The 56,510-nt window shown below is 71.7% G+C and carries 51 protein-coding genes and 4 pseudogenes (2 of these 55 cut by a window edge); 29 read left to right on the forward strand and 26 right to left on the reverse strand.

Features of this window, described 5'->3' with window-relative positions:
- Positions 1–147: the end of a PH domain-containing protein gene (locus HW130_RS08650; RefSeq protein ID WP_177148845.1), read on the forward strand. It extends 1,374 nt beyond the left edge of the window; only the last 147 of its 1,521 coding nucleotides appear in the window; its start codon lies off the left edge, out of view; the stop codon is at positions 145–147.
- 418 nt (positions 148–565) lie between these two features.
- On the opposite strand, the gene pgl is transcribed toward HW130_RS08650, so the two are convergent.
- Genes pgl through tkt form a run of 5 tightly spaced genes read right to left on the reverse strand, consistent with a single transcriptional unit; the run spans position 566 to position 7,161 of the window.
- On the reverse strand, positions 566–1,348 hold the full coding sequence (pgl, locus tag HW130_RS08655) for a 6-phosphogluconolactonase (RefSeq protein ID WP_177148846.1): 783 nt from the start codon (positions 1,346–1,348) through the stop codon (positions 566–568).
- Entirely contained in the window at positions 1,345–2,385 is a 1,041-nt protein-coding gene (gene opcA / locus HW130_RS08660) for a glucose-6-phosphate dehydrogenase assembly protein OpcA (RefSeq protein ID WP_177148847.1), read from the reverse strand. Before opcA ends, pgl begins: the two co-directional genes overlap by 4 nt.
- A complete protein-coding gene (gene zwf, locus HW130_RS08665; RefSeq protein ID WP_375256517.1) occupies positions 2,382–3,905 on the reverse strand; it encodes a glucose-6-phosphate dehydrogenase in 1,524 nt (507 codons plus the stop codon). The genes opcA and zwf overlap by 4 nt, the downstream gene beginning before the upstream one ends.
- 15 nt (positions 3,906–3,920) lie before the next feature.
- On the reverse strand, positions 3,921–5,039 hold the full coding sequence (tal, locus tag HW130_RS08670) for a transaldolase (RefSeq protein ID WP_177148849.1): 1,119 nt from the start codon (positions 5,037–5,039) through the stop codon (positions 3,921–3,923).
- A 34-nt stretch (positions 5,040–5,073) separates the two neighbouring features.
- On the reverse strand, positions 5,074–7,161 hold the full coding sequence (gene tkt, locus HW130_RS08675; protein WP_177148850.1) for a transketolase: 2,088 nt from the start codon (positions 7,159–7,161) through the stop codon (positions 5,074–5,076).
- Positions 7,162–7,511: 350 nt separating this feature from the next.
- Between tkt and HW130_RS08680 the strand changes: the two genes are divergently transcribed.
- The 3 genes from HW130_RS08680 (at position 7,512) to HW130_RS08690 (ending at position 10,064) form a co-directional block, all read left to right on the forward strand.
- Positions 7,512–8,459, forward strand: coding sequence for a heme o synthase (locus HW130_RS08680; RefSeq protein ID WP_177148851.1), 948 nt, complete (start codon positions 7,512–7,514; stop codon positions 8,457–8,459).
- 87 nt (positions 8,460–8,546) lie between these two features.
- On the forward strand, positions 8,547–8,903 hold the full coding sequence (locus HW130_RS08685) for a hypothetical protein (RefSeq protein ID WP_177148852.1): 357 nt from the start codon (positions 8,547–8,549) through the stop codon (positions 8,901–8,903).
- Positions 8,904–8,969: 66 nt separating this feature from the next.
- Positions 8,970–10,064, forward strand: a complete 1,095-nt coding sequence (locus HW130_RS08690) for an amidohydrolase family protein (RefSeq protein ID WP_177148853.1) — start codon at positions 8,970–8,972, stop codon at positions 10,062–10,064.
- Positions 10,065–10,086: 22 nt separating this feature from the next.
- Here the strand turns inward: HW130_RS08690 and HW130_RS08695 are convergent, their stop codons facing one another.
- Genes HW130_RS08695 through HW130_RS08710 form a run of 4 tightly spaced genes read right to left on the reverse strand, consistent with a single transcriptional unit; the run spans position 10,087 to position 13,936 of the window.
- A complete protein-coding gene (locus HW130_RS08695; protein WP_177148854.1) occupies positions 10,087–11,076 on the reverse strand; it encodes a heme A synthase in 990 nt (329 codons plus the stop codon).
- Positions 11,077–11,080: 4 nt separating this feature from the next.
- A complete protein-coding gene (locus tag HW130_RS08700; protein ID WP_177148855.1) occupies positions 11,081–12,196 on the reverse strand; it encodes a hypothetical protein in 1,116 nt (371 codons plus the stop codon).
- Positions 12,197–12,245: 49 nt separating this feature from the next.
- Positions 12,246–13,013 carry an ABC transporter permease gene (locus HW130_RS08705; protein ID WP_177148856.1) on the reverse strand — a complete coding sequence of 256 codons (768 nt, stop codon included), beginning with the start codon at positions 13,011–13,013 and terminating at the stop codon, positions 12,246–12,248.
- Entirely contained in the window at positions 13,010–13,936 is a 927-nt protein-coding gene (locus HW130_RS08710; protein WP_177148857.1) for an ABC transporter ATP-binding protein, read from the reverse strand. The genes HW130_RS08705 and HW130_RS08710 overlap by 4 nt, the downstream gene beginning before the upstream one ends.
- 197 nt (positions 13,937–14,133) lie before the next feature.
- Between HW130_RS08710 and HW130_RS08715 the strand changes: the two genes are divergently transcribed.
- The 10 genes from HW130_RS08715 (at position 14,134) to HW130_RS08760 (ending at position 22,022) form a co-directional block, all read left to right on the forward strand.
- A complete protein-coding gene (locus HW130_RS08715) occupies positions 14,134–14,961 on the forward strand; it encodes a DUF72 domain-containing protein (protein WP_177148858.1) in 828 nt (275 codons plus the stop codon).
- Positions 14,962–15,043: 82 nt separating this feature from the next.
- Positions 15,044–15,787 carry a metalloregulator ArsR/SmtB family transcription factor gene (locus HW130_RS08720; RefSeq protein WP_177148859.1) on the forward strand — a complete coding sequence of 248 codons (744 nt, stop codon included), beginning with the start codon at positions 15,044–15,046 and terminating at the stop codon, positions 15,785–15,787.
- Positions 15,784–17,205 (forward strand): Fe-S cluster assembly protein SufB, encoded by a 1,422-nt coding sequence (gene sufB, locus HW130_RS08725; RefSeq protein ID WP_177148860.1) that lies wholly within the window; start codon positions 15,784–15,786, stop codon positions 17,203–17,205. Before HW130_RS08720 ends, sufB begins: the two co-directional genes overlap by 4 nt.
- Positions 17,206–17,267: 62 nt before the next feature.
- Positions 17,268–18,449, forward strand: a complete 1,182-nt coding sequence (sufD, locus tag HW130_RS08730) for a Fe-S cluster assembly protein SufD (protein WP_177148861.1) — start codon at positions 17,268–17,270, stop codon at positions 18,447–18,449.
- Entirely contained in the window at positions 18,449–18,766 is a 318-nt protein-coding gene (locus tag HW130_RS08735) for a non-heme iron oxygenase ferredoxin subunit (RefSeq protein WP_177148862.1), read from the forward strand. Before sufD ends, HW130_RS08735 begins: the two co-directional genes overlap by 1 nt.
- Before the next feature lie 7 nt (positions 18,767–18,773).
- On the forward strand, positions 18,774–19,538 hold the full coding sequence (sufC, locus tag HW130_RS08740; RefSeq protein ID WP_177148863.1) for a Fe-S cluster assembly ATPase SufC: 765 nt from the start codon (positions 18,774–18,776) through the stop codon (positions 19,536–19,538).
- Complete coding sequence (locus HW130_RS08745; RefSeq protein WP_177148864.1) at positions 19,535–20,791, forward strand: cysteine desulfurase; 1,257 nt, start codon at positions 19,535–19,537, stop codon at positions 20,789–20,791. Before sufC ends, HW130_RS08745 begins: the two co-directional genes overlap by 4 nt.
- 9 nt (positions 20,792–20,800) lie before the next feature.
- Complete coding sequence (gene sufU / locus HW130_RS08750) at positions 20,801–21,271, forward strand: Fe-S cluster assembly sulfur transfer protein SufU (RefSeq protein ID WP_177148865.1); 471 nt, start codon at positions 20,801–20,803, stop codon at positions 21,269–21,271.
- Positions 21,268–21,606, forward strand: a complete 339-nt coding sequence (locus tag HW130_RS08755; RefSeq protein WP_177148866.1) for a metal-sulfur cluster assembly factor — start codon at positions 21,268–21,270, stop codon at positions 21,604–21,606. The genes sufU and HW130_RS08755 overlap by 4 nt, the downstream gene beginning before the upstream one ends.
- Before the next feature lie 50 nt (positions 21,607–21,656).
- Positions 21,657–22,022: a VOC family protein gene (locus HW130_RS08760; RefSeq protein WP_177148867.1), complete on the forward strand. Its 366-nt coding sequence runs from the start codon at positions 21,657–21,659 to the stop codon at positions 22,020–22,022.
- A 15-nt stretch (positions 22,023–22,037) separates the two neighbouring features.
- Here the strand turns inward: HW130_RS08760 and HW130_RS08765 are convergent, their stop codons facing one another.
- Entirely contained in the window at positions 22,038–23,354 is a 1,317-nt protein-coding gene (locus HW130_RS08765; protein WP_309140367.1) for a helix-turn-helix domain-containing protein, read from the reverse strand.
- A 271-nt stretch (positions 23,355–23,625) separates the two neighbouring features.
- Here HW130_RS08765 and HW130_RS08770 point away from each other — a divergent pair, with 271 nt between their 5' ends.
- A complete protein-coding gene (locus tag HW130_RS08770; RefSeq protein ID WP_177148868.1) occupies positions 23,626–24,588 on the forward strand; it encodes a triacylglycerol lipase in 963 nt (320 codons plus the stop codon).
- Between the two features lie 58 nt (positions 24,589–24,646).
- Here HW130_RS08770 and HW130_RS08775 read toward each other — a convergent pair whose 3' ends face one another.
- A complete protein-coding gene (locus HW130_RS08775; protein WP_309140368.1) occupies positions 24,647–25,666 on the reverse strand; it encodes a hypothetical protein in 1,020 nt (339 codons plus the stop codon).
- Between the two features lie 296 nt (positions 25,667–25,962).
- Here HW130_RS08775 and dapD point away from each other — a divergent pair, with 296 nt between their 5' ends.
- Both dapD and HW130_RS08785 read left to right on the forward strand, forming a co-directional pair.
- Positions 25,963–26,964 (forward strand): 2,3,4,5-tetrahydropyridine-2,6-dicarboxylate N-succinyltransferase, encoded by a 1,002-nt coding sequence (gene dapD / locus HW130_RS08780; protein ID WP_177148870.1) that lies wholly within the window; start codon positions 25,963–25,965, stop codon positions 26,962–26,964.
- Between the two features lie 121 nt (positions 26,965–27,085).
- Positions 27,086–27,286 carry a hypothetical protein gene (locus HW130_RS08785; protein ID WP_177148871.1) on the forward strand — a complete coding sequence of 67 codons (201 nt, stop codon included), beginning with the start codon at positions 27,086–27,088 and terminating at the stop codon, positions 27,284–27,286.
- Here the strand turns inward: HW130_RS08785 and dapA are convergent.
- The gene (dapA, locus tag HW130_RS08790) at positions 27,271–28,179 is read right to left on the reverse strand and encodes a 4-hydroxy-tetrahydrodipicolinate synthase (RefSeq protein WP_177148872.1); all 909 of its coding nucleotides are present in this window, start codon (positions 28,177–28,179) and stop codon (positions 27,271–27,273) included. The two genes, HW130_RS08785 and dapA, sit on opposite strands and share 16 nt — an antisense overlap.
- A gap of 150 nt (positions 28,180–28,329) precedes the next feature.
- A complete protein-coding gene (locus HW130_RS08795) occupies positions 28,330–30,168 on the reverse strand; it encodes an endonuclease/exonuclease/phosphatase family protein (protein WP_177148873.1) in 1,839 nt (612 codons plus the stop codon).
- Positions 30,169–30,526: 358 nt separating this feature from the next.
- On the opposite strand from HW130_RS08795, the gene HW130_RS08800 reads away from it, so the two are divergent.
- The 3 genes from HW130_RS08800 (at position 30,527) to HW130_RS08810 (ending at position 36,126) form a co-directional block, all read left to right on the forward strand.
- On the forward strand, positions 30,527–32,044 hold the full coding sequence (locus HW130_RS08800) for a hypothetical protein (protein ID WP_177148874.1): 1,518 nt from the start codon (positions 30,527–30,529) through the stop codon (positions 32,042–32,044).
- 792 nt (positions 32,045–32,836) lie between these two features.
- Positions 32,837–34,252, forward strand: a complete 1,416-nt coding sequence (locus tag HW130_RS08805) for an alkaline phosphatase PhoX (RefSeq protein WP_177148923.1) — start codon at positions 32,837–32,839, stop codon at positions 34,250–34,252.
- Positions 34,253–34,578: 326 nt separating this feature from the next.
- Positions 34,579–36,126, forward strand: coding sequence for a TROVE domain-containing protein (locus tag HW130_RS08810; protein ID WP_309140369.1), 1,548 nt, complete (start codon positions 34,579–34,581; stop codon positions 36,124–36,126).
- 46 nt (positions 36,127–36,172) lie between these two features.
- Here the strand turns inward: HW130_RS08810 and HW130_RS08815 are convergent, their stop codons facing one another.
- From HW130_RS08815 to HW130_RS08825, 3 genes and pseudogenes are all read right to left on the reverse strand, one after another.
- Positions 36,173–37,411, reverse strand: a complete 1,239-nt coding sequence (locus HW130_RS08815) for a TerD family protein (protein WP_177148875.1) — start codon at positions 37,409–37,411, stop codon at positions 36,173–36,175.
- Between the two features lie 45 nt (positions 37,412–37,456).
- Positions 37,457–37,675, reverse strand: coding sequence for a hypothetical protein (locus HW130_RS08820; protein ID WP_177148876.1), 219 nt, complete (start codon positions 37,673–37,675; stop codon positions 37,457–37,459).
- 44 nt (positions 37,676–37,719) lie between these two features.
- A pseudogene (locus HW130_RS08825) lies at positions 37,720–38,542 on the reverse strand (NAD-dependent epimerase/dehydratase family protein).
- A gap of 74 nt (positions 38,543–38,616) precedes the next feature.
- Between HW130_RS08825 and HW130_RS35770 the strand changes: the two are divergent.
- The 4 genes and pseudogenes from HW130_RS35770 to HW130_RS08845 form a co-directional block, all read left to right on the forward strand.
- A pseudogene (locus HW130_RS35770) lies at positions 38,617–39,400 on the forward strand (hypothetical protein); the annotation flags it as partial.
- A 509-nt stretch (positions 39,401–39,909) separates the two neighbouring features.
- Positions 39,910–40,737: an FAD binding domain-containing protein gene (locus HW130_RS08835; protein WP_177148878.1), complete on the forward strand. Its 828-nt coding sequence runs from the start codon at positions 39,910–39,912 to the stop codon at positions 40,735–40,737.
- Positions 40,734–43,460, forward strand: coding sequence for a molybdopterin-dependent oxidoreductase (locus HW130_RS08840; protein WP_177148879.1), 2,727 nt, complete (start codon positions 40,734–40,736; stop codon positions 43,458–43,460). Before HW130_RS08835 ends, HW130_RS08840 begins: the two co-directional genes overlap by 4 nt.
- Positions 43,457–44,428 (forward strand): antibiotic biosynthesis monooxygenase, encoded by a 972-nt coding sequence (locus tag HW130_RS08845; protein WP_177148880.1) that lies wholly within the window; start codon positions 43,457–43,459, stop codon positions 44,426–44,428. The genes HW130_RS08840 and HW130_RS08845 overlap by 4 nt, the downstream gene beginning before the upstream one ends.
- A 26-nt stretch (positions 44,429–44,454) precedes the next feature.
- Here the strand turns inward: HW130_RS08845 and HW130_RS08850 are convergent.
- The 6 genes and pseudogenes from HW130_RS08850 to HW130_RS08875 form a co-directional block, all read right to left on the reverse strand.
- A pseudogene (locus HW130_RS08850) lies at positions 44,455–44,748 on the reverse strand (MFS transporter); the annotation flags it as partial.
- A gap of 66 nt (positions 44,749–44,814) precedes the next feature.
- Positions 44,815–45,135, reverse strand: a pseudogene (locus tag HW130_RS08855) (penicillin-binding transpeptidase domain-containing protein); the annotation flags it as partial.
- A 103-nt stretch (positions 45,136–45,238) separates the two neighbouring features.
- Positions 45,239–45,895 carry a response regulator transcription factor gene (locus HW130_RS08860; RefSeq protein WP_177148881.1) on the reverse strand — a complete coding sequence of 219 codons (657 nt, stop codon included), beginning with the start codon at positions 45,893–45,895 and terminating at the stop codon, positions 45,239–45,241.
- Positions 45,892–47,136, reverse strand: coding sequence for a sensor histidine kinase (locus tag HW130_RS08865; protein ID WP_177148882.1), 1,245 nt, complete (start codon positions 47,134–47,136; stop codon positions 45,892–45,894). The genes HW130_RS08860 and HW130_RS08865 overlap by 4 nt, the downstream gene beginning before the upstream one ends.
- Positions 47,137–47,192: 56 nt before the next feature.
- Positions 47,193–48,179, reverse strand: coding sequence for a hypothetical protein (locus HW130_RS08870; protein WP_177148883.1), 987 nt, complete (start codon positions 48,177–48,179; stop codon positions 47,193–47,195).
- A gap of 163 nt (positions 48,180–48,342) precedes the next feature.
- A complete protein-coding gene (locus HW130_RS08875; RefSeq protein WP_177148884.1) occupies positions 48,343–49,113 on the reverse strand; it encodes an IclR family transcriptional regulator in 771 nt (256 codons plus the stop codon).
- A 169-nt stretch (positions 49,114–49,282) separates the two neighbouring features.
- On the opposite strand from HW130_RS08875, the gene HW130_RS08880 reads away from it, so the two are divergent.
- Both HW130_RS08880 and HW130_RS08885 read left to right on the forward strand, forming a co-directional pair.
- Positions 49,283–50,812: an aldehyde dehydrogenase (NADP(+)) gene (locus HW130_RS08880; protein WP_177148885.1), complete on the forward strand. Its 1,530-nt coding sequence runs from the start codon at positions 49,283–49,285 to the stop codon at positions 50,810–50,812.
- A gap of 178 nt (positions 50,813–50,990) precedes the next feature.
- Positions 50,991–51,458, forward strand: a complete 468-nt coding sequence (locus tag HW130_RS08885) for a GNAT family N-acetyltransferase (RefSeq protein WP_177148886.1) — start codon at positions 50,991–50,993, stop codon at positions 51,456–51,458.
- Here HW130_RS08885 and HW130_RS08890 read toward each other — a convergent pair.
- Positions 51,455–52,375, reverse strand: coding sequence for a ketopantoate reductase family protein (locus tag HW130_RS08890; protein ID WP_177148887.1), 921 nt, complete (start codon positions 52,373–52,375; stop codon positions 51,455–51,457). The genes HW130_RS08885 and HW130_RS08890 overlap by 4 nt on opposite strands.
- Before the next feature lie 46 nt (positions 52,376–52,421).
- On the reverse strand, positions 52,422–53,414 hold the full coding sequence (locus HW130_RS08895) for a zinc-binding dehydrogenase (RefSeq protein WP_177148888.1): 993 nt from the start codon (positions 53,412–53,414) through the stop codon (positions 52,422–52,424).
- A gap of 103 nt (positions 53,415–53,517) precedes the next feature.
- On the opposite strand from HW130_RS08895, the gene HW130_RS08900 reads away from it, so the two are divergent.
- Entirely contained in the window at positions 53,518–53,862 is a 345-nt protein-coding gene (locus tag HW130_RS08900) for a helix-turn-helix transcriptional regulator (protein ID WP_177148889.1), read from the forward strand.
- 122 nt (positions 53,863–53,984) lie between these two features.
- Complete coding sequence (locus HW130_RS08905; RefSeq protein ID WP_177148890.1) at positions 53,985–54,695, forward strand: DsbA family oxidoreductase; 711 nt, start codon at positions 53,985–53,987, stop codon at positions 54,693–54,695.
- 28 nt (positions 54,696–54,723) lie between these two features.
- Here the strand turns inward: HW130_RS08905 and HW130_RS08910 are convergent, their stop codons facing one another.
- Complete coding sequence (locus tag HW130_RS08910) at positions 54,724–55,212, reverse strand: GNAT family N-acetyltransferase (RefSeq protein ID WP_177148891.1); 489 nt, start codon at positions 55,210–55,212, stop codon at positions 54,724–54,726.
- A 75-nt stretch (positions 55,213–55,287) separates the two neighbouring features.
- On the opposite strand from HW130_RS08910, the gene HW130_RS08915 reads away from it, so the two are divergent.
- Entirely contained in the window at positions 55,288–56,346 is a 1,059-nt protein-coding gene (locus tag HW130_RS08915; RefSeq protein ID WP_177148892.1) for an aminotransferase class V-fold PLP-dependent enzyme, read from the forward strand.
- A gap of 10 nt (positions 56,347–56,356) precedes the next feature.
- Here the strand turns inward: HW130_RS08915 and HW130_RS08920 are convergent, their stop codons facing one another.
- Positions 56,357–56,510 carry the end of a MarR family winged helix-turn-helix transcriptional regulator gene (locus HW130_RS08920; protein ID WP_177148893.1) on the reverse strand. It continues 356 nt past the right edge of the window, so the window shows 154 of its 510 coding nt (coding positions 357–510); its start codon lies off the right edge, out of view; its stop codon occupies positions 56,357–56,359.

A 56,510-nucleotide genomic window follows, 5' to 3' on the forward strand; every position in this document is an offset into this window, starting at 1 on the left:
GCGGGCCTGATCACGCTGACGGCGACGACTGCGGCGGGCGCGGGGGCGTACGACGTGCGGGACGCCGGGGAGGGGGAGGGGCTGGTCTTCGCGGCGGAGGCGGTGCCGGGGGTGCTGGAGCCGTTCCTGCGCGGCGGGCCGGGCTGACGGGGGCGCGGTCCGTGTGCCCTGGCGGGACATGCCACGGGGGCGCGGCCCCCATGCCCGGGCGCCTCGAACGCGGTTGGGGCTGCGTGCCGGGGTCTTGAGAGTGCGGCGCGCTTGCGGGGCTCTGCCCCGGACCCCGCGCCTCAATCGCCGGCGGGGCTGGATGTGTTCCCGTGGCTCGAACGCGGACGGGGCTGGATGTGCCCTCGTGCCGCGAACGCGGTTGGGGCTGGATGTGTCCTCGTGCCGCGAACGCCGACGGGGCGGGACGTGTCCCCGTGCCGCGGACGCCGACGGGGCGGGGGCGGGGCAGACGGGCTGGACTGCCGTGCCGCGGCGAATCCAGCCCGTCTGAGGGCGCTCCCACGGCCGCCAGGCCGTACGGACACCGCGCGAAGCGCGATGCGGGGCCCCGGGGCTAGGCCGAGGCCGGTGGGTACAGTGCGCGGGGGAGTTGGGACGCCGCCGCCGCGTCCAGCAGCCACAGCGTGCGGGCCCTGCCGTACGCTCCCGCCGCCGGCGCCTGGATCTCGCCCGCGCCCGACAGCGCGATCTGGACCGCCTTCGCCTTGTCCTCGCCCGCCGCGAGCAGCCACACCTCGCGCGCCGCGCGGATCGCGGGGAGCGTGAGCGAGACACGCGTCGGCGGCGGCTTCGGCGCCCCGTGGACGCCGACGACCGTACGCTCCGTCTCGCGGACCGCCGGCAGTTCCGGGAACAGCGACGCCACGTGCGTGTCGGGGCCCACCCCCAGCATCAGCACGTCGAACGTCGGCACCGGTCCGTGGTCCTCCGGCCCGGCCGCCGCGGCCAGTTCGGCCGCGTAGGCCGCGGCCGCGGCGTCCACGTCCGAGCCGTTGGGCCCGTCCGACGCCGGCATGGCGTGCACCCGCGCCGGGTCCACCGGGACCCTGTCCAGCAGGGCCTCACGGGCCTGCGTGACGTTGCGCTCCGGGTCGCCGTCCGGCAGGAAGCGCTCGTCGCCCCACCACAGGTCGAGCCGCGACCAGTCGATCGCGTCCCGCGCGGGGGCCGAACTCAGCGCGGCCAGGAGTCCGTTGCCGTTGCGGCCGCCCGTCAGGACCACCGACGCCGAACCGCGGGCGGCCTGGGCGTCCACGATCCTCGTGATCAGCCGGGCCGCCGCGGCCTGCGCCATCAGTTCCTTGTCGCGGTGCACGACCAGCTGCGGCGCGCTCACTTCGCCGCCGCCTTCTTCGCCGGAGCGGCCTTCTTCGCGGGCGCCTTCTTCTCCGCCGGGGCGGCCTGCTCGGCCGGGGCGGGCTCGGCCGCCGCAGCCACCTCCGCCACCGGATCGCTCAGCCGGTGTACTCCGTACCGCAGCGCCGACGCGTACGTGTCGTCCGGGTCGAGCCGCCGCAGTTCCTCCGCGATCAGCTCTGCCGTCTCACGCCGCTTGAGCGCCACCGCGCGGTCGGGCTGGCCGTGGATGGACAGGGTCGCGAGCGACCCGTCCGGCCGGTCCAGCACGATCGGCCCGCAGCTGGACTCCATCCGGACCGAGGTGAGGCCCGGGCCCGCCGAAAGCGACCGCTTCACCGGGACGTCCAGCCGGTCCGCGAGCCACATGGCCAGCAGTTCGCAGCTCGGGTTGAACTCCTCGCCCTCCACCTCGACCGACGTCACCTTGCAGGTGACCTGGTCCAGAGCGGCCGCGAGCATCGAGCGCCACGGCGTGATCCGGGTCCAGGACAGGTCGGTGTCGCCAGGGCTGTACGCCTCGGCGCGGGCGGTGAGCTCGTGCACCGGGTGCTCGGCCGCGTACGTGTCGGTCACGCGACGCTGCGCCAGCGCGCCCAGCGGGTCGGACGCCGGGTCGGTCGGCGCGTTGACCGGCCACCAGACGACGACGGGCGCGTCGGGCAGCAGCAGCGGGAGCACCACGGACTGCGCGTGGTCGGTGATCTCCCCGTACAGGCGGAGGATCACCGTCTCGCCGGTGCCGGCGTCGGCGCCGACGCGGACCTCCGCGTCGAGCCGTGCCTTGGCGCGGTCGCGCGGGGAGCGCGAGACGCGCTTGATGACGACGAGGGTGCGCGAGGGGTGCTCGCGCGACGCCTCGTTGGCGGCCTTGAGCGCGTCGTAGGCGTTCTCCTCGTCCGTGACGATGACGAGGGTGAGCACCATGCCGACGGCGGGGGTGCCGATCGCGCGACGACCCTGCACCAACGCCTTGTTGATCTTGCTGGCCGTGGTGTCCGTGAGGTCGATCTTCATGGCCGGCGCCAGCTCCGTCCGTCTCGTGCGAGCATCTCGTCCGCCTCGGTGGGCCCCCAGGTACCCGCGGGGTACTGCGCGGGCTTGCCGTTCGTGTCCCAGAACTGCTCGATCGGGTCGAGGATCTTCCAGGACAGCTCGACCTCCTCGACCCGCGGGAAGAGGTTGGAGTCGCCGAGCAGGACGTCGAGAATGAGGCGTTCGTACGCCTCGGGGCTGGACTCGGTGAACGACTCGCCGTAGGCGAAGTCCATCGAGACGTCCCGTACCTCCATGGAGGTGCCGGGCACCTTGGAACCGAAGCGCAGGGTCACGCCCTCGTCCGGCTGGACGCGGATGACCAGGGCGTTCTGGCCCAGTTCCTCCGTGGCCGTGGAGTCGAACGGGGAGTGCGGGGCGCGCTGGAAGACGACCGCGATCTCGGTCACCCGGCGGCCCAGCCGCTTGCCGGTGCGCAGGTAGAAGGGGACGCCCGCCCAGCGGCGGTTGTCGATCTCCAGCTTGATCGCGGCGTACGTGTCGGTCTTCGACGCGGGGTCGATGCCGTCTTCCTGGAGGTAGCCGACGGCCTTCTCGCCGCCCTGCCAGCCGGTCGCGTACTGCGCGCGGACCGTGCTGGCGGCCAGGTCCCGGGGCAGCTTGACCGCCCCCAGCACCTTGGTCTTCTCGGCCGCGAGCGCGTCCGCGTCGAAGGAGGCGGGCTCCTCCATGGCGGTCAGCGCGAGCAGCTGGAGGAGGTGGTTCTGGATGACGTCACGGGCGGCGCCGATGCCGTCGTAGTAGCCGGCGCGGCCGCCGATGCCGATGTCCTCGGCCATCGTGATCTGCACGTGGTCCACGTACGACCGGTTCCATATCGGCTCGAACAGCGTGTTCGCGAACCGCAGCGCCAGGATGTTCTGGACGGTCTCCTTGCCCAGGTAGTGGTCGATCCGGAAGACCTCGTTGGGCGGGAAGACCTCGTGGACGACCTGGTTGAGCTCCTTGGCGGAGGCCAGGTCGTGACCGAAGGGCTTCTCGATGACCGCGCGGCGCCAGGAGCCTTCCGTCTGGTCCGCCAGGCCGTGCTTCTTCAGCTGCTGCACGACCTTGGGGAAGAACTTCGGCGGAACGGACAGGTAGAACGCGAAGTTCCCGCCCGTCCCCTGCACCTTGTCCAGGTCCTCGATGGTCGACTTCAGCTGCTCGAAGGCGTCGTCGTCGTCGAAGGTGCCCTGCACGAAGCGCATGCCCTGGCTCAGCTGCTGCCAGACCTCCTCACGGAACGGCGTGCGCGCGTGCTGCTTGACCGCGTCGTGGACCTCCTGGGCGAAGTCCTCGTCGGCCCACTCGCGACGGGCGAAGCCGATGAGCGAGAAGCCCGGCGGCAGCAGCCCGCGGTTGGCGAGGTCGTAGACGGCGGGCATCAGCTTCTTGCGGGACAGGTCCCCGGTGACGCCGAAGATGACCAGACCCGACGGCCCCGCGATACGCGGGAGCCGTCGGTCTGCAGCATCACGGAGCGGGTTGGCTCCGCCAATACCGGACAAGGTAGGTCAGCCCTCCGAGGGTGCGAGGCGCTTGAGCTCGGCCTCGGTCGACTTCAGCAGGTCGTTCCAGGACGCCTCGAACTTGTCGACGCCCTCGTCCTCGAGGAGCTGGACGACGTCGTCGTAGCCGATGCCCAGCTTCTCGACCGCGTCGAGGTCGGCGCGGGCCTGCTCGTAGGTGCCGCGGACCGTGTCGCCGGTGATCTGGCCGTGGTCGGCCGTCGCGTCGAGCGTGGCCTCCGGCATGGTGTTGACCGTGCCAGGCGCGACCAGCTCGTCGACGTACAGCGTGTCCTTGTACGCCTTGTCCTTGACGCCCGTCGAGGCCCACAGCGGACGCTGCTTGTTGGCCTGCGCCTTGTCGAGCGCGGCCCAGCGGTCGCTGCCGAACACCTCCTCGAACGCCTCGTAGGCGAGGCGGGCGTTGGCCAGCGCGGCCTTGCCGCGGGCCTCCTTGGCCTCGGGGGTGCCCAGGGCGTCCAGGCGCTTGTCGATCTCGGTGTCCACGCGGGACACGAAGAACGACGCCACCGAGTGGATCTTGGACAGGTCCAGGCCGCGCTCCTTGGCCTTCTCCAGACCGGCCAGGTAGGCGTCCATGACCTCGCGGTAACGCTCCAGCGAGAAGATCAGCGTCACGTTCACGCTGATGCCGAGGCCGATGACCTCGGTGATCGCCGGCAGACCCGCCTTGGTGGCCGGGATCTTGATGAGCGTGTTCGGGCGGTCCACCAGCCACGCCAGCTGCTTGGCCTCGGCCACCGTCGCCTTGGTGTTGTGCGCCAGGCGCGGGTCGACCTCGATGGAGACCCGGCCGTCCTGGCCGTCGGTCGCGTCGAAGACCGGACGCAGGATGTCCGCCGCGTCGCGCACGTCCGCCGTGGTGATCATGCGGATGGCTTCCTCGACCGTCACCTTGCGGGCGGCGAGGTCCTCCAGCTGCTGGTCGTAGCCGTGACCCTCCGAGATGGCCTTCTGGAAGATCGACGGGTTGGTGGTGACACCGACGACGTGCTGCTGGTCGATCAGCTCGGCGAGGTTGCCGGAGGTGATCCGGGTGCGGGACAGGTCGTCCAGCCAGATCGCCACGCCTTCGTCGGAGAGGCGCTTGAGTGCGTCTGTCATGAGAGTTGCATCTCCTACTTGTCGTATACCGGCGTCAGCGCGCGGCGGCTTCGATCGATTCCCGCGCGGCGGCGGCGACCGCGTCCGCGGTGAAACCGAACTCGCGGAAGAGGACCTTGCCGTCGGCCGAGGCACCGAAGTGCTCCAGCGAGACGATGCGTCCTGCGTCGCCGACGTAGCGGTGCCAGGTCAGGCCGATACCGGCCTCGACCGCGACGCGCGCCGTGACCGACGGAGGAAGCACCGCGTCCCGGTACCCCTGGTCCTGCTCCTCGAACCACTCGACGGACGGCATCGAGACCACCCGGGTCGGCACTCCGGCGGCCTGGAGCTGCTCGCGGGCCTCGACGGCCAGCTGCACCTCGGAGCCGGTACCGATCAGCACGACCTGCGGCTCGCCGCCGTCGGCCTCGAACAGCACATAGCCGCCCTTGGCCGCGTCCTCGTTGCGCTCGTACGTCGGCACGCCCTGGCGGGTCAGCGCGAGGCCGTGCGGGGCGCCCACGCCGAACTCCTTCGTCCAGCGGCGGAGGATCTCGCGCCACGCGATCGCGGTCTCGTTGGCGTCGGCCGGGCGCACGATGTTCAGGCCCGGGATGGCGCGCAGCGAGGCCAGGTGCTCCACCGGCTGGTGGGTGGGGCCGTCCTCGCCGAGACCGATGGAGTCGTGCGTCCACACGTACGTGACCGGCAGGTGCATCAGCGCGGACAGGCGGACGGCGTTGCGCATGTAGTCGGAGAACACCAGGAAGGTGCCGCCGTAGATGCGGGTGTTGCCGTGCAGGGCGATGCCGTTCATGACCGCGGCCATGGCGTGCTCACGGATACCGAAGTGCACGGTGCGGCCGTACGGGTCGGCCTCCGGCAGCGGGTTGTCCGCGGGCAGGAACGACGACGTCTTGTCGATCGTCGTGTTGTTCGAACCGGCCAGGTCGGCCGAGCCGCCCCACAGCTCGGGCACGACCGCGCCCAGCGCCTGGAGGATCTTGCCCGAGGCGGCGCGGGTGGCGACACCCTTGCCCGTCTCGAACTCGGGCAGCTTCTCCTCCCAGCCCTCGGGCAGCTCGCCGGCCCGGATGCGGTCGAACTCCGCGGCGCGCTGCGGGCTGGCCGTGCGCCACGCGGCGAACGCCTTCTCCCACTCGCCGCGCGCCTCGCGGCCGCGGTCGAGAGCCTTGCGGGTGTGCGCGATGACCTCGTCGGAGACCTCGAAGTGCTGCTCGGGGTCGAAGCCCATGACGCGCTTGGTGGCCGCGATCTCCTCCTCGCCCAGCGCCGAGCCGTGCGCGGCCTCGGTGTTCTGCGCGTTCGGGGCGGGCCAGGCGATGATCGAGCGCATCGCGATGAACGACGGCCGGTCCGTGACGGCCTTGGCGGCCTCGATCGCCGCGTACAGGGCGGCCGGGTCCAGGTCGCCGTTCTCCTTGGGCTCCACGCGCTGCACGTGCCAGCCGTAGGCCTCGTACCGCTTCATGGTGTCTTCGGAGACCGCGGTCTCGGTGTCGCCCTCGATCGAGATGTGGTTGTCGTCCCACAGCAGGATCAGGTTGCCGAGCCTCTGGTGACCCGCGAGCGAGGAGGCCTCCGCGGAGATGCCCTCCTGGAGGCAGCCGTCACCGGCGATCGCGTACACGAAGTGATCGAACGGCGAGGTGCCCGGGGCGGCCTCGGGGTCGAACAGACCACGCTCGTAGCGGGCGGCCATCGCCATGCCCACGGCGTTGGCGACACCCTGGCCGAGCGGGCCGGTCGTCGTCTCGACACCGGTGGTGTGCCCGTACTCCGGGTGGCCCGGGGTCTTGCTGCCCCAGGTGCGGAACGCCTTGAGGTCGTCCAGCTCCAGGCCGAAGCCGGCCAGGTAGAGCTGGATGTAGAGGGTCAGGGACGAGTGGCCCGCGGACAGCACGAACCGGTCGCGCCCGGTCCAGTCGGCATCCGCCGGGTCGTGCCGCATCACCTTCTGGAAGAGGGTGTACGCGGCCGGCGCCAGGCTCATGGCCGTACCCGGATGGCCGTTGCCGACCTTCTGTACGGAATCCATGGCCAGGACGCGGACGGTGTCGACTGCCCGCTGGTCCACTGCGGTCCACTCGAGGTCTGTGGTGGTCGGCTTGGTGCTCACCCTGGGTCAGGGCTCCTCTCCACATGTCGAATCCCGGTGACGAGGGGTGCACCGGGCGCTGCCGAGCCTACCTTCGCAGCAATGCGCCGTTCTGCGAGAGCGCGTCTCACGAGATGGGTCGGACATTGTCAGAGTGCGGGTCCGGCGTGCCGTTCGCCTGTCGGGCCTGTATACGCGAGGCGTCGGGGACGGGCTCAACACGTGACCACCCCGGCGAAGATCGGCCTGTGGGCAACGTCTAGAGTGGCGTGGTACGCGCAAGTCTTCACGGGTCTTCACGCCCCCATCGCCCTTCGGACATGGGAGGCCCTCCCGGAGGCTTGCTGGGATTTTCTCTGTCAGGGGTGTGCGTGACGGCCGTCGAGTCCCGACCCGCAGGGGTCGTCTTGACTCCCAGCCCGGGGGGCCATCGGCCGTTCGGTGCCCGCGTCAAGGCATTCGTGGCGCTGACCAAGCCGCGGATCATCGAGCTGCTGCTGATCACCACCGTGCCGGTGATGTTCCTGGCCGAGCAGGGAGTGCCGGACCTGTGGCTGGTGCTCGCGACCTGCCTCGGCGGTTACCTCTCCGCCGGTGGCGCCAACGCGCTCAACATGTACATCGACCGCGACATCGACGCCCTGATGGACCGCACGTCCCAGCGCCCGCTGGTCACCGGCATGGTGTCGCCGCGCGAGGGGCTGGTCTTCGGCCTCGCCCTCGCCGTGATCTCCACGCTCTGGTTCGGGCTGCTCGTCAACTGGCTGTCCGCCGCCCTGTCACTCGGCGCGCTGCTCTTCTACGTCGTCGTCTACACGATGATCCTCAAGCGCCGCACCGCGCAGAACATCGTCTGGGGCGGCATCGCGGGCTGCATGCCCGTGCTGATCGGCTGGTCCTCCGTGACCGACTCGATGTCGTGGGCCGCCGTCGTCCTCTTCCTCGTCATCTTCTTCTGGACGCCGCCGCACTACTGGCCGCTGTCGATGAAGGTGAAGGAGGACTACGCCCGCGTCGGCGTCCCGATGCTCCCGGTCGTCGCCGGGAACAAGGTCGTCGCCCGGCAGATCGTCGTCTACAGCTGGGTGATGGTCGCCGTCTCGCTGCTGCTGACCCCGCTCGGCTACACCGGCTGGTTCTACACGGCCGTGGCGCTGGCGACCGGCGGCTGGTGGCTGTGGGAGGCCCACGCGCTGCAGAACCGCGCGAAGAGCGGCGCGACGGGCGGCAAGCTCAAGGAGATGCGGCTGTTCCACTGGTCGATCACCTACGTGTCGCTGCTCTTCGTGGCCGTGGCGGTGGACCCCTTCCTGCGCTAGGGCCTCTCGGCCGCGTCCGCGCGGCGTGGGGCAGACCACGTCGCCCTGCACTCGCCTGGCGATCTACCCGCCGGTAGCATCCTGGACATGGCAGACACCCAGATTGACGAGAGCGCGCAGGACGCCAAGCAGGCCGCGAAGGCCGAGCGCAAGGCGGCGAGGCTCGCCAAGCAGATCCGGTCGTTCTCCGAGGCGCACGGCGGCGCCGAGGGCCAGCTCGCGTACATCGGGCAGATGGGCACCCGCATCGTGCTCGTCGGCGAGGACGGAGGCTGGGGCGACCTCGTCGCGCCGAGTCACGCCGTCGCCGTGAGCGCGGCCGAGAAGTCCGGGATCACGCTCCACGAGTCCTTCGACGGCGACTTCGCGGCCAAGGTCCGCACCGGCCCGTACGAGTGGACCCGCATGGCGGGCATCCAGGTCGGCGGCCCGTCCGGCCGCTGACCAACACCTCGCACGGGGCTCACCCGTTAGGACTGTGGAAGCACGGTCCTAGACAGGGAGCTCCCGATGATCGACGCCGCGTCCTCAGTGCGTCTGGTCGACCAGTACTGCCACGGGGTGCTCCGTACGGAACTGGGCCTCGGCACCTTCGAGGCACTGCTCGGCCCCGGGGCCGGGACGCCTGCCGCGGGCACCACGTTCTTCGACAGCCAGACCGGCTTCGCCGTACGGCGCTGGTGCCCGCCGCTGCTCGGGCTCGAACCCCACTGCCCGCCCGCCCACTACCTGGCCCGTCGACGCGAGCTGGGAGCGATCGAGGCGGGCAGACGGCTGCTCCGGGGCACCGGCATCGACGCCTACCTGGTGGACACAGGTCCTCCCGGGGACCTCGCCGGGCCGGGGGAGGTGGCCGCGGCGGGCGCGGCGGACGCCCGCGAGATCGTCCGCCTCGAACTGCTCGCCGAGCAGGTCGCCGACACCTCGGGCACGGTCGAGTCCTTCCTCGCGAACCTCGCCGAGGCGGTGCACGGGGCGGCCGGCTCCGCCGTCGCCTTCACCACCGTCGCCGCCGCGTCGGGCGGCGCCGTACGCGATCCGGAGCCGCCGGGGGCCGGGGAGGTGCGCGGGGCCGCGGACGCCTGGATCGCCGCCCGTCAGGCGGGCGACCCGCTGACCGACCCGGTGCTGCTGCGCCATCTCCTGTGGATCGCGATCGCGTCGGGCCTGCCGGTGCAGATGCACCTGGGCGTCGGCGACCCGGTGCTGCTCGCGGGGTTCGCGGCGGCGACAGCCGGTCTCGGCACCGATCTGGTGCTGCTGCACGGCTACCCGCACCACCGCAGCGCCGCCCGCCTGGCGAGCGAGTACCCGCACGTGTACGCCGATCTGGGGCCCGCCGTGACCCGCACCGGAGCGCGGGCGGCCGGGGTGCTGGCCGAGATCCTGGAGCTGGCCCCCTTCGGGAAACTGCTGTTCTCGAGCGGGGCGCGGGGTCTGCCGGAACTGCACGTGGTGGGCGCCCATGTCTTCCGCGACGCGATGAGCCGGGTGCTCGGAGGCTGGGTGGAGGACGGCGCGTGGGCGCGGTCCGACGCGCAGCGCGTGGCGGGGATGCTCGGCGCGGGCAACGCGCGGCGGGTCTACGGGCTCACCGCCGTGTGACGCCCCCGCGGCGCCCGGCGCATCACACGGTGGACAGCGCGCCGTCCGGCCGGGACGGCGTCGCCGTGTCCGAGGTCTCCCGTTCCCGCAGGCTCAGCGCCAGTCGCAGCACCGCGATCCACATCAGCGACGAGCCCAGCATGTGCACGCCCACCAGGACCTCGGGGACCTGGGTGAAGTACTGGACGTAACCGATCGCGCCCTGCGCCAGCACCACCAGCAGAAGGTCGCGCGCACGGGCCCGGATGTCGTCCGGGGCGTCCACCACCCGCAGCACCAGCCACATCGCCACGGCGAGCGCGCACACCACCCACGCCGCGATCGCGTGGACGTGCGCGGCGGCTGCCCAGTCCCACGGCATACGCGGCACGTCGCTGCTGTCGCCCGCGTGCTTCCCGGAGCCGGTCACCGACGTGCCCAGCACGATCAGCACCGCGGAGACCGCGACGATCGCCCACGACAGCTTGCGCACCGGACGCGGCACCCGGGGACGCGGCGCGGCGTCCCCCTCACCGGTGCGCACCCACGTGACGGTCGCGACCGTCAGGAGCGCGTTCGCGAGCAGGAAGTGCCCGGCGACGGACCACGGGTTCAGGCCGGCCCAGACCGTGATGCCGCCGATGACGGCGTTGCTCAGGACGATCCAGAACTGCAGCCACGCGAGCCGGGTCAGCCCCCGGCGCCGCGGCTTGACGGACCGCACCGCGATGATCGCCCAGCCCACCGCGGCCGACAGCACGTACGTCAGCATCCGGTTGCCGAACTCGATCGCGCCGTGGAGGCCTTGCTCGGGCGTGGCGAAGAGGCTGTCGTCCGTGCACTTGGGCCAGGTGTCGCAGCCGAGACCGGAGCCGGTCAGCCGGACGGCACCGCCCGTGACGACGATGAACACGGTCATCAGGACGGCGGAGAGCGCCGCACGTCGCAGGATTTTGGGCGACGGTGTCCAGCGCTGGGCGATATAGGCGAGGGGGGTCTGCACGGGCCCTATCGTAGGCGGGGGCTTGTGCACCGATTCACGAGGGGTCGGGCGCGGACGGGAACGTCCTCCGGAAGCGTGCCCCGTCCAGGTGGTCCTCCTCCTCCCACCACAGGGCGAACCGCCACGGCACCCCGTCCGGCGGCCGGTCCGGCGAGTGCAGGAACGCGTCGGGCAGATCGGCGGCGACCGCATCCGCCGTGCGGTCCGTCACCGCGTCCGTCCCGCGCCACGGACACGCCATCGGCGTCCACGGCCCGTCCTGCGCGCGCACGTCGAACCGCCACACCGCCCGCCACGAGCGGGCCCGCAGGATGCGCCGCACCTCGGTCCGCTCCAGCGCCAGCCCCTCCGCGATCGCGTCCTTGGCCACGCCCTCGATCCGAGCGGCCAGGACCGCGAGCGGTACCAGCCGCTCGGGCAGCAGTTCGCGCTTGTGCAGCTGCGTGAGTCCGCCGTCGAAGGGGCAGCGCCGCAGCCTCCGCTCCAGCTGGTCCCCGAGATGGCCCAGCACGGCCGCGTGCGCGCGCTCGGGCGGCTCGGGCGTCCACACCGCGTGGAACGCCCGCTCGGCCCGTACGGCCCACTCCGCCGCGTCCACCGGCCGGCCGAGCTCCTCCAGCCGGTCGCCGAGGAAGGCGTACGCCTGGGCGAGCCCTTCCTGGTTGCGCGGCTCGTCCCGGTCGAGGCCCTCCCACACGGCGATGGCCCGGTGGGTGGCCTCGACGGCGGCGAGGCCCGCGAGCCGGTCCTCGGCCGGCGGCCGCTCCCCGTGCGGACGGAAGGCGTAGCGCGGCAGCCCGAGCTCGTCGCTGAGCGGCTCCGCGAGGTAGACGGCCTGGCTGATGAGGGCCCTGGCGTACCAGCGGGCGTGCTCGTCGTCGTGCCGCGCGGGCTCGGCGCAGTGCCGTACGGCCTGGTCGACCGCGGCCAGCGCGTCCGTGCGGCTGCCGGTGTCGAAGTGGTGCCGCGCCAGATCGCCGTACCGAAGGCTCAGTCTGGCGGTCAGGGACAGATCGTCCGCCGCGTGCGGGGCGAGGGCGGCGATGAGATCCGTCAGCATGCGCTCGCGTGCGCGCGGCGAGGAGCCGGGCCGGCCGGCCCTGATCTTCGCCCACTCGGCATCCAGCCGCAGCGCGGCAGTCCGCTCCATCCAGACCTCCAGTCGTGCGGGTCCCGACGGGAGCATCCTGGCGCGCGCCTCACTCCCAGCGGAAGAGCCGGGCGGCCGCCCCGAGTCCGAGCAGTGCCCATACGGAGAGGATTCCTAGATCGCCCCAGGGCATGCCCGCGCCGTTCTGCAGAACGTCACGGAGTCCGTCGGACAGCGCCGAGATCGGCAGCAGGGCGAGGGCGGAGGCGACGGCGCCCGGGAACCTGTCCAGCGGAACGATCACGCCGCCGCCCACGAGGAGCAGCAGGAACACGAGGTTCGCGGCGGCCAGGGTCGCCTCCGCCCTGAGCGTCCCGGCCATCAGCAGCCCGAGCCCGGAGAAGGCCGCGGTGCCGAGGACGAGCAGCAGGAGCACGGAGAACGGGTTGCCGTGCGGGGACCAGCCGAGCGCGAAGGCGATCACGGTCAGCAGCACGATCTGCAGGACCTCGGTGACCAGGACCGAGAGCGTCTTGGCGCACATCAGCGCCCAGCGCGGCAGGGGCGAGGCGCCCAGCCGTTTGAGCACCCCGTACCGCCGCTCGAAACCGGTCGCGATCGCCTGGCCGGTGAAGGCCGTGGACATCACGGCGAGCGCGAGGACGCCGGGGGCGAGGAAGTCGACGGGCTCGCCGTCGCCGGTGTCGACGATGTCGACGGTCGAGAAGAGCACCAGCAGCAGCGACGGAATGACCACGGTGAGCAGCAGCTGCTCACCGTTGCGCAGCAGCATCCTGGTCTCGAAGGCGGCCTGCGCCGCGATCATGCGGGTCAGCGGCGCCGCGCCCGGTCGCGGCGTGTACGTACCGGCGCTCATCCGCGCAACTCCTTGCCCGTCAGCGTGAGGAAGACGTCCTCCAGCGTGTGGCGCTCGACCGAGATGCCGTCCGGCATCACGCCGTGCTGGGCGCACCAGGTCGTGACCGTCGCCAGCAGCTGCGGGTCGACCTGGCCGCTGATCCGGTACGCGCCCGGCGTGAGCTCGGCGGCTGCCGTGCCGTCCGGCAGCGCCTTGAGGAGCGAGCCGAGGTCGAGCCCGGGGCGACCGGTGAAGCGCAGGGTGTTCTCGGCACCGCCACGGCACAGCTCCTCCGTGGTGCCCCGGGCTATCACCCGGCCCGCGTCGACGATCGCGACGTCGTCCGCGAGCTGCTCGGCCTCGTCCATGAAGTGCGTGGTCAGGACGGTGGTGACACCGTCGGCGCGCAGTTCGCGCACCAGCTCCCAGGTGGCCCGGCGGGCCTGCGGGTCGAGCCCGGCGGTCGGTTCGTCGAGGAACACGAGCTCCGGCCGGCCGACGACGGCCATCGCGAGCGCGAGCCGCTGCTGCTGGCCGCCGGACAGACGGCGGTAGGCCGTGCGGCCGCAGCTGCCGAGCCCGAGCCGTTCGATCAGGGCGTCCACGTCCAGCGGGTGGGCGTGCAGCTTCGCCATGTGGCGCAGCATCTCGTCGGCGCGGGCGCCCGAGTACACGCCGCCGGACTGGAGCATCACGCCGATCCGGGGACGCAGCCGGGCCGCGTCGGCGACGGGATCGAGGCCGAGGACGCGCACCGTGCCGGCGTCGGCGCGGCGGTAGCCCTCGCAGGTCTCGACCGTGGTGGTCTTGCCGGCTCCGTTGGGGCCGAGCACGGCGGTCACGGATCCGGTGGCGACGTCGAGGTCCAGGCCGTCCACCGCGGTCTTCGATCCGTACCGTTTGACCAGGCCCCGGATCTGGACGGCGGACTCGTTGCTCATGCGGGAAGTCTAAGGACCCGCCGGCACCGCTCGGGCCGCGGCCCCGAACCTCGCCGCGCGCACCGGCCGGCGGCCAGGTCACGGGCCGACCCGACCGGGGCCGTGGCGTGGCCGGGCTGGAGCCGTTGGTGGTTGCCGTCGGGGCCCGCCACGGGGCCGGCCACGGTGAGGCGGCCGGAACGGGGAAGGATCACCGTATGCCCGTGTTCATCGGCACCTCCGGGTGGCAGTACAGGGACTGGCGCGGCGTCCTCTATCCCGAGGGCGTGCCCCAGCGGCTCTGGCTGGAGGAGTACGCGCGCCGCTTCGTGACCGTCGAGAACAACAACGCCTTCTACCGGCTGCCCGAGCGCAGGACCTTCGCCGAATGGCGTGAGCGCACGCCCGACGGCTTCGTCATGGCGGTGAAGGTCAGCCGGTTCCTCACCCACATCAAGCGGCTGAAGGATCCCGAGGAGCCCGTCGAGCGGCTCATGGGCCGCGCCGAGGCGCTGGGGGAGCGGCTGGGGCCCGTCCTGCTGCAGCTGCCGCCCACGCTCCGCGCCGACGCCCGGGCGCTGGACGCGGTGCTCGCCTGCTTCCCGCGCGGGGTGCGCGTGGCCGTCGAACCGCGCCACGACTCGTGGTGGACCGACGAGATCGCCGGGGTGCTGGCGGCCCGGGGCGCCGCCCTGTGCTGGGCGGACCGCGGCTCGCGGCCGGTGACGCCGCTGTGGCGGACCGCCGACTGGGGCTATCTGCGCTTCCACGAGGGCCGCGCGAGGCCGTGGCCGGGCTACGGGCGGCAGGCACTCGTGTCCTGGGCGGACCGCGTGGCCGACGCCTGGCCCGACCGGTCGGACGTGTACGCGTTCTTCAACAACGACCCGGGCGGCGCGGCCGTCCGGGACGCGGCCGCGTTCACGCGGGCGGTGGTCGCGAGGGGACGCACGGCGGTCCCTCCGGCGGCGGAGGGACCGGGCGCGAGCACCCCGGCGGACCTGCGAAGCAGACGTCCGAGTGATCATTTCCGCAGGTCAGATTAGGTATGCCTAAGTGACGCACGGCACCGTGCGGTGATCCGGACGCGGCTTGTCACTCTCTGAGGAATTACGCAACAATGGCGTTGTGAAAAACGTAGGCGAGGCTCCCCACGAGGAACTCGCGACCGGTGAGCGCTCCACGCGCAACCGCGTCGCGCGCTCCATCCTGGACCACGGCCCGTCCACCGTGGCCGACCTCGCGGGCCGTCTCGGACTCACGCAGGCAGCCGTCCGCCGTCACCTCGACTCGCTCGTCTCCGACAATGTCGTGGAGGCACGCGAGCAGCGCGTCTACGGCGCGCGCACGCGCGGGCGCCCCGCCAAGGTGTTCGCCCTGACCGACTGCGGCCGCGACGCCTTCGACCAGTCGTACGACACGCTGGCCGTCGACGCCCTGCGCTGGATCGAGCAGCACGCCGGAGGGGAGTCGGCCGTCGCCGCCTTCGCCCGGGACCGGATCGAGGCCCAGGCCGACGCCTATCGCGCCGCCGTCGAGGCCGCGGCCCCGGAGGAGCGCACGGAAGCGCTGGCCAAGGCTCTCAGCGCCGACGGGTACGCTGCCACGGCCCGTACCGCGCCGGTCGGCGAGCAGCTCTGCCAGCACCATTGCCCGGTCGCCCACGCGGCCGAGAAGTACCCGCAGCTGTGCGAGGCGGAGACCGAGTTCTTCTCGAAGCTCCTCGGGACGCACGTACAGCGGCTCGCCACGATCGCCCACGGCGACGGCGTCTGCACGACGTTCATCCCGCGCGGCTCTCCCCAGAGCGGCGCCGCACAGACCACCACATCACCAGCATCTGCAAGCACGGCCGGGAGGAACCCCGCATGACTCTCCCCACGGAGACTGCCCACCCCGAACTCGAGGGTCTGGGTAAGTACGAATTCGGCTGGGCCGACTCCGACGAGGCCGGCGCCGCTGCCAAGCGCGGTCTCAACGAGGACGTCGTCCGGGACATCTCCGCGAAGAAGAACGAGCCGGAGTGGATGCTGAAGCTGCGGCTGAAGGGTCTGCGGCTGTTCGACAAGAAGCCGATGCCGAGCTGGGGCTCGGACCTGTCGGGCATCGACTTCGACAACATCAAGTACTTCGTGCGCTCCACCGAGGCCCAGGCCGCCTCGTGGGAGGAGCTGCCCGAGGACATCAAGAACACCTACGACAAGCTCGGCATCCCGGAGGCGGAGAAGCAGCGCCTGGTCGCCGGTGTCGCCGCGCAGTACGAGTCCGAGGTCGTCTACCACCAGATCCGTGAGGACCTGGAGGAGCAGGGCGTCATCTTCCTCGACACGGACACCGCGCTGAAGGAGCACCCGGAGCTCTTCCAGGAGTACTTCGGCACCGTCATCCCGGTCGGCGACAACAAGTTCGCGTCGCTGAACACGGCCGTGTGGTCCGGCGGGTCGTTCATCTACGTCCCCAAGGGCGTCCACGTGGACATCCCGCTGCAGGCCTACTTCCGTATCAACACGGAGAACATGGGCCAGTTCGAGCGGACGCTGATCATCGTCGACGAGGACGCCTACGTCCACTACGTCGAGGGCTGCACCGCCCCGATCTACTCCTCGGACTCGCTGCACAGCGCCGTGGTCGAGATCATCGTCAAGAAGGGCGGCCGCTGCCGCTACACGACCATCCAGAACTGGTCGAACAACGTCTACAACCTGGTCACCAAGCGCGCCGTGGCGTACGAGGGCGCGACCATGGAGTGGGTTGACGGCAACATCGGCTCCAAGGTGACCATGAAGTACCCGGCCGTCTACCTGATGGGCGAGCACGCCAAGGGCGAGACCCTGTCCATCGCCTTCGCGGGCGAGGGCCAGCACCAGGACGCCGGCGCCAAGATGGTCCACATGGCCCCGAACACCTCGTCCAACATCGTCTCCAAGTCGGTGGCGCGAGGCGGTGGCCGTACGTCCTACCGCGGTCTGATCGAGATCGGCGAGGGCGCGCCGGGCGCGAAGTCCAACGTGCTCTGCGACGCTCTGCTGGTCGACACGATCTCCCGCTCCGACACCTACCCGTACGTCGACGTCCGCGAGGACGACGTCTCCATGGGTCACGAGGCGACCGTCTCCAAGGTCTCCGAGGACCAGCTCTTCTACCTGATGAGCCGCGGCATGACCGAGTTCGAGGCGATGGCGATGATCGTGCGCGGCTTCGTCGAGCCGATCGCCAAGGAACTCCCCATGGAGTACGCGCTGGAGCTCAACCGGCTGATCGAGCTGCAGATGGAGGGCTCGGTGGGCTGACGCCTTCCGGGACCGCAAGCAGCGACTGACTTCTGACGTAGGAAGAGAGCAAGACGACAGCCATGGCTGAGGCTCAGAACATCCCGGTGGGCTCCACCACCGCCGGCTCGATCGCGGTGGCCGCCGAGTCGACCGTCGCCACCCGTATGAGTGCGCCCCCGTCGTTCGACGTGGCGGACTTCCCGGTTCCGCACGGCCGCGAGGAGGAGTGGCGCTTCACTCCCCTGGAGCGCCTCGCCGGACTGCACGACGGCACCGCCGTCGCCACCGGCACCGGCGTCAAGGTCGCGATCGACGCCCCCGACGGCGTCGTCGTCGAGACCGTCGGCCGCGACGACGCGCGGCTCGGCAAGGCGGGCACCCCGGTGGACCGCGTCGCCGCCCAGGCGTACTCCTCCTTCGAGCAGGCCTCGGTCGTCACCGTGCCCAAGGAGACCGTGCTCGCCGAGCCGATCCGCATCGCGGTGCACGGCGAGGGCGGTGTCGCCTTCGGCCACCAGGTCGTCGAGCTCGGCGCGTTCGCCGAGGCCGTCGTGGTCATCGACCACACCGGCGACGCGGTGCTCGCCGCCAACGTGGACTACGTCCTCGGCGACGGCGCCAAGCTCACCGTCGTCTCCGTCCAGGACTGGGACGACAAGGCCGTCCACGTCGCCCAGCACAACGCGCTGGTCGGCCGCGACGCCTCCTTCAAGTCCGTCGTCGTCACCTTCGGCGGCGACCTCGTGCGCCTCCACCCGCGGGTCGCCTACGCCGGCACCGGCGGCGAGGCCGAGCTCTTCGGTCTGTACTTCACCGACAAGGGCCAGCACCAGGAGCACCGCCTCCTCGTCGACCACAACACCCCGCACTGCAAGTCCAACGCGGTGTACAAGGGCGCTCTCCAGGGCGACGACGCCCACGCGGTGTGGATCGGCGACGTCCTCATCCGGGCCGCGGCCGAGGGCACCGACACGTACGAGATGAACCGCAACCTCGTCCTCACGGACGGCGCGCGCGTCGACTCCGTGCCGAACCTCGAGATCGAGACCGGCGAGATCGTCGGCGCCGGCCACGCCTCGGCCACCGGCCGCTTCGACGACGAGCAGCTCTTCTACCTGATGGCCCGCGGCATCCCGGAGGCCGAGGCCCGCCGCCTGGTCGTCCGCGGCTTCTTCGCGGAGCTCGTCCAGCAGATCGGGCTGCCGGACGTCGAGGAGCGCCTCATCGCCAAGATCGAGGCCGAGCTGGAGGCTTCCGTCTGATGGCCTTCGTCCGAGCCTGTGGGCTGAGCGAGCTGGAGGAGGACACCCCGAAGCGGGTGGAGCTCGACGGCACGCCGGTCTCCATCGTCCACACCGAGGGCGAGGTGTTCGCGATCTACGACATCTGCTCGCACGCGAACGTCTCGCTGTCGGAGGGCGAGGTGGAGGACTGCCAGATCGAGTGCTGGCTGCACGGATCGGCCTTCGACCTCCGCACCGGCAAGCCGTCCGGCCTTCCCGCGACGCGCCCTGTGCCCGTATACCCCGTAAAGATCGAAGGGGACGATGTTCTCGTCTCCGTCACACAGGAGAACTGAAGTCCCCATGGCAACGCTTGAAATCCGCGACCTGCGCGTCTCCGTCGAGGCCGACAACGCCACCAAGGAGATCCTCAAGGGCGTCGACCTGACCGTGAAGCAGGGCGAGACCCACGCCATCATGGGCCCGAACGGCTCCGGCAAGTCGACCCTCGCGTACTCCCTCGCCGGCCACCCCAAGTACACGATCACCGGTGGCACCGTGACCCTGGACGGCGAGGACGTCCTGGAGATGTCCGTCGACGAGCGCGCCCGCGCCGGTCTCTTCCTCGCCATGCAGTACCCGGTCGAGGTGCCCGGCGTCTCGGTCTCCAACTTCCTGCGCACCTCCGCCACCGCCATCCGCGGCGAGGCCCCCAAGCTGCGCACGTGGGTGAAGGAGGTCAAGGAGTCCATGGAGCGTCTGCACATGGACCCGGCCTTCGCCGAGCGCAACGTCAACGAGGGCTTCTCCGGCGGTGAGAAGAAGCGCCACGAGATCCTCCAGCTGGAGCTCCTCAAGCCGAAGATCGCGATCCTCGACGAGACCGACTCCGGCCTCGACGTCGACGCCCTGCGCATCGTCTCCGAGGGTGTCAACCGCGTCCGCGAGACCGGGGAGGTCGGCACCCTGCTGATCACGCACTACACGCGCATCCTGCGCTACATCAAGCCCGACTTCGTCCACGTCTTCTCCGGCGGCCGCATCGTCGAGTCCGGCGGCGCCGAGCTGGCCGACAAGCTGGAGGCCGAGGGGTACGAGTCCTACACGAAGGGTGGCGTATCCGCGTGACACATCTGCCGGGCCTCCTCGACACCGAGGCGATCCGCAAGGACTTCCCGATCCTCGACCGGGTGCTCCACGACGGCAAGAAGCTCATCTACCTGGACAACGCGGCGACCTCGCAGACGCCGCGCCAGGTGATCGACGTGCTCAGTGAGTACTACGAGCAGCACAACGCCAACGTGCACCGCGGCGTGCACGTGCTCGCCGAGGAGGCCACGGCGCTGTACGAGGGCGCGCGCGACAAGGTCGCCGCGTTCATCAACGCGCCGAGCCGCGACGAGGTGATCTTCACCAAGAACGCCTCGGAGTCGCTCAACCTCGTGGCCAACATGCTCGGCTGGGCCGACGAGCCCTACCGGGTGGACAGCGACACCGAGGTCGTCATCACGGAGATGGAGCACCACTCCAACATCGTTCCGTGGCAGCTGCTCGCGCAGCGCACCGGCGCGAAGCTGAAGTGGTTCGGCCTCACCGACGACGGCAGGCTCGACCTGTCGAACATCGAAGAGATCATCACCGAGAAGACGAAGATCGTCTCCTTCACGCTGGTCTCCAACATCATGGGCACCGTCAACCCGGTCGAGACGATCGTCCGCCGCGCCCAGGACGTCGGCGCGCTGGTGCTGATCGACGCCTCGCAGGCCGCCCCGCACATGGTGTTGGACGTGCAGGCGCTGCAGGCCGACTTCGTGGCCTTCACCGGCCACAAGATGTGCGGCCCGACCGGTATCGGTGTGCTGTGGGGACGGCAGGAACTCCTGGAGGACCTGCCGCCGTTCCTCGGCGGCGGCGAGATGATCGAGACCGTCTCGATGCACTCCTCGACGTACGCTCCCGCGCCGCACAAGTTCGAGGCGGGTACGCCCCCGATCGCGCAGGCCGTCGGCCTCGGCGCGGCCGTGGACTACCTCACCTCGATCGGTATGGACAAGATCGCCCAGCACGAGCACGCGCTCACCGAGTACGCGGTGAAGCGGCTCCTGGAGGTGCCCGACCTCCGGATCATCGGCCCGACCACGGCCGAGGACCGCGGCGCCGCGATCTCGTTCACGCTCGGTGACATCCACCCGCACGACGTGGGCCAGGTCCTGGACGAGCAGGGCATCGCGGTCCGGGTCGGCCACCACTGCGCGCGGCCGGTCTGCCTGCGGTACGGAATTCCTGCGACCACGCGGGCGTCGTTCTATCTGTACTCCACGCCGGCCGAGGTCGACGCCTTGGTCGACGGCCTGGAGCACGTACGGAACTTCTTCGGGTAGGGGTTGGTCGTGAAGCTGGATTCGATGTACCAGGACGTCATCCTGGACCACTACAAGCACCCGCACGGCCGGGGCTTGCGGGACGGTGACGCCGAGGTGCACCACGTCAACCCCACCTGCGGTGACGAGATCACGCTGCGGGTGAAGTACGACGGGTCGCGCATCGCGGACGTGTCGTACGAGGGCCAGGGCTGTTCCATCAGTCAGGCCTCCGCCTCCGTGCTGAACGAGCTCCTCGTCGGCAAGGAGCTCGCCGAGGCGCAGAAGATCCAGGCCACCTTCCTGGAACTGATGCAGTCCAAGGGCCAGATCGAGCCGGACGACGCGATGGAGGAGGTGCTGGAGGACGCGGTCGCGTTCGCCGGTGTCTCCAAGTACCCGGCTCGCGTGAAGTGCGCGCTGCTGAGCTGGATGGCGTGGAAGGACGCGACCGCCCAGGCGCTGGGCGACGGCACCGACGCCGAGAGGAAGACGGCATGACCGAGAACGCTGGGGCGGCGCTGAAGCCTGCCTCCGAGGAAGAGATCCGCGAGGCGCTGTACGACGTCGTCGACCCCGAGCTGGGCATCGACGTCGTCAATCTGGGCCTGATCTACGGCATCCACATCGACGACTCCAATGTCGCGACCCTCGACATGACGCTGACGTCGGCGGCCTGTCCGCTGACGGACGTCATCGAGGACCAGGCGAAGGCCGCGACGGACGGCATCGTCAGCGAGCTGAAGATCAACTGGGTCTGGATGCCGCCGTGGGGTCCGGACAAGATCACGGACGACGGCCGCGAGCAGCTGCGGGCGCTCGGCTTCAACGTCTGATCCGGGCGATCTCCCGGGAACGGCCATGCCTGCCAGGCAGACTGGCGGGCATGGCCGTTTCTCTGTACCAGATCGCGATCGACTGTCATGACGCCGCCGCGCTCGCCCGGTTCTGGACGCGGGTCCTCGACTGGCAGATCGTCTACGAGGATCCCGAGGAGATCGTCATCGGGGCCGGTCCGAGCGCGCTGCCGGGCATCGTGTTCCTCACCGTGCCCGAGACCAAGACCGTCAAGAACCGGCTGCACATCGACCTCACCCCCGACGACCAGGCCGCCGAGGTCGAGAGGATCATCGCGCTCGGGGCGCGGCGTGCGGACGTCGGGCAGGGGGACGACGTCACATGGGTGATCCTCACCGACCCCGAGGGCAACGAGTTCTGCGTGCTGCGGCCGAAGAAGACCCTGCTCGACTGAAGCCCGGGCATCACGTCATCGCGCCTCGGTGCCGCCGTCCGCGGCGCCGTCCGCCGCTCCCGGCCGGGCGCCCAGCGCGTCGTGGGCGCTCAGCGCCGCGCGCACCCGCATGACGTCGGCACCCGACGTGGCGTCCAGCCCGGTCGCCTCCGCCGCGCGGCGCAGCCGGTAGTCCACCGTGTTCGGGTGCACGCGCAGCCGCTCGGCGGTCAGCTGGCGGCTGAGTCCGCTGTCCAGGAACGCGCGCAGCGTGCCGAGCAGTTCGGGGCGGTCGGCGAGCGGGCGCATCAGCTCGGCCAGGGCGTCGCGGGCCGGGCCCGGCTGCATCAGCTGGTACTCCAGCAGCACGTCCCCGAGCCGGTGGACGCCCGGCTCCCGGCCCGCCGACACCGCCACCCGCCGCACCTCCTCCGCCAGCCGGACCGCCGCCCCCACGCCCTCCGGGGCGGCCGCCGCCGCGCCGGCCACGATGTCGACCCCGGCCACGCGGCTCATGTGCGACACCACGGTGGCCAACCGGTTCCAGTCCCGGCCGGCCAGCAGCGCGGCGTCCGTGTCGTACGGGATGAGCGCGAGCCCGCTGTCGCCGGTGAGGGCCGACAGCACCTGGCCCTCGGCGTGCCGTTCCAGCTCCACCCGCAGCCGCCGCAGCTTCCGCTGCCTGGCGATCACGGGACTGACCCCCGGGGCCCGCTCGTCGGGGTGGGTGCCGATGGCCATGGCCAGGACCAGATAGCAGGCGGGGAGCCCGATGCCCCAGCGGGCGGCCGTCGCCGGCACGTCCTCCCCGTCGACGAGCGCCGTGAGCATCGCCTGCCGGGCCGACTGCTCCTCGCCCGCGGCCGCCTGGCGCTCCGCGAAGTAACCCGCCACCACGTTGGCCGTCATCCGTTCCAGGAACCGCAGCACCAGCTGGTTCGCGGTCCTCACCTGCGACAGGTCCTCGGGCGTCGCGTGCGCCGACATCCGTTCCAGGCACTCCTGCGCCCCCACGTGGTAGGCGCTGATCACCGCCTCCACCGGAACGCCCTCCTCGGCCCGCTTGGCGGCGGACTGCCGCAGGACCTGCAACTGTGTCTCGTCCGGCAGTTCGCCGGTGCGCAGGACGCCGATGAAGGCGCGTATGCCCTGGCCGATGACCCGCTGCGTCTCACTGCGCAACTGCTCGGCCGGCAGGGTGCCGTAGACGGGCACATGGTCGACGAGTCGTGCGAGGACACGGGCGGCCAGCTCGTCCACCGACCCGGCCAGGCGCTGGTGCACCGGAACCCCGCCGAAGGCGAGCGGCACGTACCCCTCACGGTCCATGGTCACGTACCCATCACTGTCCACGGTGGCGACCTCATCGACGCTGCTGACCTTACTTGCCGGTAATAAGGTCGCCGCAGGACACGCGGGGTGTCAATGCCGACGCGCGGGCGAGGGGTGAGTACCCCGGGAGGGTGTTGTGACAGCTCACAAGCCCTCGGCGGATTGTTTGGACGCCGCCCGGGACCGAGTGCGGCGAACTCGCGGCAGGCTGCTCCGGGGCATCCCCGTGCCCCGTACGACTCCGCCGACATCAGCCCCGGGACGGGCTGATCGACCCCCACAGGAGCAACCGATGTCAGGGATCGAGTGGTCCGCCCGTCGCCTGCGCACCGCACTGGCCGCAGCCGCCGTGTCCGCGGCCGCCGTCGTCACCTGCGCCGCCGCCCCGGCGCAGGCGGCCGAGGAGAAACCGCTGCGCGAGGGCGGCGTCCCGCAGGCGCTGTGGAACTACGCGGTCTCCCCGGGGGCCGTGCCGGGCGCCAACGACTGGTCGTGCAGGCCCAGCGCCCAGCATCCCGACCCGGTGATCCTCCTGCCGGGCACCTTCTTCAACATCGGCGCCAACTTCGTGAAGGCCGCCCCGCGCCTGAAGAACGACGGCTACTGCGTCTACGCCATGAACTACGGCTTCACCCCGCTGTCCTTCCAGCGCGTCGGCGGGCTCGGCTCCAACCGCGACTCGGCCGCGCAGCTGGACGCCTTCGTGACGCGGGTCCAACAGGCGACCGGTGCCGGGAAAGTGGACATCGTCGGCCACTCGCTCGGCGGCAGCGTGCCGATGTGGTGGATGAAGAAGATGGGCGGCGCGAAGAAGGTCGACGACTATGTCGGCTGGGCCCCCAGCTCCCACGGCACCGACCTCAACGGCATCGTGGACCTCGGCGAGAAGCTGAAGCTCATGGGCTTCGGCACCGGCCTGTCGAACACGGCACGGTTCCCCGGCGTCGTCGAGCAGACCCGCACCAGCGACTACACCCGGGAGATGTGGGCCGACGGGGACCGGGTGCCGGACGGACCCGAGTACACCGTCATCATGACCAGGTACGAGAAGGTCGTCACCCCGTACGCCACCCAGGCCCTGACCGGCAAGAACGTGAACAACATCGTCCTGCAGGACATGTGCCCCGACGACAGGGCCGGCCACATGGGGCTGTTCGACGACGACCCGACGCTCCAGATGACCATGAACGCCCTGGCCGACGGGCCCGTCGACTTCCGGCCCACGTGCACGGGATACGGCATGCAGTTCCTGTGAGCGCGCACGCCGCGCGGAGCCCCGCGGCCCGGCTCCCGGGCCGCGGGGCTCCGGCGTCTCAGGCCCCGTACGCGGCCGGCGGCTGCTGCGGCGGCAGCCCGGCCGCCTCGGCGAGCGAGGGCGCCAGATTCTCCTTGCGGATGCGCTGGTCGACGTAGAGCAGAGCGACGACCAGCTGCGGGAAGGCCGAGGTGAGGATCTGGCCCACCAGCGTGGTCAGCAGTCCGAACACCATCGTCGTGAGCACGATCGTGACGGCCACACCTCCGCTGGCCGCCTCGTCCTCCAGGGAAGCGGGTCCGGTGGGGATCAGACTCAGCAGCTGGAACACCAGCTGGATGAGGTAGCTCGCCGCGGCCGCCATCACGAAGGCCAGCAGCGAGATGCCGAACACCCGCCACCACGCGCCCCGCACCAGCTGTGCCGAGCGCGCCATCGCGCCGATGGTGCCCTGCCCCTCGAAGACGGCGACGGCCGGCGCGAAGCTGAACCGCACCCACAGCCAGATCGCCACGGGCCCGGTCGCCAGCATGCCGAGGAAGCCGACCAGGATCAGCCAGCCCCACTCGCCCGAGCCGTCGACGGCCAGCGCGATCATCGTCACGACCATGCCGATGAAGGCCAGGGTCATCAGCACCAGCGGGACCGCGGCGATCAGCGCGGTGATCACGACGGTGCCGAGCACCGCCCCCACACGCGGCCGCACCCGGCCCCAGATGACTCCGATGCCCGACGGGCGCCCGAGCACCGCGTCCTGCAGGACCGCGGGGCAGGAGGCGTAGACGACGGCGTTCGCCACCAGCAGCGCGACGATGCCGAAGACGTACACGCCCGCGAAGGTCGCCACCAGCGGCATGATCTGGTCACTGCCCGGCGCGCTCTCCCCGGACCAGTCCAGCAGCCGGTGCAGCTCCTCCTTCATCGACAGATAGGCGAGCGCGAGCGCCCCGCCGAACACCACAAGAGCCACGCCGTAGACGGCGAGCGCGAAGCCGAGCAGCTGCTTCCAGTGCCGGCCGATCGTGGCGAACGCCCCGCCGAGGATCTCGCCGAGGCCGAGCGGTCCGAGTGGTATCACCCCCGGCTTGGGCGGCGGCGGTGCCCAGGCGCCCCACGCGGGCGGCCCCGGATAAGGCGTGTTGCCCCCCGGATGAGGCGTGTTTCCGTAAGCCATTGAAGTCCCCCCATGTCAGATGACGGCGGGCCGCCGCGGCGCCCGTCCGGACGAACAAGGTAGCCGGGGCCGTCGGAGTGACAGACTCCGCCCCCGAGCGCCCTGTCCCCCCTCTTCCCCGTGCCGTCCGGCGCGACGCGGACGCCCGGCACCTGAGACCGGTTCGCCGACGCGGGCCCCGGCCGGTTAGGTTTCCTGTCATGACTGACTCGTCCGACAGCACCACTGCTCAGCGCACCACCGGTGCCGTGGCCGCAGGCCTCGCCACCGTCACCGCCGAGGGCGTCGTCCTCGACACCTGGTACCCCGCCCCCGAGCTCACCGCCGAGCCCGGCCCCGCCGGCACCGAGCGGCTGACCGCCGAGCGTGCCGTGGAGCTCCTCGGCGACGGCGCCGCGCGGGCCATCGGCCCGGACGCCCGCCGCGGGGTCGAGGTCGTCGCCGTTCGCACGGTCATCGCCTCGCTCGACGACAAGCCGCTGGACGCCCACGACGCGTACCTGCGCCTCCACCTGCTCTCCCACCGGCTGGTCAAGCCGCACGGTCTGAGCCTGGAGGGCCTCTTCGGGCTGCTCGCGAACGTCGCCTGGACCAGCCTCGGCCCCGTCGCGGTGGACCAGATCGAGACCGTGCGCCTCAACGCCCGCGCCGAGGGGCTGCACCTGCAGGTGACCTCGATCGACAAGTTCCCGCGGATGACCGACTATGTGGCTCCCAAGGGCGTGCGGATCGCCGACGCCGACCGTGTCCGGCTCGGTGCGCACCTCGCCGAGGGCACCACCGTCATGCACGAGGGCTTCGTCAACTTCAACGCCGGCACCCTCGGCACCTCGATGGTCGAGGGCCGTATCTCCGCGGGCGTCGTCATCGGCGACGGTTCCGACATCGGCGGCGGCGCCTCCACCATGGGCACCCTGTCCGGTGGCGGCAACGTCATCATCTCCCTCGGTGAGCGCTGCCTGATCGGCGCCGAGGCGGGTGTCGGCATCGCGCTCGGCGACGAGTGCGTCGTCGAGGCCGGCCTGTACGTCACGGCCGGCACCCGCGTCACGATGCCCGACGGCCAGATCGTCAAGGCCCGGGAACTGTCCGGCGCGTCGAACATCCTCTTCCGCCGCAACTCGGTCACCGGCACCGTCGAGGCCCGCCCGAACAACGCGGTCTGGGGCGGCCTCAACGAGGTGCTCCACAGCCACAACTGATCTCCGCGGTTCCTCGCTTCCATCGTGTGACTCTGCGTAACCCCCGCCGCGGGCGGACGGATAAGCAGGTCGCATGCGGAGTCGCACGACCCCGCTCCCACAGGTGAGGCGAGGAACCGACATGAAGACCAGGCTGAGCGCTCTCGGCGTGTGCGCGCTGTTCGCGGCGATGCCGCACGGCGTCGCACACGCCGACGAGACGCACGTCGACTCGCACAACGGGCACAGCGTCACGCTGGTCTCGACAGGGCAGATCGACGATCCGCTCGAGGACGTGCTCGAACACGTCGCCGTGCTCGGCGGCGTCTACACCGGCGGCTGACCGGCCGCGCGCTCCAGTCGCCGGTACGCCTCCAGCAGGCCGTCGGTCGCCTCGCGGCCGGCGGGCTGCAGCGGTTCACGGACCGGTCCGGCCGGCCGGCCGAGCGCGCCGAGCAGCGCCTTGGCGGTCACGGTGCCCGGCAGCCCCGACGCCATCATCGACTCCGAGAGCGGCAGGGCGAGTTGGTTGAGCCGGGCGGCCCGAGCGGTGTCCCCGGCGTCGTAGGCGTCGAGGACCGCGCGCATATGGGGCGCGGCGACGTTGGCCACCGTCGAGACGAATCCGGCGCCGCCCACCGCGTACAGCGGCAGGTTCATCTCCTCGCAGCCCGAGTAGTACGCGAGCCCGCTGCCGGCGATGACCTTGGTGCTGCCCAGCAGGTCGTACGCGCAGTCCTTCACCGCCGCGACGCGGGGGTGGTCCGCCAGCCGCAGCATCGTCTCCGGCTCGATGCGCACGCCCGTGCGGCCGGGGATGTCGTACAGCATCAGCGGAGCACCGACGGCGTCGGCCACCCGGCGGAGGTGCGCCTCGATCGCCGGCTGGGGCGGGCGGCTGTAGTACGGGGCGGTCACGAGCAGCCCGTCGGCGCCCGCCTGCTCGGCCTCGCGCGCCAGTGCCACGGTGTGGCGGGTGTCCGCGGTGCCGACGCCCGCCACGATCGCGGCCCGGTCGCCGACCTCCTCGGCCACCGCCCGCACCAGGGCCGCCTTCTCGGCGTCGGACGTCGTGGGGGACTCACCGGTGGTGCCGGAGAGCACCAGTCCGTCGCAGCCGTCGTCGACCAGCCGGGCGGCGAGCTTCCGTGCGCCGTCGAGATCCAGGGCGCCGTCGTCGGTGAAGGGCGTGACCATGGCGCACAGGGCGCGGCCGAAAGGGCGAGAAGATGACATGTCCGCAGTGTGGCCGCAGGGCCGGTAAAGCTCCAGTTACATCTGCTTCGCGTGAAAGTGAAGCAGCGCTGAGAGGTCCCCGGATCGCCAGGTCACAGCGGCGCCGGGCCGGTGCGCGGGCCGCGGGGCCCGCACACCGGCGGCTGCTCCTTACGGGCGGAAGCGCAGCACCTGCGGGTCGTGGTCGCTGTTCTGCTCCGCGAACTCCGCGTTGATGTGCACGCTGTCGTACGAGAAGTCGTCGATCGACGGGCTCGTCAGGATCTGGTCGAGGACCTGGCTGTTGCCCTGGAAGACGTAGGAGTAGCGCTCCGAGCGCGGCAGGGACGTGATGGCCGGATACAGGGCTCCGTCGTCCGTCAGTGCCTTCGTCGTCGCCGAGAACTCGAAGTCGTTGATGTCGCCGAGGACCACGACGTCGGCCCTGCGGTCGGCCTTGAGGATGTCCTTGACGAAGGCGTTGACCGACTGCGCCTGGAGGAGGCGCTTGGCCTCGGAAGAACGATTCGGCGGCTGGTGGTGCGAGGTCAGGCCCTCGTCGCCGCCCTTGGAGCCGAAGTGGTTGGCGATCACGAAGACCGTGCGGCCGCGGAAGGTGAACTCGCCGGCCAGCGGCTTGCGGCTGTTCTCCCAGGCGGAGTTCGCCGGGTCGATGCGTCCGGGCGAGAGCGTCAGGGCCGCCCGGCCGCGCTCGCGCACGACACCGGTCGCCGTCGTGGCGTCGCCGCCCGCGCGGTCGGTGAAGGAGACCCGGTCGGGGTTGAACAGGAAGACCTGACGGATGTTGCCGCCGGGCTCGCCGCCGTCCTTGTTGTTCAGCGGGTCCACGGACCGCCACGCGTACGCCGGACCGCCGGCCGCGACGATCGCGTCCGTGAACTTCTTCAGCGTCTGGCCGGCCGCGACCGTGCCGTCGTTCTTCGCGCCGTTGTCGTCCTGGATCTCCTCCAGCGCGAGGATGTCGGGCGACGAGAGGTTCTCGACGACGGCCTTCGCCAGCGCGTCGAACTTGGCCTGCGGGTCCGACGGGTCCAGGTTCTCCACGTTGTACGTGGCCACCGCCAGTTCGCCGTTCCGCTGCGGGCGCGTGCTCTCGCGCTCGAGGCCGCGGTCCGTCACCGTGCCCAGGGTGCGGGCGGTCAGGGTGTAGCCGCCGAACTGGTTGAAGTCCAGCGGGCCCTCGGTCGTGCCAGCGAGCACGTCACCGACGTTCGCCTTGGGGAACGGCTTCTCGGCGAGAGGCGTCAGCGACTGGATCTGCAGGCGCCCGGTGTTCTGCGAGGTGTACGAGCCGTAGACCGTGCCGCCGCGGCGGTTGTCGTTCTCGTACGGCTTGACCGTCACCCACAGCTCCGCGTACGGGTCGGTGGCGCCGACCACGCGGGACGTGCCGATGCGGACGTTGGCGCCCTCCAGCGACTCGTAGTAGTCCAGGGCGTACGTACGCGGCCGCAGGGGAAGGGCGTTGATGCTGTTGCCGGCCGCCGGGTCGCCCTCGGGGGCGTACGCGCCGGGGACGGACCAGGCCGAGACCGTGACGGGCGCGGGGAGTTCGTTGCCCCGCGAGACCACCGTGACGGCCGGCCTGGCTATCTGCGTCAGCGACTGGTTGCCCGAGTTGGTGCCGCCCGGTACGTACTCGCCGACCGTGCCGGAGACCAGCACCTGGTCGCCGACGGCGACGGTCGGGACGGAACCGGTGTAGACGAAGACGCCCTCGCTGGTGGCGTCGTCGTCGTCGGCCTGCGGGTCCTGGAACCAGAAGCCCCGGGAGCCGTACGTCCGAACGCCCGTGACGATGCCCGGCACATCGGTGACCTGGCGCCCCACGAGCGGGGACGTCCGGGTGGTGCCCTGGATGTCGTGGATCCGTACCTGGGCGGTCTCGGCCGCGGTGGCGCCGGTGGAACCGGCGAGCAGCCCGGCGGCCAGCGCGGCGACGACGACAGCGGCGACGGCGGGCGTTCTCGGTACGACGGAGGAAGGCATCGGGGTTTCTCCGGAGGTGTGAGGGATGAGGGGTGCCGGCGGCGCCGGCGGGGTCCTGCGTGTTCTACGCGCGTCAATCTCTTGGCTCGACAGGGCAGTTGTCAAGAGTCGCCGGATGTACGGGGGTGGACGCGTGGGTGAACACGGCAGCGTGACGGCTTTCCACGGCTGAGGGCGTCCCAGTCACACCATGTGCCCCACAGGCACCCTTGGAGGTGGCCTCTTCCCGGTGCGCCGCGAAACCTCCTCGAATGCGTCTACGCTGGCACCGCCCGGGTCCCCCTGCGTCCGGGTCCCTTACGTCCGGGGGCCCGTGAGCCTGCCCCGGATCCCGTACGCCGCGGAGGAGAACCAGCCCATGCCCGAAGACCGCCCCACCCTTCCGCCGGTCCGGCTGCACCCGGACGCGGAGCTGGCTCGGGCCGCGCTCGGCGCCCCGCTGCTCGCGCGGGCCGTCAGGCTCGCCCGTTGGGCGGGCCCGGGGACGCGGGTCGGCGCCGGTGGCGAACTCGTCGACGAGCAACTTCCCGACGCCGCAGCGGTGTTGGGCCTCGCCGGGGACGAGGAAGGGGCCGCGTACGCGAGCGAGGCGTGGCGCGTGGCCGTCGACACCGGGCTCGTCGAGGTCGAGGACGCCGACGACGTTGCCGACGATGTTGCCGGTGCCGGTGCCGGTGCCGGTGCCGGTGACGTGACCGGCGGCGACGACGCCGATGACGATGTCGCGGGCGGCGCGGGCGCCGGGGCCAACCTGGCGCTGGTCACCGGGGGTTCGCCGCAGGACGTGCTCGGCCTGTGGCTGGACGCCCTGGACGTCGTCCTCGCGGACGCGAGCGCGCCCTTCTTCGACGACATCGCCGACGTCGTCGGGACAGACGGCGGAGTCGACTTCGAGGCGCTCGGCTGGGACCCGGAGGCGGAGGCCGACTTCCTGGAAGGCGTCCTCGGCAACCTGTACCTGCTGACCGTCTCCGACGGCGGCGCCGGTGACCATCCGGTCCCGCTGCCCGTGCTCGCGGCGTCGATGATCGTGCCCGAGGACATGGGGGAACCGACGGACGACGTGCTGGAGCAGGTCTCCGAGGCGATGATGCGCCTCGACGACCAGTTCCGTCTGCTGGAGCCCATCGGGCTTGTCGAGTACCGGCCGGTCGACGAGGCGCTGATGGCGGAGGAGACCGAGGACGCGGCGATCCAGACCCCGGCCGACGACGAGGACGTCTCCCGGTACGGGATGGTCAGGCTCACCCCGCTCGGCCTGTACGGCATCCGGGCCCGGATGCTGGAGGCGGGCGTCGACGCACCCGCCGTGGGGGAACTCGCGGACAAGGGCGCGGAGGTCCTGCTCGACCGGCTGACGCACTTCCCCGAGCCTGCCGCGCGCGCCGAGACCGAGCAGTGGCTGGCCCGGCGCGCACCGGCCGCCGCCGCCCGCGACCTGCTCGCCGCGGCCCGCGGTGCCGACGGCGGGGCGCCGCTGCGCCGTCTCCACTGCCAGCAGGCCCTCACGCTGGTCGGCCCGCACGCCGAACCGGAGGTCCGCGCGGTCCTCGACGACGCCGAACTCGGCGGCCTGGCCCGGGTGTGGCTCGCGGAGCGCGGCGCGTCCGACGTGCCGCCGCCGCCGGAGTCGATGATCTTCTGGCTGGCGATCGACACCATCGCGGCGCAGCTCGACGCGGACGGCGAGGTCGAGGAACTCCAGGGCCTGGTGGAGGGCCTGGTCGGTCAGCACAGCGGGTTCTTCGACGCGGCGTGGCGGGTGGAGCATCCGCGGACGGCGGACGTGCTGGAGGCGATGGGCAGGCTGCACGGGGACAAGCGGGTGGCGAAGGATGCCCGCAAGGCGGCCTTCAAGTCCCGCTCGTCCCACTGACACCCGGGGTCTCCCGGCCCTTGGGGGTGCCGTCCGGCTACCGGACGTTGCGGTCCCCCGCTCCCGCCTGTGGAGCCGATGGTGGAAGCCGGTGTTCCCCGCGGGGGCGGTGGCCACGGCCCGTCTCGGGGCACGCGGCGCCAAGCTGCCGCGGCCGGGGGGTGGGGGCGGCAGCCGCCATGAGCGCCCGCCCCTGCTGGGGCGTAATTCCCCAGGTGGGGGGCGGGGTGCCGGAAACGCCGCGGCGCGAAGCGGCCGCAGCCGGGGCGGCAGTCCCATGTCCTGCCCGGCCCCGCAGAGGCGGGGGCCGAGCCCCGGTTCCGGGAGGAGGCCGGAGGGGAGAAGCTCCGTGGCGCGGCGTTGCCGCAGCCGGGGGTGTGGGCGGGTCGGCCCCACGTGCGTCTTCCGTCCGGCAGGACCCGGGGCGCAACCCCAGGTTGGGGAAGGGACGAGAAGCCGCCGCCCCCAGGGCAGGGGGGCGGCAACGCCCATGAGCCCCTGACCGCAGGAAGTCCGGGGCGTGGCCCCCAGGTTGGGGAGCGGGGCCGGGTGGAGGAAGCGCTCCAGGCGCGGAGGTGCCGCGTCCGGGAGTGGGGTCCGCGTGCCGCAGGGGTCTGGGGCGCAGCCCCGGTTCCGGGAAGGGGCGGGGTGGGGGAAGCACCCCCGGCGCAACGCTGCGGCCGGGTGTCCGGGGCGGCAGGGCCCGGTGTCGGGTGGCGTTCAGGACGTGTTCAGGCGCGCGCGTCATCGTGGCGCACGTCCGATCGATGCGTGGCCACCCAGGAGACCTTCATGCCGCTCAGCCGCAGGGAATTCACCAGACACTCCGCAGGCGTCGCCCTCGCCGGAGCCGTCGGGGCGCTCGCCACCGCGCCCGGAGCGCTCGCGGACGCGGGCGAGGAGCTCGACCGGGAGCCCGGCTACGGCCCCCTGGTGCCCGACCCCGACGGCATCCTCTCGCTGCCCGCGGGATTCTCGTACCGGATCCTCACCCGCACCGGCGTCACGCGCCTGGAGTCCGGCGAGTTCACGCCCGGCAAGCACGACGGGACGGCGACGTTCGAGGGGCCCCGCGGGTCGACCCTGCTCGTCGTGAACCACGAGCTCAGGGGCGACCGCAGCAGGATCGCGCACCCCGTTCCGCTCGCCGAGGGCCTCGTCTACGACCCGGCCGCACCGGGCGGCTGCACGGTCGTCGAGAGCCACCGCGGAGGCGAGGTCGCTCAGTGGGTCGGCGTCTCCGGCACCGCGCAGAACTGCGCCGGCGGTACGACGCCCTGGGGCACCTGGCTCACCTGCGAGGAGACCGAGGACCGCGCCGGCCAGAACGGCATGACCAAGGACCACGGCTACGTCTTCGAGGTCGACCCCTACGACCGTCGCGCCAACCGCGCGCCCGAGCCCGTCAAGGCGCTCGGCCGCTTCGCCCACGAGGCCGTCGTCGTCGACCCCCAGCGCGCCCACCTGTACCTCACCGAGGACGCCTCGGGCCCCAACGGCCTGCTCTACCGCTGGGTTCCGCCGCACGGCTTCGAGCACGGACGCGGGCGGCTGCGCACCCTCGCCGACGACGCGGGCGTGCTCCAGGCCGCCAAGTGCTTCGACTCGGGCGGGCGGTTCGTGGACGACCTGTCCCGCGCCACGAAGATCGGCACGGTCTACGGCGTGGACTGGGCCGAGATCCCCGACCGTGACGCCCGGACCGTCTCCGTGCGCAAGCAGTTCACGGACGGCGAGATCACCCGGGGCCGCAAGCTCGAAGGCATGTGGTGGGGCGACGGCGGCGTCTACGTGGTCTCCTCGTACGCCCGCGAGGAGAGCCCCGCCCAGCACGACGGCCAGATCTGGTTCTACAACCCGCGCCGGCGGACGCTGACCCTGAAGGTGCTGCTCGGTGTGAACCCCGACCGGTCGCAGGACGGCGCCTTCGACGGTCCGGACAACATCACGGTGTCCCCGTACGGCGGCCTGATCATCGCCGAGGACGGCGAGGGCGTGCAGCACCTGTTCGGCGCCACGGACAGCGGCCGCACGTACCCGATCGCGCGCAACGAACTGAACGTGGGCACCGAGGAGGACCCGGACTACAGCGAGTTCGCCGGTGTCGTCTTCTCGCCCGACGGCCGCACCCTGTACGCGAGCATCCAGACCCCCGGCATCATGTTCGCCGTCACCGGCCCCTGGAAGCGGCAGCCGGACCGGCACTGACCGCCCCCGCCGGCCGCCGGAAAATACGTGGCGCGCCCGGCATCGCGTTTTCTAGAGTCACCACCACGAGCTGCACCTCCCGGTGCGCCGGCCGCGGCTACTTCCTCTGACAAAAGACGCCGCTGCCACCTGGGATCTCGGGAGGCGCAGTTTCGTGAGGCGCCCGTTTCCCGTGCGCCCGGTGTGTATCCGAAGGAAATTCGGGGGGATTTCCCATCACTCGCTTCAACAGCGCCGCGGCCCGCACCGAGGCCGCACCGTACTCCTACGTCGGCCCCGGCGGCCGCGTTCTCTATCTGGACGAGGAACCCGCACCGCATTCGCACGTGCGCTCCAGTCCGCCCGCCCCGGCTACGTTTCCCGTCCTTCGCACGTACGAGGGAGCCGCCGGCTTCCAGCGGGACCCGCACTCCGAGCTCTATCTGCTCGCGCTGGCCGACTTCGTGGGCCAGCGGACCTTTTACGAGGCGGCCGGCGACCGAGACGACCGGTTCGCCGCGCTCGTGCGCAGGCTCGCCGTCGAGGACCCGCAGTGGACCGCCGAGCTGCTCGGCTGGCTGCGCAGCCGCGCCCACATGCGGACCGCGTCGATCGTGGGCGCCGCCGAGTTCGTGCACGCGCGACTCGCGGCGGGCGCCACCCGGGGCGGGTACAACCGCCGGGTCGTCGACTCCGTGCTGCAGCGCGCCGACGAGCCCGGGGAACTGCTCGCGTACTGGACGACGCGGTACGGCCGCACCGTGCCCAAGCCCGTCAAGCGCGGTGTCGCGGACGCCGTGCGGCGGCTGTACGGAGCCCGGTCGCTGCTCAAGTACGACACCGCGAGCAAGGGGTACCGCTTCGGCGACGTGCTCAATCTGGTGCACGCCTCGCCGGATCCCGCGAAGCCCTGGCAGGGCGACCTGTTCCGGTACGCGCTCGACCGCAGGCACCACGCCGACCGCGCCGAGCCGCCCGCCTCACTGCGGGTGCTCACGGCGCACCGGGAGCTGATGGAGCTGCCCGTGGGGGAGCGGCGGGCCGCCGTCGTCGCGCCCGGCGGTGCCGAGCGCCTGGCCGCGGCAGGCATGACGTGGGAGGCGCTGGCGGGCTGGCTCCAGGGACCGATGGACGCGGCGGCCTGGGAGGCCGTCATCCCCTCCATGGGGCCGATGGCACTGGTCCGCAACCTCCGGAACTTCGACGAGGCGGGTGTCTCGGACGAGGCAGCCGCACAGGTCGCGGCGCGGATCTCGGACCCGGAAGCGGTCGCCGCGTCACGGCAGTTCCCCTTCCGCTACCTCGCCGCGTACCAGCACGCCCCGTCGCTCCGCTGGGCGTACCCGTTGGAGGTGGCCCTCGGACACTCGCTGGCGAACGTGCCCGCGCTGCCGGGGCGGACGCTGGTGCTCGTGGACCGCTCGGGGTCGATGTGGTCGCCGCTGTCCGACCGCTCGGAGCTCAACCGCGCCGACGCGGCGGCGATCTTCGGCACGGCCGTCGCGATGCGCGCCGAGGAGGCGGACCTCGTCCAGTTCGGCACGGGCCACAGCCCGGTGGCGCACACGAAGGGGGAATCGGTGCTGAAGGTGCTGGAGCGTTTCGGCATGCTCGGCGGCACCAACACCACCGCAGCCGTGCGGGCGCACTACCGGAGCCACGACCGGGTACTGATCGTCACCGACGAGCAGGCCGCGTACCACCACCGCGGCGATCCCACCGGCCAGGTCCCCGCCCGCGTCCCCGTCTACACCTGGAACCTGGCGGGCTACCAGGTGGGCCACGGTCCCTCGGGCGGCGCCAACCGGCACACCTTCGGCGGACTGACCGATGCCGCCTTCCGGATGGTGCCCCTCATCGAGCAGGGGATGTCGGCCGACTGGCCCTGGAGGTGAGCGGCCGCCGGGGACGCCGCGAGGACGTCCCCGGTGGTGCGTGGCGTCACAGAGCCTGTGCCGCCGGCTTGACCATGCCGCGCACCGTGCGGGACTTCACGAAGTCGCCCATCGCGGTCATCTCCCACTCCCCGGAGAACTGCTTGATCAGCTTGGCCATCATCACGCCGGTCTGCGGCTCGGCGCTCGTGAGGTCGAAGCGGACCAGCTCCTCCCCGGTGGCGGCGTCGATCAGGCGGCAGTAAGCCTTGGCGACCTCGGTGAACTTCTGCCCGGAGAAGGAGTTCACCGTGAAGACAAGGCCGGTCGCGTCGGCGGGCAGCCGGCCGAGGTCGACGACGATGACCTCGTCGTCGCCCGCGCCCTCGCCGGTCAGATTGTCGCCGGAGTGCTTGATGGAGCCGCCCAGGATGGACAGCTTGCCGAAGTAGCAGCTGTCCAGGTGGTTGCGGCTGGGGCCGTAGGCGATGACCGAGGCGTCGAGATCGATGTCCTTGCCGCGGAACGCGGGCTCCCAGCCGAGGCCCATCTTGACCTGCGAGAGCAGCGGGCGACCGCCCTTGACCAGGGAGACGGTCTGGTTCTTCTGCAGGCTGACGCGGCCCTTGTCGAGGTTGATCTTCCCGGTGGCGGCCGGTGCGGCGGGGGCGGGCGGCGCTGCCGGCGGCGGCGGTGCGGCGGCGGCGATGCGCGGGTCGGGAGCCGCGGGGGCGGGCGTGGGAGGCGCGGCGGGGGCCGGAGCCGGAGCGGGCATCGGCGCGGGGGCCGGGGCGGCCGCGGGCTCCTCGTCGACCGAGACGCCGAAGTCGGTGGCGATGCCGGCCAGGCCGTTCGCATAGCCCTGGCCGACCGCGCGGGCCTTCCAGGCGCCGTTGCGCAGGTAGATCTCGACGACCACCAGCGCGGTCTCGGCACCCAGCTGCGGCGGCGTGAAAGTGGCGAGCGCGCTGCCGTCGTCCGCGTTGCGGATGGTCGCGGTCGGCTCGATGCCCTGGAAGGTCTGGCCCGCGGCGTCCGGGCTGGCCGTCACGACGATCTTCTCGATGCCGGGCGGGACGGCCCCGGTGTCCACGACGATCGCGTCCGGGGCGGTGCCCCCGCCGGAGCGGTAGGTGACGCCGGGGCCCTGCGGCTGGTTGTAGAAGATGAAGTCGTCGTCGGAGCGCACCTTGCCGTCGGCGGTGAGCAGCAGGCCCGATACGTCGAGCCGCACCGGGGCGGCGACGTCCACCGCCACACGGGCGGTGGCCAGAGGGATGTTCGAGCCGGGGGTCATAGCTGTCATGCCAGGGGTAACGAGCGAGGCCGCTTTACCGTTCCCTTACCGTCGTCACCGGTTACGGGGGTGGTTGCGCGCGGCCCGCTCGTTGCCGAACCTGTACGCGCCCGTCCAGCGGGCCATGACCAGCTGGGCGTCCCCGGCCGTCACCTCGGCGAGGAACGCGGCGGCGCGGTCACCGCGCAGCGTACCGGCGGTGCGGCCGCGGTGGGTGATCACGACGGTGCCGTCAGCACGCTCGGTGTGGACGAATCCGAAAGGTTTGGCCATGACCGACATCCTGGCGGGCGCCGGCCCGGCACCGCACGCCGATTTCAGCGCGGCCACGGCGGCGGGTCGGTCACGAAGTGGCCGCCGAGGAAGGCGTGGTCGCGCCTGTCCGGGTCCAGTTCGCCCTGCTCGGCCACCAGCTCGGCGGCGTACTCCTCCGAGTCGTCCTGCGGTGTGTAGCCCAGCGCCCGGGCCGTCGACAGGTCCCACCACAGGCGGGTGTTGGCCGAGGAGCCGTAGACGATCGTGTGGCCGACGTTCTCGGCGGTCAGCGCGGCGTGGAAGAGGCGGGCGCAGTCGCCGGGGCTCATCCACACCGACAGCGCCCGGACGGAGGTCGGCTCCTCGAAGCAGGAGCCGATGCGCACGGAGACGGTCTCCAGGCCGTGCTGGTCCCAGTAGAGCTGGGCGAGGTCCTCGCCGAAGCACTTGGAGAGGCCGTAGAAGGTGTCGGGGCGGTGGGGTGTCCCGACCGGGATCAGCGCCTCCGGGCCGACGGGCGCGTCCTGGAGGGGGCGGGGGGTGAAGCCGACCGCGTGGTTGCTGGAGGCGAAGACCACCCGGCGCACGCCCTCCTCGCGGGCTGCCTCGTAGAGGTTGTACGTGCCCTATGTTGGCCTTGAGGATCTTGTCGAACGACGACTCCAGCGAGATGCCCGCCAGGTGGATGACCGCGTCGACGCCCCGTACGGCCTCCCGCAGTGCCTCGGTGTCGGCGAGATCGGCGACGACGGCGTCCGGCTCTCCCTCGACGGGCGCGATGTCGAGGAGGCGCAGTTCGTAGCCGTAGGCGGGCAGGAGTCCGCGCATCAGCGTGCCGAGGCCGCCGGCCGCGCCGGTGAGCAGGACGGTACGGGGAGCAGGCATGGGCGGTTCTCCTCGAACGCTCAGACACATGGGCGACATTCACATGGGTGGACACGCTAAGGAGGCCGCGTGTGTCCCGCCTGGGCGCGGACCATCCTGACACCTCCGTCGTCAACGCCTACGGCGACCGCTATCCCTGGGCGCCCTGCATCGCGCAACCCGCCGTGCGCGACCACCTCGTCACCCTCGCGGCCGAGGCGCCGCGGCCCGGCGCGCGCGGCACCGAGCTGGAGTCCTGCGGCTGGTACGGCCTCGCGCACCTGCACGCGCACGACAAGATCGCGGGGGTGGGGCTCGGGGACGCGGCGCAGTACCTCATGTCGCTCTGTTTCTGCCCGTCCTGCCGACAGGGTTACGCGGACCGCGGGATCACGCCGGACCGACTGGCCCGGGCCGTGCGGCAGGCGCTCGAACCGGTCCGGCGAAGTGCGGCGCCGTCCGGCGAGCGCCTTCTCGCCCCCCGAACTGGCCGCGCCCGCCCTTCAGTTCCGTACGCACACGGCCCGTACCTTCCAGGAGTCCGCGATCGCCGCGGTGCGCGCGGCGGCGGAGCCCGGATTCCAGGTCCTGCTCCACGCGGACCCGGTGGCGCACCACTGCGGGGCCAACGCGGGCGTCGACGCGGCGCACGTCCTGTCGGTGGCGGACGGTGTGGTGGTGCCGTGCGCCCAGGGCCCCGGCCTGCTGGAGCCGTTCGCGCGCCACGCGCCGGACGGCGCCGTGCTCGCGGCGAACCTGACCGTCGTCGCGGGGATGGGCGGCTGCCCGGCGACCCTCGCGGCGGACGCCGCGAGGGCGGCCGCGTCGGGGGCGACCGAACTGCGCCTGTACCACGCGGGGTTGGCGTCGGACGCGGACCGACGGCGGTCCGCACCGCTCTGGCCGGCCTCTCCTGACTCACCCACCGGCCGGGCTCCGGGCGGATCAGGTCGGATGGGAAGGTATCGGCCCGATCGAAATGCTACCCATGTTCGAATCGACACGCGTGCGAGGGTGCCCGTTGATGCACGTGCGAGGTGCCGGCCACCTCCGGCCGGACGAGCCGCGCCCTTCACGCCGAGGGTCCCGACTTGGCGAGGCCGGCCCGTTCCGCGATATCCTTGAACGGAATTGATGCGCCCGCCGGCCCGAGCTCGAGCAGTTGACCGCAGCGGCCGACATTTTCTTTTCGCTGCTCGAGCCGATGCCTTCCCAGCGCATGTCGTGAGCCGTCGACATCCGGCGAGTGCACCGAGCCGAATACCCGCGTTCCAAGAGGTATGTCCTAAGCCCTGTTTCCAGGGAACGCGAGAGATGCCACGTGCTGGTTGATCGAGTTCAGTAGGCGGTCCGTCGCACGATTGCCCTCGTGAGGGAGATCAGTTCCCATGGACCTCAACACCATCACCGAAGTCGTCCGGCGCCCGCCCGATCGGCCAGGCGTGGACTGGCGAGAAGGTGACGCCTGGCTCGCAGGCGGAACGTGGCTGTTCTCCGCCGAACAGCCGAGCCTGCGCCGCCTGATCGACCTGACGGCGTTGCGTTGGGATCCCCTTGTCCCGAGCGACGCGGGCCTCGAAATCGGCGCAACATGCACGATCCGCGACCTGTATGCCTTCGAGCTGCAGGGTGATTGGATCGCGGGCCCGCTTTTCGCGAAAAGCTGCGAGGCGTTCTTGTCGTCGTTCAAAGTCTGGAACTCGGCGACCGTCGGCGGCAACATCTGCATGTCCCTGCCCGCCGGCCCAATGATCACGCTGACGGTCGCACTCGAGGCGAAGTACGAGCTGTGGGCCCCTGACGGGACCGCGCGTATCGTCGATGCCCTCGACTTCGTGACCGGAGACCATCAGAATATTCTTGCTCCCGGAGAGGTCCTGCGGCGCATCGATATTCCGGCGCGCGCCCTGCGCAAACGCACCGCGCACCGCCGCTTCACGCTGACCCGTCTCGGCCGTTCGACCGTATTCCTCATCGGTACGCAGACGCCGGGGACGAGCGACCTGCTGCTCACCGTCACCGCCGGAACCGCACGGCCTGTGCGCATCGCTTTCGACACCATGCCCGATGCCCGGACTCTGCAGGAGAGCATCGACGTCATCCCCGCCGACGTCTGGTTCGCCGATCCCAACGGGACTCCTGACCACCGTCGCCACCTGACGAAGAACTTCGCCGAAGAGATTCGTCGCGAACTCATGGCCGGGGGGCCGGCATGACCTGCATCGTGAACGGCACAATCTTCGACGAAGAGCCAGACCCCGGCCAGTGCCTGCGCACCTTCCTCCGCTCGCTCGGCCACTACGGCGTCAAAAAGGGTTGCGACGCAGGCGATTGCGGTGCGTGCACGGTGTGGCTGGACGGCATTCCGGTACACAGCTGCATCACCCCCGCTTTCCGCGCGGACGGCCGCGAGGTGACGACGATCGAGGGCCTCGGATCACCTGGCGACCTGCATCCGATGCAGCGGCAGTTCCGCGACGCCCCGGGGTTCCAATGCGGTTTCTGTACCGCAGGGATGATCATGACGTCGGCGACGTTCACCGAGGCCCAGAAAGAGGACCTGCCACGGTCGTTGAAGGGCAACCTCTGCCGCTGCACCGGCTATCGGGGGATCGAGGATGCCGTGAAGGGTGTCGCCGGCGTAGAGACAGCCGCGCCGGGAAAGGCCGTCGGGGCGAGCGTCAGCGCGCCGGCAGCGAACGACGTGGTAACCGGTCGCGCCGAGTTCACGATGGACACCCATATCGAAGGCATGCTGCACCTCAAAGTGCTGCACTCACCACACGCGCATGCCCGGATCGTCTCGATCGACAAGACCGCCGCACTCGCGGTGCCCGGTGTGCATCGCGTCTACACCTGGGAAGATGTGCCGCGCAAGCGTTTCACCACGGCGATCCACACCGACCATCTCGTCGATCCGGACGACACCTTCATCCTCGACAATACGGTCCGTTTCGTCGGCCAACGCGTCGTTGCGGTCCTGGCCGACACGGTGGGGGCGGCAGAGGAGGGCTGCCGAAGGGTCGTCGTCGCATACGAGTCGATGCCGGCGGTATTCGACCCCGAAGAGGCGATGGCCGAGGGAGCGCCCCAACTGCACGGTACGCACGATCCGTTCATACGCGATCCCGTGCGCAACATCCTGCTCGAGGTCCACTCGCACATCGGCGACATCGACGCAGGGTTCGCCGAAGCCGACGTGATCCACGAAGGCACGTACGCGTCACCCCGAGTGCAACACGCGCATCTCGAGACCCACGGCTCGATTGCCTGGATGGAGGACGGTCGTCTCAACGTCCGCACCAGCTCGCAGTCGCCTTCGATCGCGAAAGTCAAGCTCGAGTACTTGTTCGGGCTGCGCCCGGACCAGCTCCGCGTGTTCTGCAAACGCGTCGGCGGTGGCTTCGGCGGCAAACAGGAAGTGATCTCGGAGGATCTGGTGGCGCTCGCCACCCTGGACACCGGGCGGCCTGTCTGCTTCGAGTACACCCGCGAGGAGGAGTTCACCACGGCGTCGCCACGGCATCCGATGGCATTGACGGTCAAGCTCGGCGCGAAGGCGGACGGAACGCTCACGGCGATCCAGGTCCGCAATGTGTCGAACACCGGGGCCTACGGCAACCACGGCGGCGAAACGCTGTATGCGGGCGGCGCCGCGGTCATGACCTACCGCTGCCCCAACAAGAAGTACGACGGGTTCTCCGTCTATACGAACACCGTTCCGAGCGGGGCACTGCGCGGTTATGGGATGACGCAACCGGCGTTCGCCATGGAATCGGCAATGCACGAACTGGCACTCGCACTGCACATCGATCCGCTCGAACTGCGACGACGCAACATCGTGCGACCGGGTGATCCGCTCGTCGCCATGCATGACGGGCCCGACGACGTGACGTTCACCGAGGAAGGACTCGCGAAGTGCATCGATCTCGTGGGCGAGGCCCTGGCCCGTACAGCCGGTGAGCCGTCCCCCGGCCCCGAGTGGCTCGTCGGGGCCGGCGTCGCGAGTTCCTTGCACGAGACCGCGCCCCCGACCGAGCACATCTCGGAGGCCTGGGTCACGCTTGGCGACGACCTCATGTACGAGGTGGCCGTCGGAACACCGGAATTCGGCGAGGGCACCTCGACCGCCCATGTCCAGATCGCGGCCAACCAGCTGGGCACGACGCCGTCGCGGATTCGCCTGGTGCAGTCCGACACCGACCGCACGGGTTTCGACACCGGCGCCTTTGCGAGTGCGGGGCTCTTTGTGGCGGGCAACGCAGTACTTCGAGCGGCCAATGCTGTGCGTGACCGCATCCTGGAATTCGCTGCCTCGCACACGGGTGTCCACGTGGTGATGTGCTCGATGGACGACGAGGGCGTCGTCTGCGGCGAGCAGCGCGTGTCGTTGGCCGAGCTCGTCGCGCTGGCCCGAGCGCGCGGAATCCGGTTCACCGCCGCCCGCAAGGCCTACGGCTCGCCCCGAAGCGTCACCTTCAACACGCAGGGGTTCCGGATCGCCGTCCACCCGGTGACGGGTGAGATCCGTGTCCTTTACAGCGTTCAGGCGACCGACGCCGGCGTAGTCGTCAACCCCGCGCAGGTCCGGGGACAGGTGGAAGGCGGTGTCGCCCAGGGAATCGGCTTCGCGCTGACCGAGAACTACCATGTCGACGCGAAGGGCGGCATGGTCAACCCGAACTTCCGCAACTACCGCATCCCCACCTACGCCGACATCCCCCGCACCGACGTTCTCCTGGTGGACTCGTCGGATTCCGTCGGGCCCATGCGGTCGAAGGGGATGGCGGAATGCTGCATCAACCCGGTGGCTCCCGCGCTGGCCAATGCGCTCCATGACGCCACGGGCGTCCGCTACCGTGAGCTGCCCCTGACGCCGGAGCGGATTTACAGCCGGCTCAACGCATACCATTCGGCGCCGACGGGCTTGAGCACATGAACACAGAAAAGCTCGAAGAAGCCTCTGCGACGGCAATCATCGGCCAGAAGGTTCTGTCCGGTCTGGAGCGGGAGTACGAAACGTGGCAGGAGGAGCTCAACGCCGCTGCCGCCGACTATCCCGGGTACCTCGGAGCCGAGATCTCACCGCCGACACCTCTGCAGCCCGACTGGCTTGTCGTATACCGATTCGACTCGATCGCCCATCTGCAGGCGTGGATCAACAGCGCAACCAGGCAGAGGTTTCTCGATGTCGGCCGCAAATACTTCGACGGTCCGGCTACCCAGCAGGTGGTGAGCGGTGGCACGCAGCCGGCGGATCCGCTCGTGACCGTTGTGGTCTCCCACCGCGTCCACCCGGACCACGTCGACGAATTTCTCGATTGGCAGCGCCGCATGAGCCGGGAGGAGAGCAATTTCGAAGGCTTTCGCGGGACCGAGTTCTTCCGGCCGATCGAGGGACTTCAGGACGAATGGACCACGCTGTACCGATTCGACAGCGCCGAGCATCTCGATGCCTGGCTGACGTCGCCCGAGCGGCAGGAAGTCCTCGCTGAGGGCGAGAAGTTCAGCGACTTCAAACTGCGCACGATCGACAACTCGTTCGGCAGCTGGTTCGCCTTCAAGGAGAACGGCAAGGAAGCGCCGCCGCCCTCGGAGACCAAAACCGCCATCGCGGTCTGGGTAGGCTTGTACCCGACTGTCGTGCTGCTGACGCTCGTCCTGTCGCCGCTGAAGATGCCGCTCTGGCTCGGGCTGCTTGTGGGCAACCTGCTGTCGAGCTTCGTCATGAGCTTCCTCACGATGCCCTACTACGTGAACCCGCTGCTCAAGCGGTGGCTGCGGCCGTCCCCGGACGAACCGGCGGCGAAGACCAACTTCGTCGGCCTCGGCGTCGTGGCCGCGGTGACCGTGTTCTGGGTCGTTGTCTTCTACGCCGTGACGACTCAGTTCTGGACGCTGCCCTGACCTGGCGACGCCCGCACGTGTTCCGCCGAGTCCACGGCGAGCACCGGGAGCAGCAGGACGGCCGTCGCGAGGTTGGAGCAGATCAGCAGCGGCCGGCGGCGGAACCGGTCGGCCACCGTGCCGAGCAGCGGGCCGATCAGCGTCGGCGCCCACATCATGAACGTCGTGAGCGCCGCCAGGGAATCGGACCCCGTGAGCGACTTGACCCAGATTCCGGCGGCGAGCCACATCGCGGACGAGCCGAAACCGGAGACGACCACTCCGGACAGATACAGCCTCGCGGTGCGGTCACGGAGCACCGCTCCCCCCGTCCAGCGCACGTACGCCCTCCGTCCCGGCCGCCGCTCGGCCCGCGCAGCTGCCGGGCGTCGCGGACGGCCCGGCGCCTACCTCAGCGCCGCCTCCATCATCCTCTGCGCGACCGGAGCGGCCAGGCCGTTGCCGCTGACCTCCGAGCGCTCCGCGCCCGAGTCCTCGATCACCACGGCCACCGCGACCTGCTTGCCCGTGTCCGAGGACCTGGCGTAGGACGTGAACCAGGCGTACGGCGTCCTGCTGTTGTTCTCGCCGTGCTGAGCGGTGCCGGTCTTGCCGCCGACCTCGGCGCCGGGGATCCGCGCGTTGGAGCCGGTGCCGTCCCCGACGACCGTCACCATCGCGCTGCGCAGCTGCTCCGCCGTCGACGACGACACGATCCGCCGTGCCTCGCCGTCCTCGTGGGAGGACGAGCGGCGGACCGCCCGTTGTTCCGCGTATGCCGTTTTCTCAGGACTTCCTCATGCGGCGCTCTCTCGAGAACCCCCGCCGCGGTCACCGCGGTGAGATGAACCCCGACTCGTACGCCGCGATCACCGCCTGCGTACGGTCCCGCACACCCGTCTTGGCGAGGACCGAGGCCACGTGCGTCTTCACCGTGGCCGCACCCACGCCCATCCGTCCGGCGATCTCGGCGTTGGTCAGGCCCGTGGCCATCAGCCGCAGCACCTCCGCCTCCCGCTCGGTCAGCCGGCCCGCCCAGGCGGGCAGGTCAGCCGGCGCGCGGCGGCCGTACTCGGCGGCCAGCGAACGCACCGCCGCCGGGAACAGCAGCGAATCGCTGCTCGCGACCAGCCGCACCGCCTGCACCAGTTCCTCGGCGGCGGCCCGCTTGAGCAGGAACCCGGACGCGCCCGCGCGCAGCGCGTCGTACACGTACGCGTCGTTCTCGAAGGTCGTCACCACCACGATCCGCGGCGGCGCGTCCATCGTGCCGAGGATCTGCTCGGTGGCCCGGATGCCGTCGATCTCCGGCATCCGCACATCCATCAGGACCACGTCCGGCCGCCGCTCGCGCACCATCGACACCGCTTCGGCGCCGGTGGCCGCCTCGCCCACCACCTCCAGGCCGGGCTCGGCGTCGAGGATGACGCGCAGCGCCGTGCGGACCATCCCCTCGTCGTCGGCGAGGGCGATGCGGACCGCGCTCATCGGCCGGCTCCCAGCGGCAGCAGGGCCGACAGCCGCCACACCGCGCCCTGCGGCCCGGCACCAGCCCGTCCGCCGAGCAGCGCGGCGCGCTCGGTGATGCCGCGCAGGCCGCGCCCGCCGCCCGGGCGCGCCACGGGAGCCCGGTCGGGCAGGGGGTTCTCCATCGTGATCTCCAACTCCTCGCCGCGTACGGCGATCCACAGGGACACCGGGACCGCCCCGGCGTGCCGCAGGGCGTTGCTCAGGCCCTCCTGGACGATGCGGTACGCCTCGCGGGAGACGTGGGCGGGCACCGAGGCCGGATCCCCGTCGGTGTGCACGGCGACGCGCACCCCGCTGCGGGACACCAGACCGTCCAGCGTGTCCAGCGTCGGACCGGTGGCGCGGTCCGCTCCCTCGCCGTCCTGCCGCAACAGGCCGAGGACGGCGTCGAGTTCGCCGACGGTGCGCCGCGTCGTCTCCTCGATGGCGGTCAGTGCCTCCCGGACGAACTCCACGTCGCGATCCAGCACCCTGCGGGCGGCGCCCGCCTGCAGGGTCACCGCGCTGAGGGCATGGCCGACCGAGTCGTGCAGCTCGCGGGCGAGGCGGTTGCGTTCGGCGAGCTCGGCGGCCCGCTGCTCGGCCGCGGCGAGCCGGTCGGCGGGGGTCGGGCCGAGCAGCACCGGCGCCTGGCGCGCGAGCAGGGCCCCGGCTCCCGCCGAGCACGCGGCGAGGGCAAGCAGCATGGCGAACCCCGCGGGCGGCAGCAGCAGGAGACGGTCGAACGGGCGCATCGACCACGGCACATGGAGGAAGTCCTGCACCGAGCGGCTGAGCGGGGCGACGATCAGCGTGACCGCGAACGGGGGCAGTGCGAGCGACGCACCGCTGAGCAGCGCGCCGACGCCCAGATGCAGGGTGAACCAGGCCGAGGTGCGCAGGCGTGCGGCCCAGCTGTGCGCGGGCCCGTCCGCGAACAGCTCGGCGGGCACCCCGGTGAGCGCCCGGGCCACGCCCACCGACAGCGGTCTGGCCAGCGGCAGCAGCGCGGCAATCGCGGCGAGCGGCAGGGCCACGAGGTATGCACCGAACTGCACGACGAGCGAGGTCGTGAAGAGGTTTCCCGTGTCGCCCAGCGGCCCGACCACGGTCGTCCCGACGAGCCAGAACGGCATCAACAGCGCGCCGCCGAGCACCAGATGGACCCAGCGGAGCCGCGCCCGCCTCCCGAACAGCGCCCGCAGCGCGACGCGCCACATCCCGCCGGACCCCCTCCCGCCGGTGCTGCTTCCGCGGCCCGCCGCGCGCGGGTCGCTCACGCGCCGCGCCGGCGCAGCAGCAGGGCGACGGCGGCGCTGAGCAGCAGGCCGGAGATCATCTCCCCAGCGTAGGTCAGCGTCAGCAGGGCCGTGGTCTGCTCGGCGTCATCGGGCTGGGGCATCGCGGCGGTCGTGGTCAGCCAGGCGCCCCAGGCGCCCAGTCCGCTCGCCCCGATCCAGGCGGCGCCGAGCGGCAGCTTCACCGGCAGTGCCGGGGCGGCACGGAACGCGAGCAACAGCGTTCCGGCGACGGCGACGGCCACGAAGAGGACGCGCACACCCTCCAGGACATAGAAGTCGCTCGTGCGCTGCGCCACGCGGGCGGCGGGCAGTGCCACGGTCGATCCGGCCGCCCACATCACGTGCATGACGGCCGGGAGCAGCGCGAGGAGGGCTCCGGTCACGGCCAGGGCGCGTACCGGCCGGCCCGTCACGGCGGAGGGCAGGTCCCACACCCGCCCCTGCCACAGGTGGCTCCAGCGGTCCCTGGCGTACAGCAGGAAGAGCGTGCCGAGACAGAGGCCCTGGAGGATGAAACCGCCGTAGACGACGTTGAACACCCAGCCGTCCAGGAACGGTTCGCCCGCGTCCTGCGTCGTGGTGCCGCCCGCCGCGGAGGCCGCCAGCTGCACCGGGAAGCCGATCATGATCGGCGTGAGCAGCCCGGTCGCGCCCCACATCGGCACGCCGAGCAGCCAGGCGCGCACGCGCAGGCCCCACGGCTGTGTGAGCAGCAGCGCGAGGACGACGACGGCCGCGTCCATCAGCACGGTGACGCTGTTGACGACGGCTATCAGCGTGCGGTGTTCCAGCAGGATGCTGCCCTCGGGGATGCCGATGCGGCTGCCCGCGATCCAGGCGATCTTGAGCCCCAGGTAGGGCAGGCAGGCGGCGATCGCGACGGCACGCAGGGCGGACCGCAGCGGGCTGCGCCGTACGGGAAGGAGGGTGTCGGTGCCGGCCGGGAGCGATGTCGGTGTCATGACCACCACACTCCCGGCGCGGGCGCCCGGACACCTCCTGCGCCGCGACGATCCGCCTCCGCCGCACGGCGGAGACCGGGCGCGGCGAGACGGGCCGTACGGCGGAGGCCGGGCACGCACAGGACGCCGCCGCGCCCACCCGGTCGTCGCGCCGCCCGGTGCGTCAGAGGCGCCTGGTCGCCAGCGTCAGGCGGTCGCGGGCGTCGAAGAGGGCGTCCTTGATCATCTGCTCGTGCGCGGGCGTGAGCCGGGCCACCGGCACCGAGCAGCTGATCGCGTCGCGCGCCGGCGTGCGGTAGGGAATGGCGATGCCGAAGCAGCGCAGACCGAGGGTGTTCTCCTCGCGGTCGACCGCGTAGCCCCGTTCACGGACGACGTGCAGCTCCTCGATGAGCTTCTCGCGGTCGGTGATCGTGTGCTCGGTCAGCGGCGCGAGCGTCTCCGGCAGCATCTTGCGCACCTGCTCGTCGCTGTGCGTGGCGAGCAGCGCCTTGCCGAGCGAGGTGGAGTGCGCGGGGAGGCGGCGGCCGACGCGCGTGAAGGGGCGCAGGTAGTGCTGCGACTGCCGGGTGGCGAGGTAGACGACGTTGGTGCCGTCGAGGCGGGCGAGGTGGATCGTCTCCGTGGTGTCGTCGGAGAGCCGGTCCAGGGTGGGCCGGGCCGCCGCCACGACCTCGTCGCCGTCGATGTAGGAGGTGCCCACCAGCAGGGCCCGCACACCGATGCCGTACCGGGTGCCGGTGGCGTCGGTCTCGACCCAGCCGAGCTCGACCAGTGTGCGCAGGAGCATGTAGAGGCTGGACTTGGGGTAGCCCACGGCCTCCTGGACGGCGGCGAGGGAGTGCATGCCCGGGCGGCCGGCGAAGTACTCGAGCAGCTCGACCGTCCGCACCGCGGACTTGACCTGCGCTCCACCGGAATCGACTGCTGACATCGCTCTTCGCCCCTCTCGACCGCTCTCCGGCGCCCGTCCTGACCGCGCGGAACGCCTTGACCCCGCGGAACGCCCGGAAATAGAGTCCCCAGAAGATTCATCACCAGGAACACTGTTCAGAATACCGAACAAATCCTGAGGGATGGCAGAGACCGGGAAGGAATGCGCGGTGGCAGCAGCAGAAGTCTGGAGTGTCGACCCCCGAACCGGGAAGCAGCGCGAACAGGTTGCGGTGGAAGCCACAGCCGAGGAGGTCGACACCGCGGTACGAGCCGCGCACGCCGCCCGCGCCGCACTCGCCGACCGCACGGTCCGCGCGGCCTTCCTGCGAACCGCCGCGGCACTGCTCGACGGCGCGGGGGACCGCCTCGTCGAGGCGGCCGACGCCGAGACCGCGCTCGGCCCCGTACGCCTCACCGGGGAACTGGCCCGTACCTGCTACCAGCTGCGCGCCTTCGCGGACATCGTCGACGAGGGCGCCTTCCTCGACGTGATCATCGACCACCCGGACGACACCGCCACACCGCCGGTTCCCGACCTGCGCCGCTACAAGGTGCCGCTCGGCGTCGTCGCCGTCTACGCCGCGTCCAACTTCCCCTTCGCCTTCTCCGTGCCCGGCGGCGACACCGCGAGCGCCCTCGCCGCGGGCTGTCCCGTCGTCGTCAAGGCCCACCCCGACCACCCGGCGACCTCCGAGCTGGTCGCCGCCCTCCTGCGCAGGGCGGCGGCCGGGCACGGCATCCCCGAGACGGTCGTCGGCCTGGTCCACGGCTTCGACGCGGGCGTCGAGCTGGTGAAGCACCCGCTGGTCGCGGCTGCGGGCTTCACCGGTTCCGTACGCGGCGGCCGCGCGCTCTTCGACGCGGCGGCGGCCAGGCCCGTCCCCATCCCCTTCCACGGCGAACTCGGCTCGCTGAACCCGGTCGTGGTCACCGAGGCGGCCGCCGCCGAGCGCGCCGAACAGATCGGCACCGGCCTCGCGGGCTCCATGACGCTCGGCGTCGGGCAGTTCTGCGTCAAGCCCGGTCTGGTGTTCGCGCCCGCGGGCCCGGCAGGGGACCAGCTCGTCAAGACGCTGACCGACGCGGTGAGCGACACCGCCGCGGGCGTCCTGCTCGACCACCGCATGCGCGACAACTTCGTCGCCGGAGTCGCCGAGCGCGCCGCCCTGCCGGACGTGGACACCCCCGTGACCCCCGGCGCCGGCTCCGAGCACACCGTCAGCCCGGGTTTCCTGAGCGTCCCCGCCGCGCGGCTCGCCGCGGACGGTGCGCACGACCTCCTCCTGGAGGAGTGCTTCGGACCGGTCACCGTCGTCGCCCGCTACGACAGCCACGACGACGTCACCGCGGTCCTGTCCCGCCTCCCCGGCAACCTCACCGCCACCGTCCATCTGTCCGGCGAGGAGGCCGAGGGCAACGGCAACGGAGCCTCGATCCTCGCCGAACTCACCCCGCTCGCCGGCCGCGTCCTCGTGAACGGCTGGCCGACCGGTGTCGCCGTCGCCGCCGCCCAGCACCACGGCGGCCCCTACCCGGCGACCACGTCCACCTCGACCTCGGTCGGCGGCACCGCGATCGAGCGCTGGATGCGCCCGGTCACGTACCAGACCACCCCCGAGGCGCTGCTGCCGCCGGAGCTTCGCGACGACAACCCGCTCGGCCTGCCCCGGCGCGTCGACGGCCGCCCCGAGCACTGAGCACCCTCCCCGAGGGCTGGTTCAGGACCTGGCCCGGACGCCGGGCTCGGCGCCCCTGCCGAGCCCGGCGCCCTGTGGGCGGCCGAGGAGGCCCCGGACGGGCAGCAGCCGCATCGGCGGTCGCCGCCCATCCGCCCATCCGCGCAACCGCGCGTGAGCCGTCCGCGTCCCCCGGCACATGATCAGGAACGCCGTACCGGCCGATCTCGACGCCATCGCCGCCCTGCACGGCGAGGCGCGCGCCAGTTACTACCGCGGCCACATCGCCGACGAACTGTTCGACAGCCCCGCCGAACACGCCCGCATGCGAGAGGGCTGGGAGGCGGGCATAGGGCGCGGCGCCGTGCTGTGCGCCGAGCGGGACGGCGCAGTGGCGGGCGTCGCGGCCTCACGCGAGATCGACGGCGTCATGAACCTCACCCAGTTCCACGTCGACTCCGCACGCCGGCGCACGGGCGTCGGCACCGAACTGCACGCCGCCTGCGTCGCGTCGTGGCGGCGCGCAGGTGTGACGACGGTCCGCCTGGAGGTGTTCGCGCACAACACCCGCGCCCAGCGCTTCTACGCCCGTCAGGGCTGGTTCCCGGATCCGGACGAACCCCGCCTCGGGAACCACCTGGTGCTGCGGCTGGAGCTGAACGGCTAACCGTTCAGGCGGTGTTCGTGAACGCGCAGGTGGAGTGCCGCCAGGTCGAGGAGCGGCGTGGCCACGCCGTGCGCGCGGGCACGGGCGACCAGGTCCCCGAGGACGTGCTCGGCCTCGGTGGGCAGGCCGGCCACCACGTCCCGGTACAGGGACGACGAGAACGGCACGCCGCTGCGGGTCACCGTCTCCTTGGTGAAGGTCAGTTCGTCGTCCGGTACGGGGAAACCGGCCGCCGCCGACACGGCGGCGGCCTCGGCCAGGACGGCCGGGCCGAGCTCGTGACCGCCGGGGACGGCGTTGATGTCGCCGACCGTGCCGCGCATGAGGCAGGTCAGCGCGCCGACGGTGCTGACGAACACCCACTTGTGCCACATCGCGGCGATGATGTCCGCGGGTGCGTCGCAGTCCACTCCGGCGTCCCGCAGCAGGGTGCGGGCGGCATCCACGCGGGCGGACGGGCGGCCGTCCTGCTCGCCGAGGTTCAGCAGGGCGCGCGGCGCGAGCCGCACGATGTCGCCCTGCTCGTCGAGGGTCGTGGCGACCTTGGCGACACCGCCCAGCACCCGGCCGGCGCCGAATCGGGCGTTCAGTTCGTCGAGATGCGCCATTCCGTTCAGGAGCGGGACCACGGCGGAGCCGGCTCCGACCGCGGGCGCGAGATCGTCCAGGGCCCCGCTCAGCGCGGTGGCCTTCACGGACAGCAGCACGAGGTCGTAGGGACCCGACAGCCCGTCCGCCGTCACGAGCCGGGGAGTGATCACCTCGTCCTCGCCCGCCCCGGTCAGACGCAGCCCCCGCTCGCGCAGGACCTCGGCACGCCGCGGCCGGACGAGGAAGGTCACGTCCGTGCCGGCCTGTGCGAGGCGCGCGCCGTAGAGACCTCCGGTGGCACCGGCTCCGACGACGAGAACATTCATGGGACTCCTTGCGGTTGCAGTGACGTGGGTGCGGCGGGGTCGGCCCCTAGGGCCGGCGGATCTGGTCGGCGATGCGCAGCAGCAGCTTGCCGGTCGAGGTGCGTCCGCCCATCAGCGTGTGCGCGGCCGCGGCCTCGGCGAGCGGGAACTCGGCGGTCACCGGAAGCTTCACGGTGCCGTCCGAAACCCGGCTCAGGGCGCGTTCGGTGATCAGGCGCAGGGTGCCTGGGGAGGACTGGGCGAGCGCGAGGACGGAGAACGCGGCCACGGAGCGACCGCTTGCGATCAGGTCGGCCTGGCCGAGCTGCCACGGCTCGTCCCCGGAGGCGTTGCCGAAGGACACCAGCCGCCCGAAGGCGGCCAGCGCGCCGAGGCCGCGCCGGAGGGTGTCGCCGCCGACGGGGTCGAGGATCAGGTCGACGCCGCGTCCGTCCGTGGCGCGCAGCGCGTCGGCGGCGAAGTCGTCGCCCGTGAACACCTCGTCGTAGCCGTGCGCGAGGGCGTGTTCCGCCTTGGCGGGCGAGGACACCACCCCGTACACCGCTCCCGCGCCGGCCGCGCGGGCCAGCTGACCTGCGACGGTGCCGATGCCGCCGGCCGCGCCGTGCACGAGCACGCTCTCCCCGGCCCGCAGCCGGCCGACCTCGTGCAGCAGGGCGTGCGCGGTGGGCAGCACGGTGGGCAGGGTCGCCGCCGTGCGCGGGCCGATGCCGTCGGGCAGCCGGAAGGCCGTGGCCGCGTCCGCGACGACGACGTCCGCGTAGGCGCCGGACGGGGTCAGCGCGGCGACGGCCTGCCCCGGCCGGAATCCCTCGACGCCGGGGCCGACGGCCCGGACGCGGCCCGAGACCTCCAGGCCGGGGACGAACGGCAGGGACGGGACGCGATAGCCGTCGGAGCGGGCCTTGAGGTCGGCGAAGTTCACGCCCGCGTAGGCGGCGTCGACGGTGATCTGTCCCGGCCCCGGTTCGGGGACCTCCGCCTGGACGAGCCGCAGTACCTCGGGTCCGCCGAACTCTGTGATCCGGATCGTACGCATGGCGGGGCGCCACCCTTCGACGAGACAAGTGTTCAATGGAAAGCGAACACTCGGAGTGTAAGATCGCGGTCGAACACTCGGCAAGAGGATGGAGGGGAACGGCATGCCGGACCAGTCGCCCACCGCCGGTCACCGCCCCGCGCCGGTGCACACCCACCCCGGCGACGTGTCCGTCCTGACGGCCCTCGCCGCCCTCGCGGACCCGGTCCGCCTCCAGCTCGTCCGCGAACTGGCCGGCTCCCCGGTGTGGACCCGCAGCTGCGGCAGCTTCGACGTCCCGGTCGGCAAGGCGGCCCTGAGCCACCACTTCACGGTGCTGCGCGCGGCGGGCCTGGTCGAACAGCGCGACCAGGGCCCGAAGCGGGTCAACCGCCTGCGCCGCGAGGAGTTCGACGCACGATTCCCGGGGCTGCTGGAGCTGGTGCTGCGGCCCGACGACGAGGCGTAGCGGAGCCCCGTCCTCCACTCCTGCGCCTCGTCCGGAATGGGGCGGCGTCCGTGAGCGTTGAGCCTGCCGCGGAGGTGGCCTCCGCATGCCCCGAGCCGCACGACCTGGAGTGATGAGAAGACATGCGCGTCGAGATCTGGAGCGACATCGCCTGCCCCTGGTGCTACATCGGCAAAGCCCGCTTCGAGAAGGGGCTCGCCGCCTTCGCGCACCGCGACGGGATCGAGGTCGTGCACCGCTCCTTCGAGCTCGACCCGCGCCGTGCCAAGGGCGACACCGCCCCCGTGATCGACATGCTCGCCGCGAAGTACGGGCGCACCCGCGAGGAGGCGCGGGCCATGGAGGAGCACGTCGCGTCCAACGCCCGTGCGGAGGGCCTCGGTTACCGCACCGAGGGGCGCGACCACGGCAACACCTTCGACATCCACCGGCTGTCGCACCTCGCCAAGGCCCGCGGTCGTCAGGACGAGCTCCTCGACCTCGCCTACCGGGCGAACTTCGCCGAGGAGCGGTCGGTCTTCGACGCCGACGTCCTGATCGCGCTCGGCGTCGAGGCGGGGCTCGACGAGGACGAGGTGCGCGCGGTCCTGGCCGACGAGAGCGCCTACGCGGACGACGTACGGGCCGACGAGCGCGAGGCCGCCGAGCTGGGCGCGACCGGGGTGCCGTTCTTCGTCATCGACCGGCGCTACGGCGTCTCCGGTGGGCAGCCGGCGGAGGTCTTCACACAGGCGCTGGAGCAGGCGTGGCAGGGCCGGGCGCTGACCCCGCTCGGCGCCGACGACTCCCCGGCCTGCGACGCCGACGGGTCCTGCGAGGTCCCCTCCGCCTGACGCCGTTCCCGGTGCCGCAGGCCGGCTCCTACAGGGGCCGTACGAACGCGATGCCCGGCCGGCCGTCCAGCACGAGCTCGCCCGTGGCGGTGAAGCCGGTACGGGCCAGCACCGCGCGCGAACCGGCGTTGTCCACCGTGGTCACCGCCCGCAGCTCGGTCAGCCCGTACTCCGCCGCCAGCGCGCAGACCTCTCGCACGGCGGCGGTCGCCAGCCCGCGGCCCGCCGCGCTCCTCGCCACGCGGTAGCCGAGCTCGGCGCTGCCGTCGGCCACGTCGACGAGGTTGACCCGGCCCAGCACCCGCCCGTCCTCGTCGACGAGGACGTGGAAGTGGCACAGTCCGGTCGCCTGTTCGGCGAGCAGCGCCGCGTGCCGCTCGTCGAACCGCGCGAAGTACTCGTCGCCCCGGTCGGGAACCGACGCGGCGAAGTAGTCCCGGTTCTCCCGCTCGAACGCGAGGAGGGCGGGGGCGTGATCGGCACGGAGGCGCTGGACGGCCGGAGTGAGTGCGGGCATGACAGGACCGTACCGGCCGGGGCCGGTGTCCGGGGCGTTGTTGACCGGGCGTCCCGATCATCGGAGGGTGGCCCCATGGAGAGACTTCACGCCCTCGGCGGCGGCGAGTTCGCACCCGCGTCGACGTACCTGAACACCGCGGTGTGCGGGCTGCTGCCGCGCCGCACGGTCCGCGCGGTGACCCGGCTCGCCGAGGAGCTGGCCGAGGGGCGACCGGGCGGCTCGGGGGAGTCGGGCGCGGTGGACGCCACGCGCCGCTCGTTCGCCCGGCTCACCGGCGTGGACGAGGGGCGCGTCGCCGTCGGCGGCTCGGTCTCGGTGCACGTCGGGCTGATCGCCGCGTCGATGCCGCCGGGTGCCGAAGTCCTGTTCCCCGAGGGGGAGTACGCGTCCGTCATCACCCCGTTCACGGTGCGCGGCGACCTGAAGCTGCGGTACGCGCCGCTGGAGGCGCTGGCCGAGGCCGTGCGGCCCGGGACGGCGCTGGTGGCCTTCTCGTCGGTGCAGTCGGCGGACGGGAGGATCGCCGACCTGGCCGCCGTGCGGTCGGCCGCGGCCGCGCACGGCGCCCGTACGCTGCTGGACGCCAGCCAGTCGGCGGGCTGGCTGCCGCTGGGCGCGGGGGAGTGGGACTTCACCGTGACGGGTGGCTTCAAGTTCCTGCTGTGCCCGCGGGGCGTCTCGTTCCTGACCGTGACGGAGGAGGCGCAGGACGCGCTGGCGCCGCTGCACGCGGGCACGTTCGCGGCCGAGCGACTGTGGGAGACGACGTACGGCCCGATCGACGAGCTCGCGCACTCGGCCCGCCGCTACGACGAGCCCCCGGCCTTCCTCGCCTACCACGGCGGCGAGCAGTCGCTCGCGCTGCTGGAGGAGATCGGCATCGACGCGGTGCACGCGCACGTGGTGGCGCTGGCGCGGCGTTTCCGGGCGGGCCTCGTGTCCCTCGGACACGACCCGGTGCCGGGCGACTCGGCGATCGTCGCGGTCCCGGGCCTCGGCGCCCGCGCGGCGGAGCTGGCCGCGGCGGGCATCGTCGTCTCGGCGCGGGCGGGCCGGCTGAGGGCGGCGTTCCACCTGTACAACACGGGCGAGGACGTGGACCGCGCGCTGGAGCGCATCGGCTCGCGCTAGCGCGCGGCCCTCACGCCTGCGCTTCTCCGCAGTCCGCCGTCTCGGTGCACAGGCCGGCCTCGACCTTGCCCAGCAGGCGGGCCAGTTCCCTGCGTTCGTCCGGGTCCAGGCCGGCCAGCGTCTGCTCCTCCAGCGCGGTCCAGGCCGCCGACATGTCCGCGAGC

The sequence above is a fragment of the Streptomyces sp. PKU-EA00015 genome, from assembly GCF_013387495.1.
Classification (GTDB): domain Bacteria; phylum Actinomycetota; class Actinomycetes; order Streptomycetales; family Streptomycetaceae; genus Streptomyces.

Coding starts and splice junctions, on each gene's coding strand:
- opcA (WP_177148847.1), bottom strand. CDS start 2,385: ATGAAGATCGACCTCACGGACACCACGGCCAGCAAGATCAACAAGGCG.
- tal (WP_177148849.1), bottom strand. CDS start 5,039: ATGACAGACGCACTCAAGCGCCTCTCCGACGAAGGCGTGGCGATCTGG.
- HW130_RS08685 (WP_177148852.1), top strand. CDS start 8,547: ATGGCAGACACCCAGATTGACGAGAGCGCGCAGGACGCCAAGCAGGCC.
- HW130_RS08690 (WP_177148853.1), top strand. CDS start 8,970: ATGATCGACGCCGCGTCCTCAGTGCGTCTGGTCGACCAGTACTGCCAC.
- HW130_RS08700 (WP_177148855.1), bottom strand. CDS start 12,196: ATGGAGCGGACTGCCGCGCTGCGGCTGGATGCCGAGTGGGCGAAGATC.
- HW130_RS08705 (WP_177148856.1), bottom strand. CDS start 13,013: ATGAGCGCCGGTACGTACACGCCGCGACCGGGCGCGGCGCCGCTGACC.
- HW130_RS08710 (WP_177148857.1), bottom strand. CDS start 13,936: ATGAGCAACGAGTCCGCCGTCCAGATCCGGGGCCTGGTCAAACGGTAC.
- HW130_RS08715 (WP_177148858.1), top strand. CDS start 14,134: ATGCCCGTGTTCATCGGCACCTCCGGGTGGCAGTACAGGGACTGGCGC.
- sufB (WP_177148860.1), top strand. CDS start 15,784: ATGACTCTCCCCACGGAGACTGCCCACCCCGAACTCGAGGGTCTGGGT.
- sufD (WP_177148861.1), top strand. CDS start 17,268: ATGGCTGAGGCTCAGAACATCCCGGTGGGCTCCACCACCGCCGGCTCG.
- HW130_RS08735 (WP_177148862.1), top strand. CDS start 18,449: ATGGCCTTCGTCCGAGCCTGTGGGCTGAGCGAGCTGGAGGAGGACACC.
- sufC (WP_177148863.1), top strand. CDS start 18,774: ATGGCAACGCTTGAAATCCGCGACCTGCGCGTCTCCGTCGAGGCCGAC.
- HW130_RS08755 (WP_177148866.1), top strand. CDS start 21,268: ATGACCGAGAACGCTGGGGCGGCGCTGAAGCCTGCCTCCGAGGAAGAG.
- HW130_RS08760 (WP_177148867.1), top strand. CDS start 21,657: ATGGCCGTTTCTCTGTACCAGATCGCGATCGACTGTCATGACGCCGCC.
- HW130_RS08770 (WP_177148868.1), top strand. CDS start 23,626: ATGTCAGGGATCGAGTGGTCCGCCCGTCGCCTGCGCACCGCACTGGCC.
- dapD (WP_177148870.1), top strand. CDS start 25,963: ATGACTGACTCGTCCGACAGCACCACTGCTCAGCGCACCACCGGTGCC.
- HW130_RS08785 (WP_177148871.1), top strand. CDS start 27,086: ATGAAGACCAGGCTGAGCGCTCTCGGCGTGTGCGCGCTGTTCGCGGCG.
- dapA (WP_177148872.1), bottom strand. CDS start 28,179: ATGTCATCTTCTCGCCCTTTCGGCCGCGCCCTGTGCGCCATGGTCACG.
- HW130_RS08795 (WP_177148873.1), bottom strand. CDS start 30,168: ATGCCTTCCTCCGTCGTACCGAGAACGCCCGCCGTCGCCGCTGTCGTC.
- HW130_RS08800 (WP_177148874.1), top strand. CDS start 30,527: ATGCCCGAAGACCGCCCCACCCTTCCGCCGGTCCGGCTGCACCCGGAC.
- HW130_RS08805 (WP_177148923.1), top strand. CDS start 32,837: ATGCCGCTCAGCCGCAGGGAATTCACCAGACACTCCGCAGGCGTCGCC.
- HW130_RS08815 (WP_177148875.1), bottom strand. CDS start 37,411: ATGACAGCTATGACCCCCGGCTCGAACATCCCTCTGGCCACCGCCCGT.
- HW130_RS08820 (WP_177148876.1), bottom strand. CDS start 37,675: ATGGCCAAACCTTTCGGATTCGTCCACACCGAGCGTGCTGACGGCACC.
- HW130_RS08835 (WP_177148878.1), top strand. CDS start 39,910: ATGGACCTCAACACCATCACCGAAGTCGTCCGGCGCCCGCCCGATCGG.
- HW130_RS08840 (WP_177148879.1), top strand. CDS start 40,734: ATGACCTGCATCGTGAACGGCACAATCTTCGACGAAGAGCCAGACCCC.
- HW130_RS08845 (WP_177148880.1), top strand. CDS start 43,457: ATGAACACAGAAAAGCTCGAAGAAGCCTCTGCGACGGCAATCATCGGC.
- HW130_RS08860 (WP_177148881.1), bottom strand. CDS start 45,895: ATGAGCGCGGTCCGCATCGCCCTCGCCGACGACGAGGGGATGGTCCGC.
- HW130_RS08865 (WP_177148882.1), bottom strand. CDS start 47,136: ATGTGGCGCGTCGCGCTGCGGGCGCTGTTCGGGAGGCGGGCGCGGCTC.
- HW130_RS08870 (WP_177148883.1), bottom strand. CDS start 48,179: ATGACACCGACATCGCTCCCGGCCGGCACCGACACCCTCCTTCCCGTA.
- HW130_RS08875 (WP_177148884.1), bottom strand. CDS start 49,113: ATGTCAGCAGTCGATTCCGGTGGAGCGCAGGTCAAGTCCGCGGTGCGG.
- HW130_RS08885 (WP_177148886.1), top strand. CDS start 50,991: ATGATCAGGAACGCCGTACCGGCCGATCTCGACGCCATCGCCGCCCTG.
- HW130_RS08890 (WP_177148887.1), bottom strand. CDS start 52,375: ATGAATGTTCTCGTCGTCGGAGCCGGTGCCACCGGAGGTCTCTACGGC.
- HW130_RS08895 (WP_177148888.1), bottom strand. CDS start 53,414: ATGCGTACGATCCGGATCACAGAGTTCGGCGGACCCGAGGTACTGCGG.
- HW130_RS08900 (WP_177148889.1), top strand. CDS start 53,518: ATGCCGGACCAGTCGCCCACCGCCGGTCACCGCCCCGCGCCGGTGCAC.
- HW130_RS08905 (WP_177148890.1), top strand. CDS start 53,985: ATGCGCGTCGAGATCTGGAGCGACATCGCCTGCCCCTGGTGCTACATC.
- HW130_RS08910 (WP_177148891.1), bottom strand. CDS start 55,212: ATGCCCGCACTCACTCCGGCCGTCCAGCGCCTCCGTGCCGATCACGCC.
- HW130_RS08915 (WP_177148892.1), top strand. CDS start 55,288: ATGGAGAGACTTCACGCCCTCGGCGGCGGCGAGTTCGCACCCGCGTCG.